The following is a 55,289-nucleotide window of genomic DNA, read 5'->3' as shown; positions in this document are numbered from 1 at the left end:
CCGGTCAGCCCCCAGTCGGAGTGGATGTGGACGGCGGGCTTGATCTTGTCGGCCCGGTCTGCATAGGGCTCGGGCATGAACAGGTTCGAGTCGAACAGGTTCAGCCAGACCGTGTTCTCCAGCGTGTCGGCCGCGAGGTTCAGGTCGGCCTGCGAGACGGCCTCGTCGGAGTAGAAGGCAAAGTGCGCCGACTCCTTGACGAGCTTGAAGTTCGACTGCTCCGGGTTGGGCCCGCCGAGGCGCCAGGGCCCTGGCGTGACAGGTGGCTTGACCGGCGTGCCGGTGTACCACTTCGTTTCGGTCGTGCCTTCGTCGATCGTGCCGCTGTAGGCCGGCATCGCCGATCCGACGAGGACGGCCACCGCCGCCGTGACTTTCCAAACGTTCATGCGCCAGCTCCTGTCTTTTTCGCCAAGGCTCTACGACTGCAGGTTTCAGAACACCGTGGACCGAGGCCCGACGTTGTTCGGAACCCGCGTGGGCAAATCGGCGGCCGGATTGGGCGCGACGATGACGCCAGAGGCTTGCCCCTTGGCCCGGTCCAGCACCACTTGGTCGAGCGTGAAGTTGTTCTCCGAGGGCGGGGGCGTGGCCACGTTGACCCCGCAGTCGCGCGAGAACGCCGCCTTGCACGCGTTGCTCGCGGCCGTGGTCAGTGAGCCCAACGGCGCGAAGACGTAGCCCGACTTGGCGTCTTTCAGGATCGGCTGGTTGACGCTTTGGAAGTAGTTGCTCTCGATCAGCACCGATGAGGGGCTGGCCGATTCCAGCGCGTGTCCGCTGCCGGAATCGTAGAAGTAGTTGTTCACCATGTGGAGCTGCCCCACCCCGCTGCCGCCGAACTTGGGCGCGCGGCCGGTGAAGTGGCGAACCCAGTTGCCAGTGAAGGTCATGGTGTCGTTGGCGCCGACGAACATCAGGTTCCAATAGTGCCGACCGTCGCAGTAGAAGCCGTATTGGTCGGCGCCGTTGAAGTCGTTGTTCGAGATGGTCGTGTTCGAGGCCGTGCCATATCCGGACACGATGAACTGACGGCCGATGCGTTCGATTCGGTTGTGGTCGATCCAGATGCGGTCGGCGTTGTCCAGCGTGATGGCATCGCCGGCGAAGATGATGCCGTCGTTGATGTCACTGATGGTCAGGTTGCGAACGATGATGTTGCTGTTGCCACCGATGATCCGCAGCCCTCGACCTTTGATGCCCGACGCATCACCCACGCCGATGATCGTCTTGTTCGAACCCACCTGCATGGGGTTGGCGCCGGCCGCATCGTAGGTGACCGAGAAGTTGGTCTTGCCCGCGCAATACGACGGGCTCGTCGTCGTGAGGATCAGCTCGTTCTTCTTCGAATCGGTACACGAGTTGTAGACGCAGCCATTGCTCGAGGCCTTGCCTTGTGTGTTCCTGAAGTCCAGCACCCCGGAGATCTTGATGATCCGCGGCGTCTTGTCGTTGCAGTAGCCGGCGCTGTCGTAAGAGCGGCACAGCGCTGACGGCAGATCGGCGGCACGCGAGATGGTGACGATGTCGGCGCCACCGGCGCCGGCCCCGCCCGTCACCGTGCGGCCATAGCCTGTGGGCGTTTCAGAGGCAGCATCGGAAACCCGGCACTCTTTCTTGGTGCCCGGCGCCGGATCGCTCCCGAAATACGTGTTGGTGCATTGCCCGGCCGCGGTGACCGATTTCGTGACCCACGCATTCCCGCTGCCATAGCGGATGTTCTGCGTGCCCGCGACACTGAACCCCGCGCCTTCGCTGGCGATCTTCGTCCAGACCGAGGCCACAGGCACCTGGCACTGCTTGCGCACCCCCGAATACGGATCAGCACCAAAGTAGCTGTTGCTGCAGGTGGCGCTCCCGGTGACAACCTTCGTCACCCAGTTGTTGCCGGTGCCATAACGCACGTTCTGCGTGCCTTGGACGGTGAACGACTTGTTCTCGTCGGCCACTTTCGTCCATGTCGCGCCGGCGGCAGGGCCACCGATGAACGCCACCGCCCCTGCGAGCAATGGCCCCAACAACGTCACTCTTCTCGGGCTGTACATGCTGCCTCTTGCGCGATTGGAATGCAGGCATCGTATTTAGTACGACCGTCGAACTTAATAATGGAAAACCTTGTCATGCCACGGCCATTCGTAACCGCGGGTTGCGCAGCGATGAGCCCGGCGACGATGGTCTCCCTAGGTGGCGATGCCGCATCGGCCGCCGTGCGCAGAACATCCCGTAACGGGATCGGCGGGTTCAAGCCGGGCGGTCGACAGCCCGCCCCGCACGCGCCGCGAGAGGCGCGACCGCTTGGCCTCAGGCCCGCGTCCAGGCCATGATCCAGGTCTCTGTCCAGGTGCGGCCGGCGTCGCTGCTCGACGCCTGGTACCAGCGGCAAGCGTCGTCGGTGATGCGATCCCACACCCCTCGCCAGATCACCGGCCCACCGGCCGCCTCTTCGTCCACCGAATCCCAGATGCCCACACCATCGACAAAGCTGCCCCAGCTGGGCGGCGGCGTGAGCACGCCTGACCGTGCATTCACCCAATGGTCGGCCCACAGCTTGCGCTCGACATCGAGCAAGCGCAGCCCCATGCCGCTGAACTGGCGCGCGGGGATGCGCAGCTCTTCCACGCTGCCCACGCCGCCCAGAATGCTGTGCACCGTGGCCTCGCCCTCGAAGCGATCCCACTGCCCATCTTTCAAGCGCTGATGCTGGATTCGCCACTCCCCCGCCAGGAACTCGAAGTCGCCCGGCTTTCCCGTGGCCGCGGGGGCGGCTCGCATGCCCGCTGTGGCCGCCATCGCCGCCGCGCCTGCCAGCGCCCCGCCCCCAGCCGCCACGCCCAACGCCATCTGCAGCATCGTGCGCCGCTGAATCTCATCGCCCACCCGATCGTCCACAAGACCTCCTCGTCATCGACGCACCCACACCGTGCGGGCGCCTCAGACGATGATGGGCGCTCAAGGTGTCAGAGGGTGGCAGGATTTAGAGCGGAAGGGCTGTGCCGACGCCGCTGTGCCGTTGCCACCCTGAGACCTGCGAGTGGGCGTCAACGTCCGTACTCCCAACGCCACGGCGCCCCCGTTTCCCCCACGATGGAAGCCACGAGGCCGGGAAACGCCTTTTCGGCGCGAACGTCGTTGGACAGCAGCACGACACAACGGGCAGTGCGCTCGAGGCAGAGCCAGGTGTTGCCGGCGTGGTCCTCATGGCCACCCTTGAAGAAGCCGGGGCCTTGCGGACCATCGAACAGAACCACACCCAGACCGGCTGCGAGATCCGCCCGACGACGCTCTGCCGGCAGTTCCGCCTGGAAGGTGGGGAACTGGGTCGCCGTGGTGATGGGCCCCTGCGGCGTGGTCATGGCGGCGCGAGACGAACTCGACAAGCCCTCACCTCGCATGAAGCCCGCCGCGAAGTGCGCAAAATCCTCAGGGGTCGTGCCCATCGAACTGGCCGCCGCGGCGCGGCGTCGGCGTGGATGGGGCCGCGAATCGCCGCTCGCGGTGTAGCCATCGGCCTGGTTGCTGGCCGCCTCTTCCTGCCACGTCAGGCGGGTATGGGGCATGTCAAAACGCTGGAACACGCGGCGTCTCAGCTCGGCATCGACATCCAGCCCAAGCCCCCGTTCGAGAACGAACTGCAGCAGGTTGATGCCGGCGCCAGAGTAGGCATAGCGCGCACCTGGGTCGAATTGCAGGCGCAGCCCTCCCTCAGATTCGGGCGTGGCCAGGTTGGGCAGCCCTGAGCGGTGACTCAGCAGCATCCGCGGCGTGATCGCTCGCCATCGATCGTCACCCGCCAAGCCGCTCCACGGGGGATAGCTTGGCAGCGGCTGGGCCAGGTAGCGCCCGATGGGGGCGTCGAGATCCATCCGTCCTTCATCGACGAGTTGCATCACCAGGTAGGCGAAGACGGGCTTGGTGAGCGAGGCGGCGACCATCACCGTGTCGGTGCGCAGTGGTTCACCCGCCTCGTTGCGACGACCGAACGCGCGAACATGCACCACCTGCCCAGCGTCGACCACGGCGACCGCCAAGCCGCGGGCATGCGTCTGCGCCATGGCCTCGCGCGCCGCCGCATCGATCGAGGCCGCGTCGGCCAACCGAGGCATGGCGTGGTCAGGCATCTGCACGCACCCGATGAGCAGCAAGGCCTGGGCGAGTACCGTCGGTACGAGGTGTGATTTCATGGCCGCCGATGTGAGTGAGGCGCAAGCGACCTTGCGTCAGACGCTGGCATCGCCACGCTCTCAGGCCTCGCCCAGCGCGCCAGGTGCGATTTCCCCGACGAACTCGTCGGTCACGGCACCGTCAAACAGGCGAATGGTCACGGGGCCGATTTGATCTGGCTCGAAGTTTCGGATGTTGACGCCCATGCGAAGAGACTTGCGGCCGGGCAACGGGCGCCAATGGGTCACGCATCCGCAAGACCTGCAGCGGACGAACGCGATCGACTTGTCTCCCCAGGCGTACTCGTCGGTCGAGCCCGGTGGAGCGTCGATGACGACCTCTGATGCATCGAAGTAACCCCACAGTGCACCATAGCGACGACAAATCGAGCAGTTGCAGTTGGTCAGCCGCTCTGGCGGGCGCGGGATCGAGATGCCCACGGCTTGGCAATGACAAGTGGCTCGAGGCATGTGGTGTGCGACCTTTTCAGTTTGCCGAAGGGCGCGCAAAGGCTACCCCAAACTTCGCGTCCACCCGCGGTGGCCAAAAAGGCTTACAAGCAGCGATGATGGGCGCATGCGACTCATTCTTCTTGTGGCCGTGGCCTTGATCATGTCCGCCGCCTCCATGTTCATCGAAAGGTCGGGGCCCGACATGGTGTCCTATGGAAACCTGTGCGGTCCGTCGTTCAGTGACCCGTGCCTCGCGCCGGTGCTCAAGGGTGGCTTCCCGATCGCGTTCCTGTTCGATTCGCCGGGCGTCTCGGTCGAGCATGAACTCTTCGTGGGCGAAGACATGTTTCAACCGAAAGCCTTCGCGTGGAACACGGCCATCCATGCGCTCGTGATCGGGCTGGCGGTGCTGATGGCGCGCCGGGTTCGGGCCAGAAACAACGGTTGAGGTCACGCTGGCGGGCGCTGCCCGGCCTCACATCTGCTTGAACAGATGCAGGTAGCTTCGGCTCACCGGCAACACCTCGCTGCGGCCTTTCAGGTGGATGTCGGCGGTTTCATTCGCGCCACGGGTCACGTGGCTCACTGCACGCAGGTTGACGACCACCGAACGGTGCACTTGCGCGAATTGCATCGGGTCCAGCTGAGGCAGCAGTTCTCTCAGTGAGCTGCGGATCAACGCTTCGGCGGGCTGGCCAGCTTCATTGCGCCATGCCACGAGGGTGTACTTCTCGTCCGATCGCAGGAAATCGATGTCGTCGACGGCGATCACTCGCACCGCCTGGCCCACGAGCGCCCTCACCCAGCGCAGGTACGAAGGGCTCGCGGCGACCGGCCGTTGCAGTTGCTCGGCCAGTTGGCGCAGCAATGCATCGGTGGCGCTGGCGGGGTGGCGGCTGCCGAGCCGGTCTTGGAGCCGCGCCACGGTGTCCGCCAGGCGGGCTGCCTCCACGGGCTTGACGAGGTAGTCGAGCACACCATGCTCGAAGGCCTTCAGGGCGTACTGATCGAAGGCGGTGACGAAGACCAGATGGGCTCGCCGGCCGATCTGCTGTGCCGCTTCGACCCCTGACAGGCCGGGCATGTGGACATCCAGAAAACAGATGTCCGGCAGGTGCTGCTGGTACAGCTGCACCGCTTCGCGGCCGTTCCTCGCCATGGCTGCGATCTGCAACTCGGGCCAGGCTTGCGCCAGCATGCGCGCCAGCTCGTCGCGCAGCAGCGGTTCGTCATCCGCGATCAGCGCTGTGGGGTTCGGGCGGGTCATGCCCCCTCCTGGTGGGCAGGAAAGTCCAGCTCGGCACAGGTGCCGTGAGGCACCACGCTGGTCAGGCTTAAGCGCGCATCGCCACCAAACGCAAGCTGCATGCGCTCGCGAAGCGTGGCCAGGCCCGTGCCCAGGCCGGGCGCGTGCGCGCCCAGGCCGATGCCGGTGTCGATGACGCGCGCGCTGCAGCGGCCCGAGCGCAGGCTGACATCCACCTCGATGCGGCCACCCTCTTCGCTGGGGTCGATGCCGTGCCGCACCGCGTTTTCCACCAGGGTGAGGATGGCCATGGGCGGACAGCGCAGGCCCAAGGCGGCGTCGTCGGCGTGCAGGCTGTATTGCAGGCGATCGGGAATGCGCATGTGCATCAGCTCAAGATAGGCGCGAACCAGTTCCACCTCTTGCGCCAGCGTGGTGGCGGGCTCATCCAGCCGCGGCACGGCCGCTCGCAAGTAGGCAATGAGGCTGTCGAGCACGGCGCTGGCGCGTGGCGAGCCGGTGTTGACCAGCGCTCGCACGTTCGCCAGTGTGTTGAAAAGAAAGTGCGGCTGCACCTGGGCCTGCAACAGCCGCATGCGCGCATCGAGCACCTGGCGCTCGTACTCGCTGCGCTCCAGCTGGAAGGCGAGCGCCTGGTGCTGCGCCAGGGCCTCGCGCTGCCGCACCATTGCGCCCAGCGCGATCCACGGGCCAAAGAGGATGCCCGACATCGTCATGGCCGCCAACCCGCCCAGCCGCTGCATGTCGGTGGTGAGGTGGAGCGGGCCGCTCGTGGTGACGTTGTAGGCCAGGTAGGCGCCGAAAGGCATGGCCAACACCACCGCGATCAATTGCCACACCCAGCGGGCCCAACGCCGGGGCACCCGTGCCGGCCACTGCTCCGCGACGCCGAAGGCACACATCGCGAGCAAACCGATGATGACGGCGCGAGCGATCCAGATGCCGACCGGCGTCACCGCGGAGCTCAGGCTGTGCAGCAGGCCCAAGGGCACGGCCGCCATCAACGTCACCCGCACACGGGGCCAGGTGACGATGCGGGCCCAGCCCCGGGGACCGTCCGCCACCATGGGGGGTGCGCCGGACGTCGGCTGCGGCGCTTTCACGGCTGCCGCCTTTTCACGGGATGCAGAGCCACGGCGTTCGTGCGGACGAAGTGGGCATCGCGATCATGGTTCATGCGGCAACTCCGTTCAGCGACTCAGGGGCTGAGAGTTTCTCGGCCACGCCCGGCGAAAGACAGGCCAAAGCGGCGCGGATCGAGGCGCAACGAACAGCCATGGCTCGGGTCATGGCGAGCATGGGCGACGATGCGCGGTGACGCTTTGGCGCGCAAGGCAGGCATGGGTGACAGACGTTCAGCCTCTTGTCTCTCAGTACGAGGTGCTCGACTGCACCAGATCGTCGGCCGGTTCGCCCGATTCGGGCGCCGAATCGATCATCGCCGCGCCAGCCTCGCAACCCGCGGCGTCGATCGCCGGTGCATCGAGCGGGTTGGCCTCCAGCGATTCGGCCGCCAGCATGCTCAGCGTGAGGCCCGCGGCGCGCAGCGAGGCATCTCTCTCGCGATCCGACGATGCATCGGTCGGCGCGTCGGGCTTCACCGTCTGGGTGGGCGGCGGCACCTCGCGTACACGCCCCTGCGCATCCACGCCTGGTGGTGGCGAGAACTGGAACAACGGCGCCACCGTGCTCACGAAAGGAGCTGGCCCGGCCAGGCCTCCCACGTCCCCTGCGGCAGGCACGATGGACGCAACCGGGCCCTGGGGGCCGTCGCCGGCACACGGAGCTTCAGGCATGGCGAGCTGCACTGGGTGATCGTCGTCGCTGTCGTCGTGGTCATCGTGGTTGGCGTGCGATCGGCCCGCGTCGCGTTGCGCACGGTCGGCCTCGCGTTGCTGGTGATCGAAGTAGAGCATCCAGGCGTGGGCCGAGTTGGGATGCCGATAGGGAGCAAGGCTGGGGACGACCGCATCGAAAAAGTCCACGTCGTCATCGTCTTGCTCCACGATCTGCCGAGTGGTCGACGGACGTGCCCAGAACTTCCAGGCCGGCGGCTTTTCACCCACCCTCAGCTCCAGCAACAGCTGGGCGCGGGCCGCGCTCAGCCCCAGCCGCTGAACCTGCGCTACCAGCGCGCGAAGCAGGCCCGGCTCCAGCCTCACCGAGCCCAAGGCCGCACGCCGCTGCCCCGGCATACCGACATCTCCGCCGTGCACCAGAAGCGGCTCGCCACCCGCCGCCTCCGCCACCGGGTCAAACAGCAACCCATGGGGCCCGAACTCTCTTTGCACCGCCGGGTCGACCGGAAACTCACGCAGCCGCGCGAAGCGGTACGTCCCGCTGGCCACCTCGCTGAACGAAGGGCGCGCGGCGATCGAGGCCAGGCCTTCACACAGGCTGGGCGCACCCGCACGGGCGTCGTCGATCAAGGCCGCGTCCGCCAGGTAGGACACACCATCCTTGGCATCGATGATCAAGCGCATGCGGTCTCCCCCTCCAAGAGTGTTTGGAATACGTGCAGATAGCCATGGGCCATGCCATCCATCGAGAAATTCTGGCTCACGTGCGCGCGGCCGGCCTCGCCCAGGTGCGTGCGCTCGGCGGGCTGGCCCAGCAAGCGTTCGATGGCTGCGGCCAGCGTGGCCGGGTCGTGCCCCTCGATCAGCAGGCCGGTGCGCTCGTGGAGAACCGCCTCGGCCGTGCCGCCTGAATTGTTCGCCACCACCGCCATCCCCAGGGCCATGGCCTCCAGCGCCGCGTTCGGGCAACCTTGGTGGTGGCCCAGCACCACGCCGATGTCTCCCTCGCCCGCCACGCGCTGCAGCTCGAAGCCAGCGCCATGCAGATGAACCGGCCGGCCCGCTTGAAGGTGCGGCGACAACAGGTCAACGCACCGCCGCGCATAGTCCTGGTGACGAGGCTCGGCAGCGCCAATCAGGTGAAGCGCCGCCGCAGGAAAGCGGTGCCACACCAAAGCCATGGCCCCGATGATCTCGGCCACGAACTTGGACGGCGCAATGCGGCCATTCACCACGATGCGCGGCACCCGGGCGCCCGCACCTTCGCGCCCGGCCGTGGGCCGCCAGGCGGGCACGCCATTGCGAACCACCGCCGTCGGGCACGCCACTTCAGCGGGCACAGCACCGTGAAACTTCATCACCAGGCGGGCCAACCGCGCGTAGTAGCGCGATTCGTCAAATCCGATGAGTTGCTGAAAGGTGGCCGTTGCCCGCATCTCTTCGAAGGCATAGCCGCCGGGCGAGACGTCCACCAGCCGCACCTCGTCGGGCGCGGCCTTGGCCACCAGCAGCTTGATCTTCGGGTCGACGTTCCAGAAGCCCACGATGCAGGGCCCAGAGGCGAGCAGCCGCTGCATCAGTGCCTCGGCGTGGTCGAAGCAATCCCGGCCCGCGGCCGATCGGGTGACGGCGACACCGGCGGCAGTCAGTTGCCGGAAGAACCAGTCGGTCGTGCTCTCACCGGTCACGACCACTTCGAAGCTGAAGCCCGTTGAGCCGTGGCGGGCCCAGTGGGTGGCCAGGTTCACCAGCGAGCGCTGGGCGCCACCCGCGTTCAGATTGGCGGTAACCCACATCACATGCCGCCGCCGCACCGCGGGCGCCGCCAGGTGTTCGAGTGTCCACAGACGGTGCGATGGAAACCGCGACCACACAGGCGGTGCCGGCCGCGGGGCGTGTGCCACGCGCCGGATCACGCCCGCCCATTCAGCGACGCTGGCCTGCGCATCCACCAGCGTGAGCCCGGCAGAGGCGAGCTCGCCCTGCCCGCCCACGCTCGCGGCCACCACCGGCACTTGCGCTTGCAAGGCTTCGAGGGTGGCGATCGACAGGCCTTCGAAGTCGCTCGTGTTGAGCAGCAGATCAAACGCCGGCAGCAGGCGCGCGGCACCGGCCACGAAGCCGGGCAGGCGAACGCGCTCTTGCAGGCCCAGCCGCAGCACCTCGGCGCACAGCCCGCGCCAGTGTTCGTCGCCACCCGCTCCCACGGGGCCCCCGAAGATCACCAGTCGCGTTCGGTCATTGGGGTCGGCCGCCAGCTCGGCCAGGATGCCCAAGGCGCGCCCGTAGTTCTTCTGCGGCTTGACCGCGCCCACCATCGCCACCAAAGACGCAGCCGGGTCGTCCCGCCAGGCCAAGGTCTGGCACAGCGACGCTCGCTGCGCGGCCCGGGCGCTGGGGGCGCATGGCGGAGACGGCGGCGACGGCGGCGACGGGATGTGCCGGATCAAGGTCACCGCATCACAGCGGCCGAGCGCCGCCAGATCGTCCACACAAGCTTGAGACACCGCCACGAGCCGCCGATCGGCCGGCAGGGCTTCAAAGGATTCGCGCCAACCTTCTCGCGCGTTATGCAGCACCGGCACGGCACGCGCGCCGCCAGCCTCCAGCGCCATGCGATGTTCCCGGCGCGTCATGTGGCACAGCACCACCGGCGCAACGCGGCCTGCGGTTTCTTGCCAGGCCGCCCAGGCCGCCGCAGCCTCGGCGGCAAAAGCTTGCAAGGCATCGGAAACCGGCTGGCCACGCGCCGGGCGAACCACCTCGACGCCACGCGGAATGGGCCATTCGTGGTCCACGCGGTGGATGACAAACAGGCGCAGGCGGTAACGCTGTCGATGATGGGCCGCCCAGTCGAGCACGATGCGCTCGGCACCGCCAATCGCCAGCGAGCCCAGCACCGCGCAGAGCACGATGGGCGCGGCGTTTGCGGGCAACGGCGGCTGGGCCACCTCTGCGCCGCCCTCCGCGCTGCCCTCTTCGCCGCCCTCTATGCTGCCCGCAAGGGCCACCACCGCAGCCACCTGCAGGCGCTGCAGCGCCGCGTCAGCATCCAGCGCCCCGCCCCGCACGGCGACGCGAGCCGGCATACACGCCTCAGTCATGGAGCCGCGCCGGGCTTGCCCCGGCCGTCAACCGACCCGGACGCCGCCGCGTTGCTCGGTGCAACGCCGCCCCGCCGGCGCTTTGGCATTGGATTGGAAAGAAGCTGACATGCACTCACGCCTGACCCTCATCTTCGCGCTTTGTGCCATTGTGGCCGGCAGTGCCCACGCCCAGGACGCCTGGGAACGGGGCTTCATCCGCAAAGGCATGCAAGAGGGCGAAGTGCTCCAGCGCATCGGCCCGCCCGACCACGAATCGCGGGTGTCCGGCCCGAATGCCGATGTCGAGGTGAAGACCTGGACCTATTTCCCGGCACGGCGCGACCCGCAAACGCTGAGCATCTTCACCCTCAAGGGCGGCGTGGTGGTGGAGATCGACCGCAAGATCTCTCGCTAACCGACGATCCGCGGGCCCCACATCACCAGCCCGGCGCCCACCACCCCCAGCGCCGTGCAGAGTGTGGCCACCGCCAGCACACCGCTCATGGCGATCCGCGCGATCGGCCCGCCGTGGTCACGCGCGCGCAGGTAGCCTTCCAGCACCAACAGCGGCACCACATACTGAGCGAACGCGAGGAAGCTGAGGAAAGGGCCTTGAAAGGTCTGGGGGTCGAACCCGACCGGGCCGCGGTTCGCCAGCAGCCAGGCCATCAGCCCCACGCGGAAGAACCACACCCCGCTGACGGCGAGGAACAGGCGCAACGCCCATCGGCGGTGGCGTTCGATCTGGCGCCCCACGGCCAGGCGCCAGGCCACCACCGCCAACACCACGATCAGCACCGCATTCAGCATCAGTCCTGCGTGCTGCACCGCATCGCCCACCGTGCGGCGGGTGAGCATCATCACCAGCCCGCCAGTGGCCATCACCAGTGCCGAGACGATGTAAACGCGGCCATTCCAGCGGTGCACCGCCGGCGCCAGCCGCCGGACCACCGGCAGCAACTGCAGCAGACCGCCGCCAATGATCAGCACGGTGAACACCAGGTGCAGCGCCGTGAGGGAATTCGCGAACGCATCGCCCGGCACCCAGCCGTGCGGCAGCACGCCGTTCCAGCGATCGAGCCGGCCGGCGACAGCGGCGGCGCCATAGAAGGCCAACACATACACCGCGAAGAGGGCCTGCCCTGCCAGCGCGACGACCAGCCAGGCCCTTGCCGACCACAGCAACGCGCGCTGAGCCTGACGCGCCATGGGGCCGTGCTCGGCCGATGGCATCGGTCGGTACAGGGCCGCCGCACTGGCCGAACAGGTAGCCGACGATGCGGCCGAATCATGGGAGATCGACATGGTGAACGCTCCGGTCAAGCCGAGGGTTGAAGGGGGCCAGGCTGGGCCCTCAGGAGGCGGCGGTCGGCAGTGTGGGCAGCGCGCGGGCTCGCACCAAGTGGGATGAGACGAGCGACGGTCCGCGGGGGCCGAGCCACGATCGGCAAGAACGAGCGGCGGTTGCCGGCCCCGGCAACCCGCTGAAACCCCGGATCGGAGGGACGGCTGTGCAGGCCCCAGAATCACCGCATGGACGCAGCCGAACTGGAGCGCATCGCCGCGCTCGAAATGCAAACCCACGGCCTCAGGCCCGTCTTTGACCCCGCAGCCCTGCACGAAGCCGAGGACCGACAGCCCGCAGCGCCGGCCCCCGGCTCGGCCCGGGGCGGCGACATCCGCGATACGCGCGACCGGCTCTGGTTTTCGATCGACAACGACGACACCCAGGACCTGGACCAACTGAGCTGGGCCGAGGCGTTGCCCGGCGGACAGACCCGCCTGGCGGTGGCGGTGGCCGATGTCGATGCGCTGGTGGCGCCGGGCGGTGCCATCGACGAGCACGCCTCGATCAACACCACCTCGGTCTACACGGCAGCAGGCGTCTTCCCGATGCTGCCCACCCGGCTGTCGAACGATCTCACCTCATTGCACGAGGGGCAGGATCGGCTGGCGGTGGTGGTCGAGATGACCGTGTCGGACGACGGCAGCGTGATCGATTCCACCTTGTACCGGGCGGTGGTGCTCAACCGGGCCAAGCTGGCCTACGACAGCATCGCCGCCTGGCTGGACGGGCGGGCCGATGCGCCGGCGGCGGTAGCTGCCAGCCCGGCGCTGCAACAGCAACTGGCGCTGCATGACCGTGTGGCCCGGTCGCTGCGGCACTGGCGCACGCGGCGCGGTGCCTTGAACGTGATGACGGCTCAGGCCCGACCGGTGTTCGCCGATGGCCAGTTGGTCGACCTGCGGGCCGATCGGAAAAACCGGGCCAAGGACCTGATCGCGGATCTGATGATCGCCGCCAACGGCGCCACGGCGCGCCACTTGGTCGAGCACGGTCAACCCTCGCTTCGCCGCGTCTTGCAGGAGCCCAAGCGATGGGATCGCCTGGTGAAGCTGGCCGCTGAACACGGCGCCACCTTGCCCGCCGCGCCCAACCCCTTGGCGCTCGACGAGTTCCTCACGAGGCAGCGCCAGATCGCGCCGACGCGCTTCGAAGAGCTGTCGCTCTCGGTGGTCAAGCTGCTCGGCTCAGGGGCTTACGCGGCGGCCCAGCCGGGCACACCGGCCTCGGGGCACTTCGGCCTGGCGGTGAACGACTACGCCCACTCGACCGCGCCAAACCGGCGATTCGTCGACCTCGTGACCCAACGGCTCATCAAGGCCTCACTCGCCGGGCGCGAATCTCCCTACACCTTCGAGCAACTGGGCGCCATTGCGGCGCAGTGCACCGCCCAGGAAGACAACGCATCGACGGTCGAGCGGCGCGTGCTCAAGGCCGCCGCCGCGTTCTTGCTGCACGACCGCATCGGGGAAGTCTTCGACGCGATCGTCACCGGGGTGACGCCCAAGGGCACCTTCGTGCGCATCTTCTCGCCGCTGGTGGAAGGCCGCGTCGTTCGAGGCTTCGATGCACTCGACGTCGGTGACTCGCTTCGCGTGAAGCTGTGCGGCGTCGACATCGACCAGCGTTTCATCGATTTCGAGCCCGCCTGATCATCGCGGGCCAATCGCCTTTCGGCCTCTCCGGCCTCTCGGCCTCTCCACCTCTCAGGCCGTCTGCCCCTTGGCACGGCGCAACCAGCGCGGCAGCCAGCTCGGTGCCGACCGTGTGGTCGAGCCCAATGCATCGGCTGCTGACGCGCTGGTGCCAGCCGGCGCGTCGGTGAGCGGGGCGGGTTGCTCGGCAGCCCGGGCCTCGGCACGGCGCCATGCCGCCACGGTGTCGAGCACCGCACCACCCGATTGGGTGATGAGCGCCGCCAGCGCCATCGCCCGGGCGGTCTCGCCGGGCTGGAAGATGGGCATCGGGTGCAGGCTGTCGAGCTTGTGGGCGCAATAGCACAGCGCGCTGCCGACCACCGTGTCCCTCGCCGTACCAGTGCCCTCGGCGTACATCTGCCCGAGGTTGAACAGCGCCTCGGGGTGGGCCTGGTCGGCGGCTTCGCAGAACCACTTGAAGGCCTTGGCGTGGCTCTGCTCCACGCCCTCGCCCAGCGCATGCGCCAGCCCCAGGTGGAACTGGGCATCGCGGTGGCCCAATTCGGCCGCCAGCGTCCACCAGTGCACCGCCAATTCGTCACTCGCGTCGACGCCGTCACCCAGTTTGAACAGGCGGCCCAGCTCGAACCGCGCCTGCGGGTCGCGCCGCTCGGCGCGGGCCATCACGGCCCGCGCTGCCGCACTGGGCGCCACACGGCCCAGCGACAGGCGCGATGGGGCATGCGACATCAACGGGACGGGCTCGGTGGGCGTTTCGTCGACCGCGGCGCCCACCCGGGGCGCCACTTGCGGTGCCGCGGCGGGCGTTGCCCTCGGTGAAGCCACCGGAGGCCGCTGAACCAGGTGCAGGCGGCCAGACTGTTCGTCGGCGGCATTCAACCCCAAGGCATTGGCCAGCGAGACGACGGTCGCGCGCACCTCGTCGAGCTGATCGCAACTGCACAGGCCCAGCGCCCACACCAGCCGGGTGCCTTCACCGTCGGCGCGGCCACGCAGCCACACCTGGCCTTCGCCATTCGGATCGTCGTTCTCGGGAAACCGCGCCATCAACTGCCTGGCCAGTTCAACGTACCGGGAGTTCGTGCCCGGCGCGCGATGCGACAGATGGCCCAGCATCTCCCAGACCGCGTTCGGGTGCGCCGGCAGAGCCACGTCGGCGGGCTGTTCCCAGATCTGAATGACGTAGCTCACTCGCTGCTTTCTTTCTTCGCTTGCCAGCTCTCGAATGCCGCTCACCGATCGATGCAGCTGAAAACTTGGCCCCTGAAGCGGGCGAATTCTAGGGACGCCCGAGGCGCTCGCCTGCCCATGTCGGCCCACAGCGTGAAAGCCTGCACGGCACGTTCGAGACATCGTCCGACAGACGTTCAGGATGCCGACCGACCAGCGTGCGAAACCGCACTGACTAAGCTGATTTCATGAGTTTCTGCCCGAAGTCAAAACTGCTCGCCATTGCCATCTCGTTGGCAGCTTTGTCCTCCGCCACCGCGACATGGGCGCAGGATGCCGCAAGCCTGCAGGCTCGGCATGAGGCGCAACGCCGGGCGCTCGCCGCGAGCCCTTTCCAGCGGCCACTTCTGATCGAAACCCGTTCCTCTTCGACGACATCGCAAGGCCAAGTGGACGCCGTGCTGGCCTATCCCTTCGACACGGTGGCCCGGTCGTTCCGCGAAGCCGACACCTGGTGCGACATCCTGATGCTGCAGCTCAATGTGAAGGCGTGCCATGTGGATGCCGGAGGCGACGGGGCACACGGAACCGCCCTGGAGGTGGCCATCGGCAAGAAGATCGACCAGCCGCTGCGAGAGGCCTATCAAGTGCGGTTCGACCACAGATTGGCCGCGGCGCGCGCCGACCACCTGTCTGTGCAGATCAACGCGGCGGACGGCCCCCTGGGCACGCACGACCATCGGCTCACGCTTCAGGCGGTGCCGGTCGATGGATCACACACCTACATCCAGATGGCGTATTCGTACCGCAACGGGCCCACGGCACGCTGGGCCACACAGGCCTACCTGGCCACGATCGGCCGAAACAAGGTGGGCTTCACCGTGGTGGGGAGAGACGCCAACGGACGCAACTTGTATGTCGACGGCGTGCAGGGTATCGCCGAGCGCAATGCGATGCGCTACTTCCTCGCCATCGAGGCCTGGCTGGACGCGCTGGCCTCGCCACCGGCTGATCGCGCGGAGCGGCGCCTGCGCCAGTGGTTCGAGGCCACCGAGCGCTATCCGCGCCAGTTGCATGAGATCGAGATGGCGGACTATCTGACGATGAAGCGTCGGCAGCGTCGGTCGCACGATGCCGCACCGGATGGCCCTGCTGAGCCCCACCGCTGAGTGCTAGCGAATCGGGCCGGCACGCAAAACATCGATGTGAAGCTCGATGTCGCGGGCCCACCCATCGATCATCTCGACGAACGCCCGGCCTTCGTACGCGTCCAGACTGGCCGACCCGTCGGCGTCGAGCGCGGTCATGTCATACACGACCTCGACTTCGGTGCGCTCCGTGCTCAGCGCGCTGCAGCGCACCTCGACCGTGCCGGTTCGCGAAGCCGGCGTGCAGCGCACATAGCGTGAGCGGTGCTGCGTGCGGTCAAAGTCCACCATCAGCCATATCGTTCGTTCGGCGCCCTCACCGGTGGTGAACACCATGCCCGCCTCCGTACGGCCATCGGGGGGAGACAGATAGGTCGGCTGCCAGCCTTGGACCCAACGCTCTTCACCGGCGGGCGTGAAGAACATGAAGGCGTCGGCGATGGGTGCGTTCACGGCAATGCGATGTCGGCTGACGACACGGCGGCTCATGGGGAGTCCTTTTCAATAACAACGTCAGAAAGCCAGGCTCAGCGGCGCAGTGCCGTCACGCGGCCCGGGTGAGCTGCAGCAGTTGCCAGCCGGCCAGTCCCGCCAGCAACGCGGCGGAACACCCGTTCACCACCCGCTGCCATCGCGCGTCGAAGCGATCGCGCAAGGCTCCCACGACCGCCGCGAGGATGAGCCACCACAGGGCCGACCCCAGCAAGACCCCGAGCACCATGGCCCAGGGCGATGCAGCCGGCGCGTGGCCTGCCAGCGCGCCAAAGACGGCCATGAACGACAAGATGGTGGTGGGGTTGGACAACGTCAGCAAGAAGGTCCCGGACACGAAGCGCAGCAAGGTGCCCGGTGCGGCCTGCCCCTGCAGGCGCTGCACCGGCGGCTTGGTGGCGATGCGCCAGGCCAGGTACAGCAGGTAAGCCCCGCCGAACAAGCCCAGCCACAGCTTCAGACCGAGCAGCCAACGGATCAGGCCGGTGACGCCGAACGCGCCGATGGCGCCGTACACCGCATCGGCCAGCGCGGCACCCAGGCCGGTGGCCAGGCCGGCCGCACGCCCGTGGTCGAGCGTGCGCTGGATCGCCAGCACACCAATCTGACCGACGGGTGCCGCGATGGACAAACCGATCAGCATCGATTGGGCGAACAGCACGGGAACGGACGACGGAGCTTCCATGGGCAGAATTTTCGGGTGGTGTCCATGCGGTTGAACAGGCGCCTACACCAAGAAATCAGGCCAACTGCTTTGTGTTTTTCCGGCGCGGGGCCACATCGGCCTGAATTCAACAGCATCAGCGCACAATGCAGCCCGCACGAGCCCCCGGGAGAGAATCGCCATGGCAGACACCTTCGCCCTCGATCCCAAAGCCTGGCAGTTGCTGCTGGCGCTGCAACAAGACGGCCGCGCATCGCTGAAGACGCTGGCCGCCGCCGCCGATCTCTCGGTGCCGGCCACGGCGGAGCGGCTGAAGCGGTTGATGGAGGCTGGGGTGGTCCGCTCGATCGGCGCAGAGTTGGATGCCACGGCGGCGGGCTACCCGGTGCGCGCCATCATCGGCATCACCGTGCTGCAGCCGGGCAAGAAGGCCTTCATCGACAAACTCAAGCGCGCCGCCGAAGTGCTGGAATGCCACCACGTGGCAGGCGCCGATTCCTACCTGTTGACCGTGGTGGCGCGAAGCCTCGAAGACCTGGAGCGCTTCCTCGCCTCGATCAACGCCTATGGCGAGACGCGCACCTCGATCGTGTTTTCCACGCCCATCCCGCGCCGGGGGCTGGTGCCGCCGGGCAGCACGCGCGGCAGCTGACAGGGGCGTCAGTGCCGGTGCGTGTGATGCGCATCCGGCACGTGGGCATGGCTGTGCCGCAAGGGCGCATGCTCGTGCCAATGGCTGTGTTCGCCAGCCGGCATCTCGTGGTGGTGATGGAGGTGGTGGCCGTCGTCGTGCCGGTGGGCGTGCTCGTGCGCGAGCACCTCATGAACATGCTCGTGGGCATGGGATTCGGCCAGATGCAGCACGATGCCTGCGGCCATCAGCCCACCCGCCAGCAGCATGGACAGGTCGGCAGACCGATCCCCCATCGCCACCGCCACCAGCGCCCCCACAAAGGGTGCGAACGCAAACACCGAGCCGGTCCGTGCCGCGCCGAAGGCGCGTTGCGCCAGCAGGTAGCAGCGCAGACTCAGGCCATACCCGCAGGCCCCCACCAGCAGCAAGGCCGCGATGGCGCCCGCCGTGGGCATCGGCTCGCCCACGAGGCCGGCCAGGCCAGCGGATGCTGCGGCGCCAAGCGATGCCTTGGCCCACACCACCCGGCCCGGATCACGTTCGGCCAGGGCACGTGAGAGGGTGTTGTCAATGCCCCAGGACAGGGTGGCCACCATCACCGCCAAGAGACCGGCGAGCGGCGCCGCGCCCCCCTGAGCTTGACCGCTCACGAGCACCAGCGCGCCCGCCAGCAGAAGGGCCATCGCGGTCCCGACACGGCGATCCATCGTCTCGCGGTAAAGCGCCCAGGCCAGCAACGCGGTGAACAAGCCTTCGAGCGTCAGCATCAGCGACGCGCCCACCCCACTGGTGCGCTGCAGGCCCCAGGCCAGCGCCACCGGCCCGAGCACCGCACCGAAGGCCACCATCGCCACGAGCCGCGGCGCATCGGCGCGACGCAGCGCCGCCTCGCGCTCCGCCGGGCGCCTTGAGAACATGCCCACGAAGGCGGCACCGGCGTAGAGCAAGGCAGCTGTCTCGAACGGACCGAGACCAGCGCCCCAGCGCTGTACCAGCGGCGTGCTGACGCCGAACAGCACCGCCGCCAACAAGGCCAGCAGGCCACCGCGCACGGCCGGCCCGCTCGACAGCATCGTCATGTCACCGCATCAAGAAGTTCGAACACGGTGGCGATGCTACGTCTCACGCCATGGTCGGAGGCCAGCGGTGCGATTCGCCCTGGCACGCACGGCACCACGCATACAGGGCGTCATACATCACCATGCCATGGCGCAGCATCTCATGGTCGTCGGCGAACTGGTGCGACAACCCGAGCGAGATGGCGTAGAGGCCGGCAGACTGCGGCGTGAGGTCGAGCCGCGAGGTATCGGCCCCGCGCACGATCGCGGCCAGTTGGTGCAGCGCCGGATCGTTCAGCTCGTACTTCGCGACGAAGGCATCGAAACTGCACCGCTCCCCCACGTGGCTCATCTCCACGCCAGGGATGTCGTACGGCACGGCCCCGGTGGCGTCGGCCACCGCCAGCACCTCGCCGGCCGGCACATACAGAAACTCGGGCGATGCATCGATGAAACGGGCGATGAGCCACGGGCAGGCGATGCGATCGATCTTCGGACGTTCACGGGTCACCCATTTCATCGACGGTCTCCTTCAAGCGTGGCTGAGCAGCGGATGGACCACCAGCCCGATCGCGGCCGCCACCGCCACGATGATCGGCTCTTGCACCTTCTTGAATCTCCACAGCACGACGGCCGTGGCGATGGCGATCACGCCGGTGATCCAGTCGGTGATCGAGCGTTGCCCGATGACCACCACCGCGCCCGCGATCGCGCCGATGGCGGCGGCGGTGACCCCGTCGACAAAGGCCACGATCGCCGGCCGCTTGCCGTGCTTCTTGAAGTACGGAGCCGGAATCACGGTGAGCAGGTAGCAGGGCAGGAACGTGGCCAGCGCAGCCACCACCGCGCCCCAGAAGCCTTGCACCAGGAAACCGATGAAGCCGGTGGTGATGACGACCGGGCCGGGGGTGATCATCGCCACCGCGACGGCATCGACGAATTCCCGATCGGTGAGCCAGCCGTACTCCTTGACGACGCCGCTGTACAGGAAGGGCACGATCGCCAGGCCACTGCCGAACACGAAGCTGCCGGCGTAGGTGAAGAAGGTGGCGATTTTGGTGAGCTTGGCCGGGTCGACGGCATCGAGCGCCAACAGCGCAACGATCGCGCTGGAAGCCTCGTGGATGCCGCCCCGCTTGCCCAGCCAGGCCGGCGGCACGCGCACCAGCCACACCAGCACCCCCGCACCGATGAAGAGCCAGATCTCTTCCGTCTGCGTGATGATGGTGACCGCCGCACTCACCGCGAAGATGGCCCACAACAGGCGGTCTTTGCCGATGTTCTTGCTGGTGAGCTTGTAGGCGCTCATGGCGATGATGCCGATCACCGCCGCGCCCACGCCGTAGAACACCGACTGCATCCAGCCGATGCCGCCCAGGCTCTTGTAGGCCATGCCGATGGCCAGCACCATGCAGAACGACGGCAGCACGAAGGCCACGCCAACCAGCGTGGCGCCCCACACCCGGTAGTGCACATAGCCCAGGTAGATGGCCAGTTGCGCGGCCAGCGGCCCGGGCATCAGCTGCGCGATGGCCATGCCCTCCTTGTAGTCGCCCTCGCTGATCCAGCGCCGCTTCTCGACCAGATCACGGTACATGTAGCCCACCAGGGCCACCGGGCCGCCGAAGCCCCAGGTGCCCAGGCCCAGCATGTAGGCCACCATTTGCCACAGCGTGTACGTGGCAGGCTCGGGCGGATGCGATTCGACGGAGGTGGTTTCACTCATGGCAGGCGTCTTTGAGTTCGTTGAGGATGTGTTCACCGCGCGGCCGCAGGCCGCTGGAAGTGGGCATACAGCGAATCGAGCACGAGGGAGATCTCGGCCAGCAGGGTGTCGTCGTCGCCTCCGTGGCGCTCGCGGGCACCGGCCAGGATCGACTCGAAGCCCTGCGCCTCGGCGACCGGATCGCCGCCGACGTCCAGTTGATGGACCATCGCGCCGAGCCGCGCCAACGCCGCGTCTTCCTCCAGGCCGAAGCTCGCCAACAGCGTTTCGAAGGTGACGCGCTCACCCACGTGCGTGAAGGCCGCGCCGTCGAAATCGAAGCCGAGCGCACTCTTGGGGCAATCGGCCGGTGTAGCCAGCCACTTGAAGCGGGCCTTTGGATCAATGAAGCGGCGGATGAGCCAGGCGCTGGCGACGCGGTCGACCCACAAATGTCGACGTGTGGCCCAGGTGCGCCCTTGGTACCGGGCGAGTTCGAGGCGTGGCACATGGCCCGGCGCCTCCTGGGGCTCGTCAGGCGACAACACGGCCTGGATGCGCCGCAGCAGGTCGAGCCAGGCCACCTCGGCTTCTGCCGCGCTGTCGCCAGGGAAGAAGTCGATCGCCCGCAGGGCTTCGTACTCGCGCGTGAGCCGGCGCTGAAGGCGGCCCGTCTCCGCGGCGCTGAGCTTGGGCAAGGCGCGCAGGGCGTCTTGCCATTGGCGCCGCATCTCGGCCCACTCGGCGCCCCGATCAAACAAGGCACGAAAGCCCTGGTCTTCGTCGTCTGAAGCGGCCTGCACCGCCATCAGCCAGGCGGCCCCGCCCTCGCGGATGCAATCGTCGGCCTGCTCGCGCAACGCCTGCAAGTGGGGCGAGCCCGCCGGCAGCAGGTAGGCCCCGTCACGCAAGGCCGCGCAGCCCAGCGCCTTGAGCGCCCGCCAGATGCGCATGCGGCCGGTGGCGCTGGCCGTGGGCAGCGACAGCACCAGCAACACCCAGCCCGCCTCAGTCTTCATGTAGCGAATCATACGTTGATGTATGAGTTGCTACATCAATTCCCCCTTGCCCGTGGGGCGAGCCTGCGCCGTAGGCCCCCACCTACGGCAACACGGGATGGCCGGGGCTGGGCGCGCCGGCAGTGAGTGCTCAACATGTCCAGCATCACCTCTTGGAGAACCGCCATGCGCACAGAACCCCGCCCCACCCCTTCCGCCGCGGTGGAACACGCCCCCAAGGGCACCGCGCTGCCGATGGAAGCGCTGGAGCCCGCCGACAATGCCGCCGCTCTGGATGCCGACTGGCCCGAGCGGGAGCGTCTGAGCCGGGGCAGCCCTCCGCCCGACGACGGCGACAACGACGCTTCTTCCTACGGCCCACCGGTCGATGCCGACCACGCCGCAGACGAAGGCGTGGCCGAATCGTTGGGCAAGGCGATCATCGCGCCGGTGCTGGTCGCCGCCGACGCGACGGACGATCGATCGTCAAACGGCGACCGCTGAGGCGCTGGCCGCAGACGCCGACGCTCAGCGCGGCACGCCGTCCATCCAGGCGGCGCGAATCTGCCGGCCACAGTAGGCCGAACGGACGCCCGGGTGGCGGTGGCTGTCGTCGTCGTTCAGCCCATCGGTGCTTTCGCGGGCGACCACGCCCCACCAGCGCTTCTTGGCCTCGATCCACGGATAGAAGCCGAACGCACCCGCGCTGCTGTAGGCGCCGTCGCCCACCACCGGATCGTCCTCCACCCAGTGACCGAGCGAGTAGTTCCAGCTCTCGTCGGTGGGGATGGGCGTGGCCAGCGCCTTGGCGCAGGTCAGCGGGTTGGTGCAGACCTTGCTCGTGCCCAGCAGGCCCTTCATCTTCAGCTCGCCGCTGACGATCTTCTGCAACATGCGGCCGTAGTTCGCCGCGGTGGAGACGCCACCCCCGGCGAGCTGCGGCTGGCTGTAGTCGAAGTGGGTGCCCAGCAGCCCGTTGACGTGGGCGGCCAGCGCCGCGTTGTCGTCCGGCCCGAGGCCGATCACGACGGCCTGCTTCTGCATGTGCCCTCCGCTGTAGAAGAACTTGCCCTTGTGGGCCTCGACGTAGCCGCCGTTGTTGATCGGCCCCTGGTGAAAGCTCTGGCATTCGGCCACCGTCTGGTTCTGAAGGCAGAGGTCGAACTCGGTGTAGCCGCTGGTGAAATTCAGATAGCTGGCGGCCTGCTTGCTGACGACACCGTTCATCTGTTCGACGGCGTACGTGCCGTAGACCATTTTCGAGGCCGAGGCGATGGACAGCGGCGTCTGTGCCAACGGTGCGCCCACGCCCTCCCGGCCATCCACTTTCACGCCCGAGCTGTCGCCCACCGACCAGTAGAACGGCTGGATGTCCTGGCAATACGGGTTGTGGGCCGCGGTGCTGCGCGCCGCAGCCTTGCGCTCGGCCAGCGTCGGCTGGGCCTGGGCCGTTTCGGTGGCCGAGCGGCTGGCGGCAGCGGCATGGGCGGCCGAGCCAGCCGCTGCAGCGGCCAGGGCAACGACCCAAAGATGACGACCGGGTGTGTTCACGTGGGGCTTCCTGGTGAAAGTGACGACAGACCCACTGTCGTTCAGACGTGGTTGAGCGGGTGTCACCAGCGGTGGCAATCGATGACGGGGACGGGCACGCCGTCATCGTTTGTCATCAATCGCGGGCCGGGCCTTACCGTGCACTCGGGCTTTACCGCCAGGCCCGGGAGAGTGACACTCGGCCCAGTCGACTCTGCACGCCGGCCAGCGAGGGGGCAGCCCCTTCTGAACGCTGGATGCCCGGTGTGCGCAACCGCCGGCCGTCTCTCACGGCCTCTCTGCCCGGCGCCACCGCGCCCTCGACGTCAAGGAAAGGACCGACACCATGGATCCGAACGCCAAGACCCCCCACCTGCCCGGCAAATTCATCTGGTTCGAGCATGTCTCGCCGGACTTGGCCAAAGCACGGGCCTTCTACGAGCCCCTGTTCGGCTGGCATGCCGAATCGATGCCGATGGGTGGACAGACGTACCACATGCTGTTCAACGGCCAGCAGGGCGTGGGCGGCCTGCGCTCGCCCAGCCCGGGTGAGCCGTCGCAGTGGGTCAGCTACATGTCGGTCGACAACGTCGACGCGGGCGTGCGGGCAGCCAGCCAGGCCGGGGCCGCCGTGGTGATGCCCCCCACCGATTTCCCGCCGGTGGGGCGCGGTGCTGGCCTGGTCGACCCGACCGGCGGCGCCTTCTGCCTGTGGACCAGCACCAACGGCGACGAACCCGATGGCGATGTCCCGGTCGGCGGTTTTGTGTGGAACGAGTTGTCGACGCCCGACGTGCACCAAGCCCTCGCGTTCTACGAGAAGGCCTTTGGCTACACCCATTCGACGATGGACATGGGTGACCAGGGCCTGTACTACATCCTCAACACCCACGGCGACAAGGGCCGCGCCGGGCTGTTCCAACCCAAGGAGCCGATGCCGACGATGTGGCTGCCATATGTGCATGTGGCCGACTGCGATGCCACGTTCGCGCTGGCGCAGAAGCTGGGCTCGGGGTTCGTCGCCATGCCACCCACCGACATCCCGACCGTCGGCCGCATCGCCATCTTCGGCGACACGCAGGGCATCGCCATCGGCGTCATCCAGCCGGATCCGGCGATGTAGGCCCCGTCAGGCCACTGCCCCCCTTTCGCTACTCCAACCGGGAACCCGCCATGGCCAACCATGTGTACAAGCTGGTCGAGATCGTCGGCACCTCGACCGCCGGCAGCGACGACGCGATCCGCAACGCCATTGCCACCGCCGCCAAGACCATTCGACGCATCGATTGGTTCGAAGTGGTGGAAACCCGAGGCCACGTGGTTGACGGCCAGGTCGAGCACTTTCAGGTGACGCTGAAGGTGGGGTTCAGGGTGGAAGACTGATCCTCAAGAAGCTGGACGGGCGGAGCGGCAACGCTTCGCCCGTCATCGTACGGTCGATCAGTTGGCGGGTGCAGCGGCCTTGGGCGCCTTGCTTGCAGCCTTCGGTTCGAGGAGCTTCAGGACCACATCGTCTTTGCCCGCGTCACGGACGGAGGAGTCCTCCTTGTCCAGCACATTGACACCTGCAAACACCAACACGTCTCCCAACTTAGGAATGAAGGCCATGTATCGGTCGTCTTCAACCAGCTTGTATCCCTTGACCTGCAGGCGCTGCTTCATGAACGGAAACTGACCCTCTGCGATGGACATCGAGTTGTCGTCACGCTTGTACGGGCTGGCCACGTCGGCCAGCATCACTTTCACGCCCTGCGCCAAGCTGGTCTGAACATTGGCCTTCAACGCGGCACCATCCGACTCGGCCCACCCGCCAGCCCCCATCAAGGGGCGGCTGGCACCGGTGGAGACGATGTAGCGAGTGCTCCAGATCATCTTGTTGTCCGGCCCGGCGAGGTTGACCTTCAGCACGACAAAGGGCCGCACATCCGAGGTGTCGAGGTAGGTCAACACAAGCCCTGGGGTAATGGTCAGTGTGGTTCCTGCGCCAGCGGTCGAGAACTTCTCGCTCAAAGGCGCCTCCGCGGTGAGTCTGCCGACCTCGGCCATCAGCGGCGCATCGAGCTTGATCTTCAGCGAGGATTCGGCATCCTTGACCGCATTGGCTCCGGCGCTGGAATTGGCTGCGTGGGCAATCGCGACACCGAGAAGGCCGAACATGGCACCGACCTCGGCACCCTTCTGGTGGCCGGAGATGATGACCTGGCTGTCTGGCACTCGGTAGGTGCCAATTGGCAGGTCGCTCCAGCCCGAAAGGTCTTCACCCGATACCTTGATGGCAATGCGCTGAGACTGCGCAGGTGCCGGCTTGGTCATCTCGAAACTGGCACACCCAGTGATGGCGGCCAAGGTCACACCAGCGACGGCCATGGCGGCCCAACGCTTGAATTGCTTCATATTCACTCCCTCCAGAGGACACAAAAAAAGGCCCCGCAATGAGGCCGGCCGGCAGTTTAGGCGTCATGAGTGATGAAGACGCCTGGTCTGCCACCATGCTTCACGCGCCAGCGTGCGGTTTTTCACCACCGAAGGAGCCCGGGGCCGAGGGCGGTATCCTCGCGGCCCATGTACGCGAAGTTCTTCGGCCTGAAGCAGCCGCCGTTCTCGATAGCGCCCGATCCGCGCTATCTCTTCATGAGCGAGCGCCATCGCGAGGCGTTGGCTCACCTGCTGTATGGCGTGAAGGGCGGCGGTGGCTTTGTGCTGCTGACCGGCGAGATCGGTGCCGGCAAGACCACGGTGTGCCGGTGCTTCCTCGAGCAGGTGCCGCCGCGCTGCAACGTGGCCTACATCTTCAACCCCAAGCTCACCGTGCCCGAGCTGCTGCAGACGGTGTGCGACGAGTTCCACATCCCGGTGCCCGAGGCGGCCGCCGGCAGCGCGCACACAGTCAAGGACTACATCGACCCGCTCAACGAGTACCTGCTGCGCACTCATGCGGTGGGGCAGATCAACGTCCTGATCATCGACGAGGCGCAGAACCTGTCGGCCGACGTGCTGGAGCAATTGCGCCTGTTGACGAACCTGGAGACGGCCGAGCGCAAGCTGCTGCAGATCATCCTGATCGGCCAGCCTGAATTGCGCGACATGCTGGCCCGGCCCGATCTGGAGCAACTGGCCCAGCGGGTCATCGCGCGATACCACCTGGGCGCACTCGACGAGGCCGAAACGGCGCGCTACGTGCAGCACCGGCTGGGCGTGGCCGGCGGTGAAGGCGCCTCGCCCTTCGACAAGGCCGCACTCAAGCGCATCCACCAGCTGTCGCGTGGGGTGCCGAGGCGGGTCAATCTGCTGTGCGATCGCGCGTTGTTGGGCGGCTATGCCACCGGGCAGGCCCAGATCGGTGTCGAGGTCATCGAACGCGCGGCCGCCGAAGTGTTTGGCGACAAGGCCGCCCCCACCCCTTCCGGTTGGCCGACGCTCGCGGCACGGTGGTGGCCGTGGGCGGGCGGGTTGCTCGCCGGCGCGTCGATCGCCGCGGCGGTGGCCTGGGCGTGGCGCCCTGCGGCACCGGCCGCCCCCATGGTCGCCGGAGCGGTCAAGCCGATCGCCGCGGCCCCCTCGACTCCTTCGGCGGCATCCTCGGCAGGCGGCACCGCCTCGTCCTCCATGGCGGCGGCATCGACCGGTCTCCCCACACCCACCACGTCGGCTCCGGGGCCGACCTCGGTCGCCGTGGCGGGCTCGGTCAAGCCGTTGGTCGCGGCCACGGTCACGCCCACGAATGCGGCCCCACCCATGACGGCAGGCGAGCTGCGCGCGGCGTTCAACCCCGAGTTGCACGGCGAGGCCGATGCGTGGCGCGAGCTGGCCGCGGCCTGGGGGGGCAGCCTGGGTGCCGGCAACGACTACTGCGCCGCCTCGGCACGGCAGGGCCTGCCTTGCTACAAGGGCCAAGGCAGCCTGGTGCTGGCCCGCCAGCTCGACCGGCCCGCCGTGCTGGTTCTGATCGATGGCGACGGGCGCCCTTTCCATGTGCTGCTGGTCGCTCTGTCGGCCGACTCCGCGACGCTGCGCCGCGGCAAGATCAGCGTCACAGTGCCGCTGGCCACCTTGGGCAGCGCATGGCGCGGCGAATTCGGCACCTTCTGGCGGGCTCCCCCAGGCTATGCCGGGCCTGGCACCCTGAACGCCAGCAATGCCGAGGCCAGTGGCTGGCTGATGGAACGATTGGGGCAAGCACTGCGCGGCGAACGCCGCCCGGTAGCGGCGGCTGAACCGGCCAACGAACCACTCTCGGCCCGAGTGGCCAGCTTTCAGGTGGCTCAAGGCCTGTCGCCCGACGGGGTGGCGGGGCCGATGACGGTGATGCTGCTGAACCGGGCCACTGGCGTGGACGAGCCGCGCTTGCTCAGCGCCCCGGTTTCAGCCCCGACGTCAGCCCCCGCCACCGTCAGCACTCGGCGCTGATCCGACACCCGACGACCTTCCCCGATCCGCCACGATGTCCTACATCCTCGACGCACTCAAGCGGGCCGAAGCTGAACGTGAGCGAGGCCAGGTTCCGGGCCTGCACGCGCAGCCGCTCGATTCGACCCAGGGGCCCAGTTCCCCACCCGGTCTGCCTCGCTGGGGCTGGATCGCCGGCGGCGGCACGGTGCTGGTGATCGTCGCCGCGCTGGCGTGGCGCATGGGGGCGGATGCGAATGCGCCGCTGCCGGTGCCGATGCTCCCGACGCCTGCGGCCGCACCGGCCGCTCTCCCTGCCGAAACGACGGTCGCCATGGCGCCGACGACACCCCCTGCGGCCGAGCCCGTGCAGGCCCCCCCGCCACAGCCCGCGGTGGCCGAGGCGACGGCCCCCCCTGCTCCAGTGCCGGCGGCGCCGATGGCACCCGCGGCTCTGCCCGAACCCCATCGTGCGCCGGCCATCGTGGCCACTCCGCCCACCTCCGCGGGGCCCACGCCACCTGTGGCGGCGCGCAAGGAACCGGCCGCACCCGCCGTGGCCCGAGTGCCGCCAGCGGCCGCGCCCACAGACACCGCGCCAGCCGCGATCCCGCTGTGGAGCGAGTTGCCCGCGTCAGTGCGCCAGCAGATGCCGGCGTGGGCGGTGACCGGCTCCGTCTACTCTGAAGATGCGAGCAGCCGCTTCATCATGCTCAATGGCGAGGTGGTGAAGGAAGGCAGCCAGCCCTCGCCGGGTGTGACGATCGAGCGCATCGAGCCCAAGAGCGCCGTGCTGCGGTTCAAGGGACAACGCTTCAGGTTGCCGTATTGAGCGCTTGAGCTGAGCCCCCAGCAGCTGCTTGGCGCTGCTTCTGGGTCCGCTTCTGAGGTCCGCTTCTGAGGGGCCTCTCTCAGCCTTGAGGCGCCGCCAGCTTCGCCGCGAAATAGCGCAGCGCGGCGCTGTAGCCGAAGACACCCAGGCCCGCGATCACGCCATCGGCGATGCCGGAGATGAACGAGTGATGGCGGAACTCTTCTCGCTTGTGCACATTGCTGATGTGCACCTCGACCACGGGCAGCGCCACGCCCGCCAGCGCATCGCGCAGGGCCACGCTGGTGTGGGTGAGGCCACCGGGGTTGATCACGATCGCCCGGGTTCCATCCAGCCGGGCCGCATGGATGCGATCGATCAGCGCGCCCTCGTGGTTGCTCTGGAAGCACTGCGCTGCGAAGCCCAAGACATGGGCTTCGTCGACAAAACGGCGCTCGACATCGGCCAGGGTGTCAGCCCCATAGATGTGGGGCTCGCGCGTGCCCAGCAGGTTCAGGTTCGGGCCATTCAACAGCAGGATGCTCATGGGTCGAGATGCTAACGGGTGCGCCGCGGGGCGGCACGGGTGGCAGGTCAGGTGGCGCGACGCAGGCGGCTCTGCCCCGGCAAGGGCAGCGAGCGGCGCAACACCCCTTCAGCCAGCCAGACGGCCGAATCGTGCGCTCGGGCCGCCACCGCGGGCAACGGCAGTTGCTGGTAGTCGTCGTTGAAGACCTCGAAGCTGTAATCGCCGCGATAGCCCATCGCATCGAGCCGGGTCACCAGCGCCGCCAGCGCGTCGCTGTGCACCCCTTCGCCTGGGAAGACGCGAAAGTGCCGCGCGGTGTCGATGCGCTCTTGCTCGGTGCGCGTTTCCTGCCACATGAAGTCTGACAGTTGCACCAGGAAGATCTTGGCGGGGTCGATATCGTCCAGCGCGTACAGGGGCGTGCCGGTGGCGAACTGGTGGTACGAATCGATGCCGAGGCCCAGGTTCGGGCAATCCGCCTGCTGCACAGCGGCCCAGGCCTGGTGCACCTCGTTGATGTGGCGGCCCCACGAGAGGCCTTCATAGGCCACCTTGATCTGATGCGGCACCGCCAGCATGGCCAGCTTGCGCAGGTCGCGGGCGATGGCCGCGAGGTCGCCGCTCGCGTGCTGCGATGTCGAGCTGCACGCGAGCAGCACCTTGGCCCCCGAGGCGCCGGCCATCGCGATCATCTGCTTGGCAATGTCGACCTTGTAGCCATGAAGGTGGCCCGACAGGCCTTCGAAGTCACGCAGCACCTGAAAGCCGGTGACCCGCAGGCCACTGGCCTTCACCGCGGCAACGGCCGCCTCCACCCCGTGGGGATGGCCGACGATGTCGCGTGCGGCCAGCATGATCTGGCCAAAGCCCGCCGCCCGCACGGCCGCCAGCTTCGCCTCCAGCGGCCCGGCCAGCGTGATGGTGTCCATGCCGAAATCCGCGATGCGGACGGCGGCGTGTTTCGACGATGGGTGCATCACCTCTCCCCTTGCGGACGGCGGCCGTTCAGAACGAGACCCGCAGGCCCGCCTGGGTGACGCTGCGCTGTGCGATGTAGTCCTTCAGGTCGCCGGTGGCCTGCGACGCTGAAGCGTAGACGAAGGTGGTTTTCGACAGGCCGTAGCGCGCCCCCAGCGCCACCTTGCCGAGCGACAGGCTTTGGCCGGTTGCGGACTCGTACTTCACGCCGGTGTAGTTGGCACCGAACAGGAAGCGGCCCCACGGCACCTCGGCACCCAGCGTGTAGCCGTTGATCTGCTCGGCCGTGAAGCTCACCGGGCCGGTCACCACCAAGTTGCTGCCGATGAAGGCCCCGTTGCCCGAGGTGGTACGCAACTCACTGTTGCGCTGGACACCACCGAGCACCTTGACGCTGCCGAAGTCGTAGTTGGCGGCCAGTGTCAGCGAGCGGTTGACGTTGCCGCTCTCGGTCTGCGACTTGTTCCACTCGTAGGAAACAGCGGTGTTGAAGGCGCCGGCGCCATACGACAGTTTCAAGCCGTGGAAGCGGTCCTGCGCGCCTTCCTGCGGGGCCACCTGCACCGCTGCCTGGAAGCCGCCGTAGTTCAAGCTCTGCCACTGGATGACGTTGTCGGCCCGTGGTGCATTGAGCCAGAACGGCAGGCCCTTGCCGACGTTGGTGACGCCGGTGCCCGGGTTCAGCGTGAGCGCGTTGCCGAAGGGATTGGTCTGCCACATCACCGAGTCTTCGAAGATGTACTGCCGGCCCAGCCGCAGTTCGCCCAGGCTGGCCGACGACAGGAAGATGTAGCCCTGCCGGCCGAAAGAGCGCCCGCCCTGCCCCAGGTTGCCGGTGTCCGCGAGCACGCCACTTTCGAGCAGCACGCCAGCCTTCAGGCCACCGCCCAGGTCTTCATACGCCTTGATGCCCCAGCGAGAGCCGTTCAGGCCGTTGGTGGTGCCGTCGTTGACCGCCGTGTCGTCGACCGCGCCGGACTTGGAGCCCGCGCTGTAGTGGCTGACGTTGACGTCGACCAGCGCATAGAGGTTCACGCTGGATTGGGCTTGTGCAGGGCCCGCCGCGGCGGCCAGCGCCATGGCTGGCGCGAGGGTGAGGCTCAACTTCTTCATCGGGTGCATGTCTGTGGTGATGGTTCTGACCGTGACGGATCGGCGGCGCCACAGGCGCGCGTCGCCCCGCCCCCGCGCACGGCCACGCGGGGAGCGATGGGAAGACGGACGGTTCGTCGGGGCCTCAGCCGGGCCAGCGCACCAGCTCGAAACTGGCGCCTGGCGGGCTGGCGCGGGTCAGTGCCCCCTTGTCGGTGCTGCAAACACCGCTGGATTCGATGAACTCGACCCCGCGCTCGCGCAGCAGCGCCACGGCCTTGGGCACATCGGGTGTCCCCAGCGCCACGCGCTGGAGACACTCACCCGCGTCGATCTCGGCGGCATCGACGTCAGGCTCGATCAGTTGCCAATGCAGCGTGCCGCACGGGCTGGCGAGGATGCGCCCCTGCGTCAGCACGCCGAAGTGCCGATCGGCCGGCAGCTCGGCGAAACCGAACAGCTCGCCATAGAAAGCGATCCAGTCGGCCAGCCGATCGAAACCGATGTACTGCACCACCCCGAACCAACCCAGGCCCGCCAGCGCCGGCGGGTGAGGATCCACCGTGGGAATGGGCACGAAGTCCACGTCGTAGATCGAAAACTCGCGCCAGCGATCGACGAAGTAGATCCGGCTCGCGCCCACGCCGTGGATGGCGGGAATGTTCAGCTCCATGGGCTCGACCTGGGTGGCGACGGCCCAGGCCCCGAGATCGAGCCCACGGCGGTAGGCGGCGGCCACATCGCGCACCCGAAACGCGATCGCGGCCAGCACCGGCTCACCCTCGTGGCCCGACGGCACAGCATGGTGGGCATTGACGATCACATTCATGCCGCCCTGGCGGTACAGCAGCACCTCCCGCGAACGGTGTCGTGCCACGGGGCGAAAGCCCATGGCCTCCAGCGATTGGCCCAGGGCCTGCGGGCGGGTCGTCTCGTATTCGATGAACTCGATGCCGGCCAGGCCCAACGGGTTGGGCAACGGGCCGATGGCCTCACGGTCAGGCATCAGGGTGTGGTCGAGCAGCATGGGGGGGCTCCGGTGTGTCTCGTGCTAGGGGCAGATTCGGTGGGCATTCAGTGCACGGCGAGCCGACGGAAGTGCGCTTCCATGCGGCCCGCATCCGGCGCGCAGCCGGTGAAGAGTTCGAAGGCACCGACCGCCTGCCCGACGGCCATGCCCCCGCCATCAGCCACCCCGCAGCCGGCCGCACGGGCCGCCTTCAGCAGCTCGGTCTTGAGCGGGAAGTACACGACCTCCGACACCCACAGCGACGGTCTCAACAAACCGGCGTCCAGTGGCAGGCCGGGGAGCTTGTCCATGCCCGTGGGCGTGGCGTGGATCAAGCCGGTGGCGCCATCGAGTGCCGCAGGCAGATCGCGGCCCACCGCGGCGGGCGTGCCGGCATGCCAGCGGTTGAGTTCGGCCACCAGGCCGGCAGCACGGGCCGGATCGCGATCGACCACCCGCAACGCCCGGGCGCCCAGGCGCAGCACCGCGTGGGCGATGGCCGCACCGGCCCCGCCTGCCCCGAGCAGCACCACACAGGTCAGGTCCGCTGCGGGCAGCGCGCGGGTGAAGCCCCGCGCCCAGCCCGAGCCATCGGTGTTGTGGCCCACGAGACGGCCATCCGCCTCGACCACCACGGTGTTGACCGCGCCCATCACGCGGGCTTCATCCGACAACCCGTCCAGCAGCGGGATCACCGCCTGTTTGCACGGGTAGGTGATGTTCAGGCCGGCGAAGCCCATGGTGCGCGCAGCGCCCAGCAGCATCGGCAGCGCCTCGGGGCCCGCCGCGGTGCGATCCAGGTCGATCAGCTGGTAGTGCAGGCGCAGGCCATGGTGAAGCGCCTCGGCTTCATGCAATGCGGGCGACAACGACTTCTGGATGCCCGCGCCGATCAAGCCAATCAACACTTTCCGAGGCGGTGGGACGTGCGTCACTTGCCGCCTCGCAGCTTGGCGAGCGCGGCGTAGACCTCTTTGACCGTCTCTGCGCCGACCTTCTCGCTGTTCTTGTCGACCACCGGCTTCACTTTGGCCCGCAGCTTGTCCAGCTCGCCCGGCGCCAGCTCGCTGATCTGCATGCCCGCCTTCTTCAGCTCATCCTGCGCCACGTTGGCCTGCACGCGCGACAAACCCCGCTCGAAGGTGGTGGCCTCGGCCATCGCGTCGGTGATGAGCTTCTTCTCCGCGGGGCTCAGCGCATCATGGAGCTTCTTGCTCATCAGCACGGCCTGCGGGTTGTAGATGTGCCGGGTCAACGTGAGGTACTTCTGCACCTCGTTGAACTTCGAGGAGCGGATCGTGGTGACCGGGTTCTCCTGCCCGTCGACGGCCTTCTGCTCCAACGCCGGGTACAGCTCGGGGAACGGCATGGGCACGGCATTGGCGCCCAGCGCGTTGAACACGTCGATATAGATCGGCGACTGGATCACGCGGATCTTCAGGCCTGCGATGTCGTCAGCCTTGGTGATCGGGCGCTTGCTGTTGGTGAGGTTGCGGAAGCCCAGCTCCCAGTAGCCCAGGCCGATCAGGTTCTTGTCGGCCAGCTTGGCCAGCAGCTTCTGGCCGAAGGGGCCGTCGGTGATCGCATCGGCCTCTTCAGGGCTGTTGAACAGGAAGGGGAAATCGAAGATGCCGAATTCCTTGACCTGGGCCGAGAGGATGCCGGCGTTGAGCACCGTCATCTCTACGGTGCCGCCTTGCAGCGCGGAGACGGTCTGGAGGTCCCCCCCGAGCGCGCCGCCGGGAAACAGCTTGACCGTGATCTTGCCGCCACTCTTGGCCGCCACCAGATCGGCGAACTTCTTGGCGCCCTGCGCCTGCGGGTGATCGGCCTGGTTCTGGAACGCGAATTTGATCGTGCGCTCGCTCACCTGCGCGTGGGCGGCACCGGCCATGCTGGTCAGCGCGGCCAGGGCAAAGAGAGATCGGCGGGTGAGAGAAGTCATCTGGGTCTCCGGAAGGGCAAAAGCGGTTGAGCGAGCCTGGGTTCTCGCGGGGTTGTGTTGGCGGCGATGCGCGGGAAAGAGTCGGGCGTTCGCTCAGTGGGCGAACCACTTCGCGGGGCCGGTGACCAGCCAGGGGCACAGCACCATCAGGAACAGCACGCCGAACTCGGCGGCCATGAAGGGCAGCACGCCCCGGGTGACCTGGTCCATCTTCAAGCGGCCCACGCCAGCGACAACGTTGAGCACGGTGCCCACCGGCGGCGTGATGAGGCCGATGGCGTTGTTGATGATGAACAGCACCCCGAAATAGATGGGGTCGATGCCTGCGGCCTTGACCACCGGCATGAGCACCGGGGTCATGATGAGGATGGTGGGTGTCATGTCCATCGCGGTACCCACCGCCATCACGAGCACCATGATCGCGATCAGCAGCAGCGTCTGGTTGCCCATGAAGGGCTGCAGCAACTCGATGACCTTGCCGGGGATGTCCGCCACGGTGATCAACCATGCGCTGACCATGGCCGCCGCGACGAGGAACATGATCACCGCCGTGGTCTTGGCCGCGCTGACGAACACGTCGTGCAATTGCCGCCAGCTGAGCTCGCGATAGACCAGGGTGGACACGAGCAGCGCGTAGACGGCGGCGACCACCGCCGCTTCGGTGGGCGTGAACACGCCCATCTTCAAACCCGCCACCACGATCACCGGCAGCAGCAGGGCCCAGGTCGAATCCTTCAGGGCCCTCAGCTTTTCAGCCGATGTCGCCCGGGGCGGCGGCACCACACGCTCACGCTTGGCGACAAACCACCAGGCGGTGGCGATCGAAGCCCCCATCAGCAGGCCGGGCACGATGCCGGCGAGGAACAGCTTGCTGATCGACACGTTGGCGGCCACGCCGAACACGACGAAGGCGATGGACGGCGGAATGACCGGGGCGATGATGCCCGCCGAGGCGATGAGACCACCCGCTCGCGCCTTGTCGTGCCCGGCGGCAGCCATCATCGGCAGCAGCAGCGACGCCAGCGCCGCGGTGTCCGCCACGGCCGAGCCCGACAGCGCCGCCAGCAGACAGGCAGCGAGGATGGCGACGAAGCCCAGCCCTCCCCTGCGGTGGCCGACCAGCGTGAGCGCGAGACGGACGATGCGGCGCGAGAGACCGCCCACGTTCATGATCTCGCCAGCGAGCATGAAGAAGGGCACGGCCAGCAGCGGGAAGCTGTCGGCCCCGTTGATCACGTTTTGCGCCAGGATCTGCGCATCGAACATGTCGAGGTGCCACATCAGGGCCACGCCCGACAGAAGCAGCGAGTAGGCGATGGGCACGCCAAGGGCCATCACGGCCAGCAGCGAGCCCAGGAAGATGAAAACGGTCATGGCGTGATCTCGGATGCTTGGGGCTGCATGGGGAAGGGGCTCAACGCCGGAACGGCATCGAGTGCGGGCCCTGGCCCAGCGGCGGGGTCTGGTCGATGCGCAACGCCTCGACCTGCGCCAGGTCTTCAGACTCCTGCACCATGCGCAGTTCGTCGTCAGCCAACTGGCCGCTGAGGTTGCGCCACAGATCCAGCACGATGAGCAGCCCGGTCGATACGGCGAAGACCACACCGGCCGCATAGAAGATGGCCATCGACAGGCCGGTGACGGGCGCCTCGACCTCCACGTTGATGCGGGCCTGGGTCCACGCCCCCGACAGCAGCAGCCATGTGGCGTAGAGCATCAACAACTGGCCAGCCACCAGGCACACCCGCCGCCCTCGGGGACCGAGGCGCGAGACCAGTACGTCGGTGCCCAGGTGGGCGCGCTCGCGCATCGCCACGATGGCGCCGAGGAAGGTCATCCACACGAACAGCCAGCGGCTGAGCTCTTCGCTCAAGGTGATGCCCGAGTTCAGCACGTAGCGCATCACCACGTTGCCGAACACCAGCGCGACCATGGTCGCCAGCAGGCCGACCAGCAGCCATTCCAGCAAGCGGCAATAGCCGTCCAGCACGCGGTTCATCGCTTGTCTCCTTTGTTGTGGGTCAAATAATGTACGAACTAGTTCGTTTTTATATGAGCAAAAACCCTGATCGCTCGCCGCACGCGCATGCAGAGCGTCGGCGCCGTCAGCGGCGGACGAAACGCACCACCATTTCGACGATGCTTTCGCGGCGGGCCGCCACGGCCGCCGGGTTGTCCAGCTCGCGCTTGAAGATGAGCGAGAAGGTGTGCCGATTCGACACGTTGAAGAAGCACAGCGCCGAGATCGACATGTGCAGGTCCACCGGGTCTACATCGGGGCGGAATACCCCCGCGGCGACACCGCGCTCGTACACCGACCGAACGGCGTTGATCACCGGCACGTTCAAATCCTGGATGGTGCTGGAGCGCGCCAGGAATTCGCCGCGGTGCATGTTCTCGTTCATCACCAGACGGATGAAATCCGGGTTGCCGAGCTGATAGTCGAAGGTGAATCCAACGAGCACCCGCAGAGCCTGCTCTGGCGCCAGGTCTTCGAGGTGCAGATCGGCTTCGATGCGGCGAATGCGGCGGTAAGCCTCTTCCAATACGCGAACGTAGAGGCCTTCTTTGCTCTCGAAGTAGTAGTAGATCATCCGCTTGCTGGTGCGTGTCAGCGCGGCGATCTCGTCGATGCGCGCACCGGCCAGCCCCTTGTCGGCGAACTCGGCCGTGGCCACCTCCAGGATGTCGGCCATCGTGCGCTCGGGGTCGTTGGTGCGGGTGCCGTCTGGTCCCTCGGCCTCGACCACCTGCTTGGGCGGCCTGCCGCGGCGCGGCTTCTCCTTTTGTACGGTCTGGTTCATCGGCGCAAGCATACGCCGGCGCGATGCGCACGCACCCCGGTAGCACGACCGGATGCCGCGGGGCGGTCGCCGCTTTAATGATCAAAAGCTTCCAGGAAGAACCAGCTTATCGACGCATCTCTATTGATTTGTGATCACATCTATGGATGTAGCGCTACACTTTCGAGCATGACTCACCCTCTCGCCGATTTCTTGGCCGCCCACCGCATTCACGAGGTGGAGTGCGTGATCCCCGACATGACAGGCATTGCGCGCGGCAAGATCCTGCCCCGCGACCTGTTCCTCTCGTCGGGCGAGATGCGCATCCCCAAGAGCGTGCTGCTCAACACGGTGAACGGCCAGCAGCCTGACAACGGCCCGTTCGTGGGCGACACCGATCCGGACATGGTCTGCCTGCCCGATGCGTCGACGATCCGCGTCGTGCCCTGGGCGGCCGAGCCGGTGGCGGTGGTCATTCACGACTGCCAGGAATGGGACGGCCGGCCCGTGCAGCTGTCGCCCCGCGCGGTGCTGCGCCGGGTGCTGGCGCTCTACGAGCGGCAGGGCTGGAAGCCCGTCGTGGCACCGGAGATGGAGTTCTACCTCGTCGCTCGACAACAGAACCCACACGAGCCGTTGCAGCCGCCGCTGGGTCGCACCGGCAAGCCGGAGGTGGGCCGGCAGAGCTACTCGATCGACGCGGTCAATGACTTCGACCCCTTCTTCATGGAGCTCTCGAACTTCTGCGATCAGCACCAACTGGGCGTCGAGACGCTGATCCACGAGGCGGGCCCCGGCCAGATGGAGATCAACTTCAGCCATGGCGACCCGCTCGATCTGGCCGACCGGGTGTTCCTGTTCAAACGCACGGTGCGCGAGACAGCGTTGCGGCACGGTGTCTTCGCCACCTTCATGGCCAAGCCGATGGAGCAGGAGCCCGGCAGCGCGATGCACATCCACCAGAGCCTGGTGTCAGCCGACTCAGGACGCAACATCTTCAGCAAGGAAGACGGCTCGGCAAGCGAGCTGTTCATGCACTTCCTGGCCGGCCTGCAGACCTACATCCCGCAGTTGATGCCGATGTTCGCGCCCTATGTGAACTCGTATCGCCGGCTCGCCCCATTCATGTCCGCACCCATCAATGTGCGTTGGGGCTACGACAACCGAACCTGCGGCCTGCGTGTGCCCAAGTCGGGCCCTGAAGCCCGCCGCATCGAAAACCGCGTGCCCGGCGTCGACGTGAACCCCTACCTGGCCATGGCCGCCACGCTGGCCTGCGGCTGGCTCGGCATGCGCGATCGGCTTCAACCCAGCGAGCCCACCATCGACAGCGCCTGGAACGTCAGCCACGAACTGCCACGGCATCTGGAAGACGCCATCGAAGCCATGCGTGCCTGCGATGCCGTGAAGGAGATCCTGGGCGAGCACTTTGTCGATGCGTTCTGCGCCGTCAAGGAGCTTGAGTACGCCACCTACAACCGGGTGATCAGTTCGTGGGAGCGAGAGCACCTGCTGCTGCTCGTCTGAAGATCGTCTGAAGAGGCCCCATGACCCACGCTCACTTCACCGGTGTGTCGCCGCAGCGCGTGCGCGAGTTGACGTCCATCGAAACCGAACGCTACGCGCTGGCCAATCCGAGCTCCCGCGCGATGGCCGCCGAGTCTGCCCAGCATCTGATGTTCGGGGTACCGCTGCATTGGATGAACGACTGGGGCACGCCCTTCCCTTTGCAGGTGGCCCAGGCCCGCGGCGCCACGCTGGTCGATGTCGACGGGCATGAGCGCGTTGACTTCTGCCTGGGCGACACCGGCGCGATGTTCGGGCACTCGCCAGCCGCCGTCACGGCCGCGCTGCGAGCCCAGGCCGGCCTGGGTTTGACGGCGATGCTCGGCGGCCCCGATGCCGGCACCGTGGCCCTCCTGCTGACCGAACGATTCGGCATGACGCGCTGGCAATTCGCGATGACCGCATCCGACGCCAACCGCTTTGTGTTGCGCTGGATCCGCGCTGCCACCGGCCGCCCTGTGTTGCTGGTGTTTAACGGCTGCTATCACGGGACGGTCGATGATGTGTTCGTCGATCTCGTCGATGGGCGGCCCACCCAGCGAGACAGCCTGCTTGGCCAGGTGCAGGACCTGACACGCACCACCCGGGTGGTCGAATTCAATGATCTGAGTGCACTGGAAGCGGCACTGGCCCCCGGCGATGTCGCCTGCGTGCTGGCCGAGCCGGTGATGACCAACATCGGGATGGTGCTGCCCGAGCCTGGCTTCTGGGAGCGTGCGATCGAGATCATTCACCGCCATGGCAGCCAGCTCGTGATGGACGAGACGCACACCATCAGCAGCGGCCCCGGTGGCTATGCCCGTGCCCATGGCCTCGCTGCCGACGCCGTCGTGCTCGGCAAGCCGCTGGGCGGCGGCATGCCGTGCGCCGCCTACGGCTTCACTGAGGCGCTGGCCGCGCAGGCCGAAGCGGCGAAGCGGGCGGCACCGCCCGGGCATTCGGGGGTCGGCACCACATTGACGGCGAATCTGCTGGCCATGGCCGCGATGCGTGCGACCCTAACCCACCTGATGACGCCCGCAGTGTTCGACGAGATGCACCGGCGCTGCACGCGGTTGGCCGACGGCCTGCGCCGGGTGATCGCGCGCCACCGGTTGCCGTGGTGCGTCACGCAGGTGGGCGCACGCTGCGAGTTCCAGTTCTGCGCGTCGCCGCCGCGCAATGGCACCGAGGCCACTGCCGCCATGGACGCGGCGCTGGAGCACGCCATCCATCTCGCCTTGCTGAACCGCGGCGTGGTGATCACCCCCTTCCACAACATGATGCTGGTCTGCCCCGACACCACCGACGACGATGTGGAATCGCTGCTGATCGCGTTTGACGGCGTCTTGGGCCAACTGACCGACTGACCCATGCAGCCGTGCCCCCACGACCCGTTGACGCCGGTGTAGCAAGGGAGAATGGACCGATGCCCGCCTCGCCCGCCGCTGCGACCACCACTCAGCAAGACGACACCTACGCCGCTCTGCGCCAGTGGGTCACGGTCGGTCGGTTCTTGCCCGGGCAGCGGCTGAAGATACGCGCGGTGGCGGCGGAGATGGGTGTCGGTGAGATGCCGGTGCGAGCCGCCCTGCAGCGCCTGGCGGCTGAAGGGGCGCTCGTCAACGTTCCAAACGCCGGGGTGGCCGTGCCCCGGCTGAGCCTGCCGGAGTTCGACGACCTGTTGCAGATGCGCATGCTGCTCGAAGGCGAAGCCGCCGAGCGGGGCGCCACGCGGCTGGATGACGACCGGCGGAAGACGATGCTCTCGTTGTGCCGACGCATGGCCCAGTCACTGGCTCAGGGCGATCGCGACGGCTACCTGGCTGCGAATGAGGATTTCCACGTCATCCTCTACAAGGCCGCGGGCTCACCGATGCTGTTTTCTTTGATCGACACGCTGTGGCTCAAAGCGGGCCCCATTTCAAACCAGCTGTTTGACGCCCCGGAAGCACCAGCCGTGCTGAACGACGCTCACGAAGACGTGGTGAAGGCCCTGGTCAAGCAAGACAGTGCAGGCGTGCGACGAGCGGTCGAGAGAGACATCTTCGTCGCGGGGCAGTTCTTGCGGAGGCGCCTCAAGGAGAACGGTCACTGAGGCACGCCAAAAGGCGAGGCCGCGCCGGCAAACTACTTCGCCGCCGCCCTTTCTGCCCCGACGGCTCAGCCTCGCTCGATGCGGGCCCAGGCCGAGTGATTGTGGATGGACTCGAAGTTCTCGACATCCACCACGTAGCGCCCGATGCGGGCATCGGCGTTCAGGGCCAAGGCCACGTCGCGCACCAGGTCTTCGACGAACTTCGGGTTCTCGTAGGCGCGCTCGGTCACCCACTTTTCATCAGCGCGCTTGAGCATCGGCCAGATCTCGCTCGATGCAGCCCCTTCGGCAAAGCGCACCAGTTCATGCCACTCGATCGGCGCCGTGTCGGGCTTCAGGATCTCGACCCGGATGGTGACCAACGACCGCTGGTTGTGCGCGCCGTAGTCGGAGATCTCTTTCGAGCACGGGCACAGGCTCTTCACCGGCACGCCCACTTCGGCCCAGACCGACGACTGGCCGTGGCGGCGCTCGGCGACGAGGGCACCCTGGTAATCCAGCAGACTTTGCAGGCCCGACACCGGTGCCCGCTTGCGGATGAAGAACGAGAACTTGGCCTCGATGCGGCCTTCGGTGGCCTGCAGCTTGTCCAGCATCAAACCCAACTCGCGCGACAGGGCTGCCGCGTCCAGAGCCTGGGATTGGCCATCCAGCCACGCCACGAAGCGCGACATGTGGGTGCCCTTCTTGTCCGCGGGCAACGCCACGTCCAGGTTCCACAGTGCCGCGGTGCTCTGCTCGGCCCCCGCGACCTTCAGCGTCAATGGGTAGCGCACATCCTTCACGCCGACACGCTGGATCGCCAGATGGCGTTCATCGCGTTCGCTCTGGGTATCGGGAATGTGCAGCGCTTCGGTCGGGTGATTCATAAGCAGACAACAGGAACCAGCCGCGTAGCTTCGCAGCTTTCGGCAGCGCTTGCTGCCGCGAGGGGAAACCGATCCGTGCTAAGCGATGGTGGCAACCCTGAAGGTGGACAAGGTGCCGCCAGTCACGATCGGTGTGTCAGGCAGCCGCTGGCGTGACCAGGGAAAGAGGAGCGCCAAAACGCTTGATCACCGATTGCTCGATGCCCGCAGCATCCAGCCCGCACAACGACAGGAGCTTGGCCGGATCGCCGTGCTCGATGAACTCGTCGGGCAACCCCAGACGCAGCACCGGCGTGGTCATGCCTGCCGCCTGCAACGTCTCGAGAACAGCACTGCCGGCACCGCCCGGAAGACAACCTTCCTCGATCGTCACCAGCGCCTCGTGGGTGCGCGCCAGCTCAAGCACCAACTCGGTATCTAGCGGCTTGGCGAATCGCATGTTGGCCACGGTCGCCCCCAGCTTCTCCGCCGCCGCCATGGCGGGGTACAGCAAGGTGCCGAAGGCCAGCATCGCGATGCGGCGGCCCTCACGGCGAACTTCGCCCTTGCCCCACGGGATCGTGGCAAAGCCGGGCTGCACAGCCACACCGGCACCGCTGCCACGCGGATAACGAACCGCCGCCGGGCCGTCATGCTGGAAGGCGGTGCTCAGCGCCATGCGGCATTCGTTCTCATCAGCCGGCGTCAGCATCGCCATGTTGGGCACGCAGCGCACATAGGCGATGTCGTAGGCCCCACAGTGGGTGGCACCATCGGCGCCGACGATGCCGGCGCGATCGAGCGCAAACATCACCGGCAGGTTCTGGATCGCCACGTCGTGGATCAATTGATCGTAGCCCCGTTGCAGGAACGTGGAGTAGATCGCGACCACCGGCTTGAGGCCCTCGCACGCGAGGCCCGCACCAAAGGTGACCGCATGCTGCTCGGCAATGCCCACATCGTGGTATCGCTTCGGAAAGCGCTTCTCGAACTCGACCATGCCTGAGCCTTCGCGCATGGCCGGCGTGATGCCCACCAGGCGCTCGTCGGCTTCGGCCATGTCGCACAGCCACTGCCCGAACACCTGGGTGAACGTGGTCTTGGGCGCGGTGGCCGGCTTTTGCAGGCCGACGGCCGGATCGAACTTGCCCGGGCCGTGGTAGTTGATCGGATCGGACTCGGCCAGCCTGTAGCCATAGCCCTTCTTGGTGACCACGTGAAGAAACTGCGGGCCTTTGGCCCCGCGAAGATTCTCAAGTGTCGGCACCAGCGAATCGAGATCGTGCCCGTCGATCGGGCCCACGTAGTTGAAGCCGAATTCCTCGAAGATCGTGCCGGGCACGACCATGCCCTTGCTGTGCTCTTCGAAACGCTTGGCGAACTCGTACAGCGGTGTGTTGCGCAAGACGCTCTTCGCACCCTCGCGCGCCGCGGCGTAAAACTTTCCGCTCAGCAGGCGCGCCAGATAGCGGTTGAGTGCCCCCACGGGAGGGCTGATCGACATGTCGTTGTCGTTGAGGATGACCAGCATGTCGGGCAGACCATGACCACCGGCGAAGCCGCCATGGTTGAGCGCTTCGAAGGCCATCCCTCCGGTCAAGGCGCCGTCGCCGATCACCGCGACGGTGTGACGGTTCTCGCCTTTCAGCCTGGCCGCGTGAGCCATGCCCAGCGCTGCCGAGATCGAGGTCGACGAGTGGCCCACGCCGAACGTGTCGTATTCGCTCTCGCAGCGGCGAGGAAAGCCGCTAATGCCACCCAGTTGCTTGAGCGACGACATCGCCTCACGCCGGCCGGTCAGGATCTTGTGAGGGTAAGACTGATGGCCCACATCCCACACGAGCCGGTCGTAAGGGGTGTTGAACACGTGGTGCAGTGCCACCGTCAACTCGACCGTGCCCAGGTTGGACGACAGGTGCCCACCTGTGCGACTGACGCTGTCGAGCAAGAACGCCCGCAACTCGCCAGCCACGGTTTTCAACTGCGCTCGGTTGAGCTTGCGCAAATCCTGCGGGGACTGGATGGTGTGCAACAGGGCTTGGGTCATGGCTTGCTCGCGATCCGGCGTTGGCACGGTCGGGTCAGTGATGGCGGTCGACCACTTTGTCGGCCAGCCAGGCAAGACGCTGGGTTCGCGCCAGGCCGCTGCGCTGCAGGGCCGCGTGGGCCTGCTGACGCAACTCACAGGCGTGATGGCGCGCGGCATCCATGCCCAGCACCGTCACGTAAGTCGGCTTGTTGTTCTCGAGATCCTTGCCGGCCGTCTTGCCGAGGGTCTCGGACGCTTGCGTCACGTCAAGAATGTCATCGACCACCTGAAACGCCAGGCCGATCGCCGCACCGTAGTCCATCAGCGCGTCCCAAGCCGCCGGGGCCACGCCCCCACAGGCTGCGCCCATCAGGACGCTGGCTTGCAGCAACGCGCCCGTCTTGCGGCGGTGCATGTCGCGCAGCGCCACCTCATCCAGGCGGTGACCCACGCTGGCCAAGTCGATTGCCTGGCCGCCGGCCATGCCTTCATGGCCCGCGGCGCGGGCCAGCAGGCCCACGAGACGCGCCTGCAACGCGGGTGCGATGCCCTGTTCCGGCGTCAGCACCTCGAAGGCCAGCGCCTGCATGGCGTCACCGGCCAGCATCGCCTGGGCCTCGCCGTATTTGACGTGAACGGTCGGCTTGCCGCGACGCAAGGCGTCGTCGTCCATGCAGGGCATGTCGTCGTGCACCAGGGAATAGGCGTGGATCAACTCCACCGCCACCGCCGCACGCATGGCCGCGAATGAGGCGCCGTCCACCGCTTCGCATGCGGCCAACACCAGCAAGGGCCGCAGGCGTTTGCCGCCGTCCAGCACCGCGTAGCGCATGGCATCGCCCAAGCCGGCCGGCGGATCGGCCGGCACGAGGCTGTCCAGCGCCGATTCGACAGCCAGCAGTTCGGCCCGGGCCCAATCATCAAATTCGTCAGGTGTCATGCGTTCGTCCAGGGCTTTTGCAACCCTTCCTCCAGGACCTTCACCTGGGTCTCGACACTGGCCAGCCGTTCACGACAGAAGTCGAGCAGCAAGGCACCGCGGCGATAGCCCTCGAGCAGCTTGTCCAGCGGCAGCTGGCCACCCTCCATCGCCTGCACCAGGGCGTCCAACTCCGTCAGCGCGGCTTCGTAGCTGGCGGGAGCGTCAGCGGCCGGTGCTGCAGAGGGGGCGGCGCGTGGCATCTTGGTGTATTACGGGCAAATGGCAATTGTAGTCAGCACATCTCGCGTAAACCCGCAACGCCTAGGCGGCGATGCCCAAAACCGACCGTAATTTACCTCCATCGTGGCCCCGAGCCGACAGCTGGGGCTACAATGCTTCCCCCCGCTGCTCATCCCCCTGGATGGAGCGGGGTTTCATTTTTTCAGACCCACCCGCGGGGCCACCGGGTGGGGGGCAGACATGTTTTTTGGAGATCCTGGGGATCATGTCGGACCTGAGCATCACGCTGGAAGCTCTGGAGCGCGCGCGCTCTCAACTCTCCGTATCCACATATTTCGATGAGAACTTGCTCCGAAGGGAGCAGGAACTCATCTTTCAGCACGGACCGCGCTACCTGGCGCATGAACTGTCCGTCCCCGAACTGGGTGACTATTACGCGCTCCCTCAGGAAGGCGAGGGCCGCGCGCTGGTGCGCACCCGAAAGGGCGTGGAGCTTGTCTCCAACGTCTGCCGGCATCGCCAAGCGGTCATGCTGCGAGGGCGTGGCAACACCCGCTCGAACATTGTGTGCCCGCTGCACCGGTGGACTTACGATCTGCACGGCCAGTTGCTGGGCGCCCCGCATTTCGACCATGACCCCTGCCTGCACCTGAACAACTACAAGGTGCGCACCTGGAATGGCCTGGTCTTCGAGGACAACGGCCGCGACATTGCCGCCGATCTCGCCCACATGGGGCCGCGCGCTGATCTCGATTTCTCGGGCTATGTGCTCGATCACGTCGAGATGCACGAGTGCCAGTACAACTGGAAGACGTTCATCGAGGTCTACCTCGAGGACTACCACGTGGGCCCGTTCCATCCCGGACTCGGCCAGTTCGTCACCTGTGACGACCTGCGTTGGGAGTTCGGCAAGCACCACTCCGTGCAGACGGTCGGCGTGCAGAACGCCCTCGCTCGGGCGGGCTCACCGGTGTACCAGCGGCTGCACGATGAAGTGCTGCGGCTGGGCGATGGCCGCCCGCCCAAGCACGGCGCCATCTGGCTCACGTATTACCCGAACATCATGATCGAGTGGTACCCGAACGTGCTCACCGTCTCCACGCTGTACCCGCAAGGGCCGCAGAAGACGCTGAACATCGTCGAGTTCTACTACCCCGAAGAAATCGCCGCCTTCGAGCGCGAATTCGTCGAGGCCCAGCGGGCTGCCTACATGGAAACCTGCATCGAGGATGACGAGATCGCCGAGCGGATGGACGCGGGGCGCCGCGCGCTGTTCGATCGCGGTGACGATGAGGCCGGCCCGTACCAAAGCCCCATGGAAGATGGCATGCAGCACTTCCATGAGTGGTACCGCCGCGTCATGGGACTCGGCCGCCCGAGCTGGTGAACAAAAAAGCCCGACGGTATCGCCACCGCCGGGCCTCTGTTGACGGCTGCGCGCCTCAGCTGTTCGCCAGCTTGCGCCACGCGCGGACCAGCCACCCTGGCTGGTGAAGCGTGTAGGCCTTGGTCGCGTGCTCCGGCACGTGCCACACCGCCTGGGTGCCGGCGTGGAAGCTGGCGGTATCGCCCGGGCGGATGGTGAAGCGCCGCCCTTGGTACTCGACTTCGACCTGCCCTTCCAGCAGGTGCACGGTCTCATCGTGGCTGAAGTGCCAGACGAACGAGGTCGGGCCGTCGCAGGCCCACAAGCCGCTGATCGTTTTGCCGTCCGGTGAACGCACGGTCTCGGCACCCCGAAACACCGGCTTGCCTGACAAGATCCAGGCAGGATTGACCTGGAATTCACCCAACAGGCGCTCGGTGGCCTGCTCGGACGGCGGCGGGGCGCCATGGTGGTACCGGATGGACTCGACCGTTGCCATGGCCGACACGGTCACAAAAGCGCCCACGAGCGCGCCAATCAAAGCACTTCTCCTCATGGGATCACATTCTGTTTCGTGAAGCCCGCCGACGCATAGACCCAGCGCGTGTCGGATGTGAAGGATTTGTGCACTCCCGAAACTGCGTCCAGATGAAACCGTAGGGCGTATGGGGTGTAAGGACCTGGCCACGGCCGCGACCAACGGCGGCAAGGTCCTGCAACGGACGGCTCCCGCCGGTCCTGCCGGCCGAGCTCTTCGGGCTTGACCCGCTCATCTCACCTTCACTGACAGGAGTCTCATCATGAACATCCATACCACCAAGTCTGGCCTCGCCATCGCCGCTGCCGCCGCCGCCCTGTTCGCCCTGGGTACTGCCCCGATGGCGCAAGCCGCCGAAGACGGCAGCGTCAAATGTGCCGGCGTGAACAGCTGCAAGGGCACCTCCGAGTGCAAGACGGCCAAGAGCGAGTGCAAGGGCCACAACACCTGCAAGGGCCAAGGCTGGGTGACGAAGAAGTCGGCCGACGAATGCACCAAGGCGGGCGGCACGGTCGTCAAGGGCTGATCCACGGGCGGCAAACGCCGCTCGAACGGCGCGGCCTCGATGCCAAGACGAGCCTGAGACCTGAGCACGCTGTTGCGCCCAGCCCATCTTCTTTGCATCCACCGCGGCCAAGCTGCCGTACAAACCACTGGCGCCCCTGGCCTGACGGCCGGGGCCCATCACCCCTCTCGTCTTTTCAAATTTTCAGGAGAATCAGCATGATCCAAACCACCAAGTCGGGCCTCGCCATCGCAGCCGCCGCAGCCGCCTTGTTTGCCCTGGGCACCGCCCCGATGGCGCAAGCCGCCGAAGACGGTAGCGTCAAGTGCGCCGGCGTCAACAGCTGCAAGGGCACCTCCGAGTGCAAGACCGCCAAGAGCGAGTGCAAAGGCCAAAACACCTGCAAGGGCCAAGGCTGGGTGAACAAGAAGTCGGCCGACGAGTGCACCAAGGCGGGTGGCACGGTCGTCAAGGGCTGATCATCGTCCTACGGGCCGCTGCCTTCGCGTCGCGGCCCTTACCCGCCCCACGGACCCGAGTTCTTCGCCTCTCTCAGCCATGTCCCACACGAACCTGACCGGATTCGGCCTCGGCCTGCGCACCGACCACTACGCCGATTTCCGCGCCACACCGGCGCCGCGCCTCGGGGTGGACTGGCTGGAGGTGATCTCCGAGAACTACCTGGTGCCCGGCGGCAAACCCCTGGCTCACCTGGATGCGATCCGGCGCGACGTGCCCATGGTGATGCATGGCGTGTCGATGTCGATCGGCGGCACCGATGTCTTGGACCTCGGCTATCTGCGTGATCTGAAAGCCTTGGCCGACCGCATCGAGCCGGCGTGGATCTCTGATCACCTGTGCTGGACGGGCGTCGAAGGTCGCAATCTGCACGATCTGCTGCCCCTGCCGTACACCGAAGAGGCGCTGCGCCACGTCACGCAACGCGTGCTGCGGGTGCAGGACATGCTGGGCCGACGCCTCGTGCTCGAAAACGTCTCCAGCTACATCACCTGGGCCGCAGACGACATGGCGGAATGGGAATTCCTGGCCGAACTCGTCCGCCGGGCCGACTGCGAGCTGCTGCTCGACGTGAACAACGTGTATGTCAGCGCCACCAACCACGGCTTTGACGGCCGCACTTTCATCGACGCCTTGCCCGCGCACCGGATTCGACAAATTCACCTCGCCGGCCACGAAGTCAATGACGACGGGTTCTTGATCGATACCCATGACCACCCCGTGTGTGAGGCAGTGTGGGATCTGTACCGCTACACCATCGGCCGCCTCGGGCCGGTCCCGACGATGATCGAGCGCGACGACCACATCCCGCCGCTGCCTGAACTGGTGGCCGAGTTGCAGCGGGCCCGCGACGAAAGCGCGGCTGCCCTGGTCCCGCCCGTGGAGCTGGCCGCATGAACGCCCCCGCCACCTTGCGCCAGCAACAGCGCGCGTTTGCCGAGCTATTGCTGGCCGAAAGCCCAGACGCCCACACGGGCCTGCTTCGCGCCCCCATCGACCGCGTCGCCCGGGTGGATGCGTATCACCACGCCTACCGCGCCCGCCTGATCGACGCACTGCGCAGCAACACACCCATCTTGCACCGGGTGCTGGGCGATGAGGATTTCGCCCGCCTCACGCTCGACTACCTCGCTGACGAGCCCTCTCGGCAGCCCTCCATCCGCTGGTTCGGCCACCGGCTTTCGGCCTGGCTTGCCACCCATCCGGATGCCCTGCCCCATCCCGCACTGGCCGATCTGGCAGCCATGGAGTGGGCGTTGGGCTGCAGCTTCGACGCGGCGGATGACCTGCCGCTGCGTTTCGACGATCTCGTGGCGCTCCCACCGGCGGCGTGGCCCGAGGCACGCTTCAGCGGCCACCCTTCCGTGCACGTGCTCCGCCTTCAATGGGCGGTGGAGCCCATCTGGCAGGCCCTCACGCACGACGAAGACGCGACAACGGCCGAGCCCGAAGCGCTCGACCACTCGCTGCTGATTTGGCGTCAAGGCCTGGAAACACGCTGGCGCTCACTGCAGGCCGATGAGGCCGATGCGTTGACCGCGTGCCTGGCTGGCGAGCCCTTCGCCGCCCTGTGCGAACTCGCCCAAGCCCACCACGGCGACCAAGCTCCAATCTGGATGGCCTCTTCCCTGCGCCGCTGGGTGGAAGATGGATTGCTGATCGCCGGATCATGATCGTGGCAGCGCTGCAGCCGAGGTGACCTGCTCGCCCCCAGGGGTAGAACTCAATCCTCCCCCGCCGGCAACAAGGCCAGCGTTTCGTCGATCCAGCCGTGCATCGCGGCGATGCGTTCTGCGCCGAGTTGCTCGGTCAGGCTGGACTGCGCTTCGCGCCAGCGGGCGCCCCCTTCGGCAAGCTTCACTCGGCCCGCCGGGGTGAGACGCACCAGCCGGCTGCGCGCGTCACGACCGGCCACGACCTCGGCCCAGCCGGCTTGCGCCACTGGCTTGAGATTGCGCGTGAGTGTCGAGGCGTCGATCCCCATCGCGTGGGCCAGATCCGCCGGGCGTATCGGGCCTTGGGCTGCCAGATAGGCCAGCAACGAAAACTGCGTCGTCTTCAAGCCGGCCTCTCGCAAGCGGGCATCGAAGTGAGAAGCAAGGCGACGCATCAGCCGCCGCATGCGGTCGTGCGAACAAGCCTGGAGGGCGGCAGACACCGCCGCCGGGGTCAGGGGATCAGCGTTCATGATAAAAATGCAGCTACAACTATTGTAGTTACAAGGATAGTGATGAACCTGCAAGATTCAGCCGACGCGTGGACCCGCCAATTCAATGAGCTCCAAGCCCGCCTCCAATCCGGCCGCGGCGTGGGGCTGGCACGGCCCGAAGAAGTGGCGCACCTCAGCGGGTTGCAGGCTTTGCAGGCCATGTTGGCGGGCGAACTGCCGTATCCACACATCGCAGAGACGCTCGACTTCAGCCTGATCGAGGTGGAGTTGGGCAAGGCCATCTTCCAAGGCACCCCGCAGCTCAAGCACTACAACCCGATTGGCTCAGTGCACGGCGGCTGGTATGCCACCTTGCTGGATTCGGCGTTGGGATGCGCCGTGCACTCCACCATGCCGGTCGGCATGGGTTACACAACTGCCGAGCTGAGCGTGAACATCGTGCGCGCCGCCTCGGCCCGCAGCGGCCCGTTGCGGGCCATCGGGCAGGTGGTGCACAGCGGGCGCCAATTGGCCACCGCCGAGGCCCGCATCGTCGGCCCGGATGGCAAGCTCTACGCCCACGGCACCACCACCTGCCTGGTCTTTCCCTTGCCCAGCGCGGGGGGTGCTCGCGCGGCAGCAGGGTGATGGCGGACGCGCGCCCTAGAATCGCCGTCCCCTTCTGGCCAGGCCGGTGCCGCCTGGCCGTCATCTCTTGCGCATGGCCGGCATCCACATCCACGACATCGAACTCGCTATCAACTGGTGGCGCGATCGCTCACCGTCACCCGACGGGGTGACGGCCTGCCCGGAGGTCCTCGCCCTGGCGGAGGTCTACGCCTACATGGTGTATTACCGCGAGAACGAAGCCGACGAGCACAGCATGCCGCCGCGGGCGCGGGATGCCTGGCTGCGCTGGTACGCCAGCACGCCCGACGCCCCATGCATCGCGATCTGCTCCACAGCCCAGGGCGATGCCGTGTGCAAAGGCTGCGGACGCACGGAAGACGAAGTGCAGAACTGGCCAGTGTTCACCCCGGGTGAGAAGCGGCAAGTCTGGCGCCGCATCACGCTGGAGGCCAAGGCCTGGCGCTTCAACCGCTACGCCGAGCGGGCTCGGGCCGCCACCGGCCACGACCACCCCGCCGCCGAGAGCTTTCCACCGCACCCCGGCGAAGGGGTGGCGTGAGCAAGCCCGCGCCCGTGCCGGCCACCGTCTCCCCCCCACCCGGCGGGCGGGGCCAAGGCTTCCTGGCAGACGTGCGGCGGATCATGCCGCTCGCGTGGCCGGTGGTCATTGGCCAGATCGCGGTGCTGGCCTTCAACACCATCGACACCGTGTTGGTCGGCCGGCATTCGCCCCAGGATCTGGCGGCCTTCGCGGTCGGCGCTGCGGCCTATGTGACGATCTTCGTCGGCTTCATGGGCATCGTGCTGGCGGTGTCGCCCATTGCAGGCCAGCTTTTCGGCGCCCGCCGTCTTGAGGCCGCGGGCGACGAGTTGCACCAGGCCGTCTGGTTGGCCCTGGGCTTGTCGGTCATCGGCTGCACGCTGCTGCTGTTCCCCCAGCCCTTTCTGTGGGTCGCCAAGGCTTCGCCGGACATTGCCGAGCGAGTGCGCGGCTATCTGTTGGCGCTCACCTTCGCGTTGCCTCCTGCGCTGATGTTCACGGTGTTCCGTGGCTTCAACACCGCCGTCTCCCGGCCCAAGGCGGTGATGGCGTTGCAGATCGGCGGGCTCGCGGCCAAGCTTCCGCTGTCGATCATGCTGGTGTTCGGGGTGCCGGCGCTGGGCATCCCCGAACTGGGCGTGACCGGCGCCGGGGTGGCCACGGCCATCGCCATGTGGGCGCAGGTGCTGCTGGCATTTGCGCTCATGCGACGAGACAGCTTCTACGACCAGTTCAAGCTGTGGGGTCGCGGGCTGCACGCCCCGCACCGCGAGGCACTGTGGGGCCTGCTGAAACTGGGCGTCCCGATGGGGCTGGCGATTCTGGTCGAGGTGACCGGCTTCAGCGTCATGGCGCTGCTGATCTCCCGCATCGGCACCCTGCCGGTGGCCGGCCATCAGATCGCCGTCAACATCGTGTCGATGATGTTCATGCTCCCGCTCGGCCTGGCCAATGCGACGAGCACCCTGGTGGCTCAACGCATTGGGGCGGGCGATCTCACCGACGCGCGCCGGCTCGGCTGGCACGGCATGTGGCTGGGCGGCATGATCGCCACCGCCCTGGGCTCGCTGATCTACCTGCTGCGTGAGCCGGTCATCAGCCTCTACACGACCAACGCCGCGGTCGCTGCGGCCGCCCTGCCGCTGCTGGCTTGGGTCGTCATCTTCCACCTGGCCGATGCCCTGCAGACCATCGCCGCCTTCGTGCTCCGGGCCTGGCGCATCGCCACGCTGCCGATGTTCATCTATGCGGGCACGCTGTGGGGCATTGGCCTGTTTGGCGGCTACGCGCTTGGCTTCAACCTGTGGGGCGGAACGCCCGACATGCTGCAGGGTGCGCCGGGCTTCTGGGCCGCCTCGACCTGCGGCCTCGTGGTGGCCGGCGTGGCCCTCACGGTGCTGATGCAGCTCACGCTCAGGCCGACGAAGCCGGCAGCGTGATCACGAAGCAGCTGCCGCCGCCGTCTCGCGCCTCGCAGACCACCGTGCCGGCATGCGCCGCCGCGATCTGCCTGACCAGCGCCAGCCCCAGCCCGACACCGCCCTCACGTTCGGCGTGGCCGGACATGCGATAGAAGGGTTCGAAGATCCGCTCGCGTTCGGCCTCGGGCACACCGGCGCCGCGGTCGCACACCCGCACCGCCACGCGGCGCCCGGGCGCCGGCACCAGCTCGACGCTGACGTCGCCGCCGCCATAGCGACGGGCGTTCTCCAGCAAATTGCGCACCGCGCGGCGCAGCAGCCGCTCACTGCCCTTCACCACGCCCAAGGCCGAGCCCTCGGGCGTGGCGGTGACCTCGGCATCCACCCGCGAAGCCTCTTCTGCCAACAGGCCCACCAGATCCACCTGTTCATTGAGGTCGTGCACCGCCCCGGCATCCAGCCGGCTGGACAGCAGCACCTCTTCGACCAGCGAATCCAGCTCGCCGATGTTGGTGTCGATCTCGCGCCGGAGGTTGGCCTGCATCGATGGTGGCGCGTCGCCCAGCATCGTCACCGCCATCTTCAGGCGCGCCAACGGCGAGCGCAGCTCATGGCTGGCGTTGGCCAACAGGCTTTGGTTCGATCGCACCAGAGCCTCGATGCGCTCGGCGGCGCGGTTGAAGCTGGTCGCCAGCGCGGCCACCTCGTCCTTGCCATCGGCCATCACACGGTGGTGCAGGGCCCCGGCACCGAATGCCTCGACGCCCTGCTTCAGGTTCTCCAGCCTTCGGGTCAACCGACGAACCACCGGATAGGCACCGCCCGCCACCGCGAGGAACAGCATCAACAACAGCGCGACCAGCCCGAGGCTGGCCAGCCAATCGGCCGCCGGGGGCGGCAGCAGCGGCACCGCAAAACGGAACGGGCCGCCACTGGCCCCGGCCACGCGGCCCGGGCCCAGGTCACCCGGGCCGCCGGGGCCGCCCGGCCCACCCGGTCCCACCGGCCCGGGGTTGCCGCCCGTGCCGATCGAGGCGGTGACCACCTCCAGCGGGTCCGGCGGGGGCCCGGGTGGCCCGCCGAAAAGGCCCTCCCGTGGGCCGTCCCGCACGCCCTCCGGCGGTGGCCCGTCGTGCGGCGAGCCTGGGTTGAACACCGGGCGGCCCATGACGGCCGAGGCGGGGGGATGCGGAGCGGTCGGCGAGGTTTGTGCCGACTCCAGCGCCGTACTGACCGTGGCGCCGATGGCCATGGCCGGGCGCTCACCCTCTGGCCCGCCATCGCGCTGCAGCCGCACGACGTTGGGCCGCATCAGCCACAGCGTGCGGCCGTCTTCCAGGCGGATCGAGAACGGCCGGCGCGGGCTGTTCGCGCCCTCGGCCTCGCGCCGCAGGTAAGAGTCGGATGCACCGATCCGCTCACCCTGGGCGTCGTGCAGCGCCAAGGGCACCCGCAAGCGGCGTGACCATTCGCGCAACGCCGAGGTCTGCTCGTCGGTCGAGGCCGAGGGCCCGGGAATCGAGTTTTGGATCAGGTCGCCCCAGGCGGCCATGCGCTCGGTGATGACGGCCTCGGCGCGCTGGCGCTCTTGTTCCAGGTGACGCTGCAGCAGCCAACCCGACGCCAGCGCAAACAGCGCCAGCGCCGCCACCACGGTGAGCCAGATACGAAGGTAGAGCGACTTCAAGGCCGCCCACCACCGGGGCGACCCGCCCGCCGCCCCACGTCAGTCATTGCCGGAGGATTCCTGATCTTGCTTGCGGGCGAACACGTAGCCCGTGCCGCGCACCGTCAGGACGCGCTTCGGGTTCTTGGCATCGTCCTCGATCACCGCCCGGATGCGCGACACATGCACGTCGATCGAGCGGTCGAAGGCCTCCATCGGGTGGCCCTTGAGGGCGTCCATGATCTGATCGCGGCTCAGCACCCGGCCCGGGCTGCTGGCCAGCACGGTCAGCAACTCGAACTGGTGGCCGGTCAGATCACAGCGCCGGCCGTCCAGACGGGCTTCACGGGCGCCGAGGTCGATTTCGAGCCGGCCAAAGCGCAGCACCTCATCGTTGGCCGGCTCCGGCGCGGCGCGGCGCAGCAGGGCCTTGATGCGGGCCAGGAGCTCACGCGGCTCGAAAGGCTTGGGCAAGTAGTCGTCGGCGCCGATCTCCAGGCCAATGATGCGGTCCATCGGTTCGCCACGGGCGGTGAGCATCAGCAGCGGCAGGCGCCGGGTGCGGGCATCGCCACGCAGCTCGCGCGTCATTTCCAGGCCATCGCCGTCGGGCAGCATCAGATCGAGCACCAAGGCGTCGTACAGCCCGCTGCGCAGGCGTTCGCGGCCCGCGGCCAACGAGCCGGCGGTGTCGACATCGAAGCCGTGGCCACGCAGGTAGTCGCCCACCATGGACGTCAGGCGGGAATCGTCGTCGATGAGCAGCAGCTTGGAGGCGGTCATGTCCAGGGCGGCGAAGGAGCTGGACGCCCCCTCACGCAGGCCGCGCGACGGGCGCGACATCGGCAAAGCATACGTCATGGCGGCACCCCTTGGTCAGTGCGCCGCAGCGTCAGCACCCGGGCCCATGCGCTCGGCGCGGCGATCGGCCATCCGCTCGGCATGCTGCTTGGCCAGCGACGCCATCTGCTGACGCTGCTCGGGCGTCAGCACCTTGGCCGCGTCCAGCATCGCCACATTCATGCGCTTGGACACCTGGTCATGCCGGGCCAGCATCTTCTTTCGCAGCGACTCGACCGCCGCCGCATCCACCGTGGGCTGGGCGAACAGCTCGGCCATCTTCTCGTGGTCGGCCCGCGCGGCTTCCATCGGCGTCTTCAGATCGGCCCGGGCCGATTCGGCCAGCTGGCGCAGCTGCTCGCGCTGGGCGGGCGTGGCCTGGATCTCATCCAGCATGCGGTCCATCATCGGGCCGGCCATCGGCAGGCCCATGCCCGGCATGCCGAAGCCGGGGCCCTGGTGCATGCCGGCAGGCGGTGCCCCATCGGGCCGGGCGTGCGCGGAAGCGAGGTTGACCAGGCTGAATGCGGCGACCGCCGACAGTGCCAGGCCGGCTGCCACATAGCGCCAGGCGCGGGGGAAGGTGTGGGTGGTGGTGTTCATCGCGGCTCCTTGCTGGGCTTGCGTCTGCGTGACGATGGAAAGGATGTTGCGCAGCGCACGTCAGAGCCGTTTTCCCGCGCGGTAAAGATCCGTAAACCGCCCCTTTCAACACCGCGACAAAGCCGTGGT

General features: G+C 67.3%; 58 protein-coding genes (1 of these 58 cut by a window edge). 21 read left to right on the top strand and 37 right to left on the bottom strand.

The features are described 5' to 3' along the window. From AACH06_RS21845 to AACH06_RS21825, 5 genes are all read right to left on the bottom strand, one after another. Nucleotides 1-389, bottom strand: the start of a protein-coding gene (locus AACH06_RS21845) for a DUF6055 domain-containing protein (RefSeq protein WP_341427894.1). Its footprint begins 1,432 nt before the window's first position; the window shows 389 of its 1,821 coding nt (coding positions 1-389); its start codon is at nt 387-389; its stop codon lies beyond the left edge, outside the window. Between the two features lie 45 nt (nt 390-434). Beyond that, nucleotides 435-2,045, bottom strand: coding sequence for a polysaccharide lyase family 1 protein (locus tag AACH06_RS21840; RefSeq protein ID WP_341427893.1), 1,611 nt, complete (start codon nt 2,043-2,045; stop codon nt 435-437). A 256-nt stretch (nt 2,046-2,301) separates the two neighbouring features. Further along, entirely contained in the window at nt 2,302-2,889 is a 588-nt protein-coding gene (locus AACH06_RS21835) for a hypothetical protein (RefSeq protein WP_341427892.1), read from the bottom strand. Nucleotides 2,890-3,038: 149 nt separating this feature from the next. Continuing rightward, nucleotides 3,039-4,181 carry a serine hydrolase domain-containing protein gene (locus AACH06_RS21830; protein ID WP_341427891.1) on the bottom strand — a complete coding sequence of 381 codons (1,143 nt, stop codon included), beginning with the start codon at nt 4,179-4,181 and terminating at the stop codon, nt 3,039-3,041. 60 nt (nt 4,182-4,241) lie between these two features. Continuing rightward, the gene (locus AACH06_RS21825) at nt 4,242-4,631 is read right to left on the bottom strand and encodes a GFA family protein (RefSeq protein ID WP_479723921.1); all 390 of its coding nucleotides are present in this window, start codon (nt 4,629-4,631) and stop codon (nt 4,242-4,244) included. A gap of 142 nt (nt 4,632-4,773) precedes the next feature. Between AACH06_RS21825 and AACH06_RS21820 the strand changes: the two genes are divergently transcribed. Beyond that, nucleotides 4,774-5,061, top strand: coding sequence for a hypothetical protein (locus tag AACH06_RS21820; RefSeq protein ID WP_341427889.1), 288 nt, complete (start codon nt 4,774-4,776; stop codon nt 5,059-5,061). Nucleotides 5,062-5,088: 27 nt separating this feature from the next. On the opposite strand, the gene AACH06_RS21815 is transcribed toward AACH06_RS21820, so the two are convergent. From AACH06_RS21815 to AACH06_RS21800, 4 genes are all read right to left on the bottom strand, one after another. Beyond that, nucleotides 5,089-5,880 (bottom strand): LytR/AlgR family response regulator transcription factor, encoded by a 792-nt coding sequence (locus AACH06_RS21815; RefSeq protein WP_341427888.1) that lies wholly within the window; start codon nt 5,878-5,880, stop codon nt 5,089-5,091. After that, nucleotides 5,877-6,983, bottom strand: coding sequence for a sensor histidine kinase (locus tag AACH06_RS21810; protein WP_341427887.1), 1,107 nt, complete (start codon nt 6,981-6,983; stop codon nt 5,877-5,879). Before AACH06_RS21810 ends, AACH06_RS21815 begins: the two co-directional genes overlap by 4 nt. A gap of 267 nt (nt 6,984-7,250) precedes the next feature. Then, nucleotides 7,251-8,363 carry a hypothetical protein gene (locus AACH06_RS21805; protein WP_341427886.1) on the bottom strand — a complete coding sequence of 371 codons (1,113 nt, stop codon included), beginning with the start codon at nt 8,361-8,363 and terminating at the stop codon, nt 7,251-7,253. Then, entirely contained in the window at nt 8,354-10,768 is a 2,415-nt protein-coding gene (locus AACH06_RS21800; protein WP_341427885.1) for a glycosyltransferase, read from the bottom strand. Before AACH06_RS21800 ends, AACH06_RS21805 begins: the two co-directional genes overlap by 10 nt. Nucleotides 10,769-10,892: 124 nt before the next feature. On the opposite strand from AACH06_RS21800, the gene AACH06_RS21795 reads away from it, so the two are divergent. Then, nucleotides 10,893-11,180, top strand: a complete 288-nt coding sequence (locus AACH06_RS21795) for a hypothetical protein (protein WP_341427884.1) — start codon at nt 10,893-10,895, stop codon at nt 11,178-11,180. Here the strand turns inward: AACH06_RS21795 and AACH06_RS21790 are convergent. Next, nucleotides 11,177-12,070 (bottom strand): DUF2306 domain-containing protein, encoded by an 894-nt coding sequence (locus AACH06_RS21790; RefSeq protein WP_341427883.1) that lies wholly within the window; start codon nt 12,068-12,070, stop codon nt 11,177-11,179. The genes AACH06_RS21795 and AACH06_RS21790 overlap by 4 nt on opposite strands. Before the next feature lie 228 nt (nt 12,071-12,298). Here AACH06_RS21790 and AACH06_RS21785 point away from each other — a divergent pair, with 228 nt between their 5' ends. Next, entirely contained in the window at nt 12,299-13,762 is a 1,464-nt protein-coding gene (locus AACH06_RS21785) for an RNB domain-containing ribonuclease (protein WP_341427882.1), read from the top strand. A 54-nt stretch (nt 13,763-13,816) separates the two neighbouring features. On the opposite strand, the gene AACH06_RS21780 is transcribed toward AACH06_RS21785, so the two are convergent. Further along, nucleotides 13,817-14,959, bottom strand: coding sequence for a tetratricopeptide repeat protein (locus AACH06_RS21780; protein WP_341427881.1), 1,143 nt, complete (start codon nt 14,957-14,959; stop codon nt 13,817-13,819). A gap of 227 nt (nt 14,960-15,186) precedes the next feature. Between AACH06_RS21780 and AACH06_RS21775 the strand changes: the two genes are divergently transcribed. After that, on the top strand, nt 15,187-16,107 hold the full coding sequence (locus tag AACH06_RS21775; protein WP_341427880.1) for a hypothetical protein: 921 nt from the start codon (nt 15,187-15,189) through the stop codon (nt 16,105-16,107). 3 nt (nt 16,108-16,110) lie between these two features. Here the strand turns inward: AACH06_RS21775 and AACH06_RS21770 are convergent, their stop codons facing one another. Then, the gene (locus AACH06_RS21770) at nt 16,111-16,575 is read right to left on the bottom strand and encodes an SRPBCC family protein (RefSeq protein ID WP_341427879.1); all 465 of its coding nucleotides are present in this window, start codon (nt 16,573-16,575) and stop codon (nt 16,111-16,113) included. A gap of 55 nt (nt 16,576-16,630) precedes the next feature. Further along, complete coding sequence (locus AACH06_RS21765) at nt 16,631-17,263, bottom strand: LysE/ArgO family amino acid transporter (RefSeq protein ID WP_341427878.1); 633 nt, start codon at nt 17,261-17,263, stop codon at nt 16,631-16,633. Nucleotides 17,264-17,423: 160 nt separating this feature from the next. Here AACH06_RS21765 and AACH06_RS21760 point away from each other — a divergent pair, with 160 nt between their 5' ends. Next, nucleotides 17,424-17,894 carry an Lrp/AsnC family transcriptional regulator gene (locus AACH06_RS21760; protein WP_341427877.1) on the top strand — a complete coding sequence of 157 codons (471 nt, stop codon included), beginning with the start codon at nt 17,424-17,426 and terminating at the stop codon, nt 17,892-17,894. Nucleotides 17,895-17,902: 8 nt separating this feature from the next. On the opposite strand, the gene AACH06_RS21755 is transcribed toward AACH06_RS21760, so the two are convergent. From AACH06_RS21755 to AACH06_RS21740, 4 genes are read right to left on the bottom strand one after another with little or no spacing between them, the layout of a single operon-like run. After that, the gene (locus AACH06_RS21755; RefSeq protein WP_341427876.1) at nt 17,903-18,955 is read right to left on the bottom strand and encodes a DMT family transporter; all 1,053 of its coding nucleotides are present in this window, start codon (nt 18,953-18,955) and stop codon (nt 17,903-17,905) included. A 43-nt stretch (nt 18,956-18,998) separates the two neighbouring features. After that, entirely contained in the window at nt 18,999-19,454 is a 456-nt protein-coding gene (locus AACH06_RS21750; RefSeq protein ID WP_341427875.1) for a chromate resistance protein ChrB domain-containing protein, read from the bottom strand. 12 nt (nt 19,455-19,466) lie between these two features. Beyond that, a complete protein-coding gene (locus tag AACH06_RS21745) occupies nt 19,467-20,660 on the bottom strand; it encodes a chromate transporter (protein WP_341427874.1) in 1,194 nt (397 codons plus the stop codon). Between the two features lie 32 nt (nt 20,661-20,692). After that, complete coding sequence (locus AACH06_RS21740; protein ID WP_341427873.1) at nt 20,693-21,658, bottom strand: chromate resistance protein ChrB domain-containing protein; 966 nt, start codon at nt 21,656-21,658, stop codon at nt 20,693-20,695. 165 nt (nt 21,659-21,823) lie between these two features. On the opposite strand from AACH06_RS21740, the gene AACH06_RS21735 reads away from it, so the two are divergent. Beyond that, nucleotides 21,824-22,141 carry a hypothetical protein gene (locus tag AACH06_RS21735; RefSeq protein WP_341427872.1) on the top strand — a complete coding sequence of 106 codons (318 nt, stop codon included), beginning with the start codon at nt 21,824-21,826 and terminating at the stop codon, nt 22,139-22,141. Nucleotides 22,142-22,165: 24 nt separating this feature from the next. Here AACH06_RS21735 and AACH06_RS21730 read toward each other — a convergent pair whose 3' ends face one another. Continuing rightward, entirely contained in the window at nt 22,166-23,188 is a 1,023-nt protein-coding gene (locus AACH06_RS21730; protein WP_341427871.1) for a hypothetical protein, read from the bottom strand. A 325-nt stretch (nt 23,189-23,513) separates the two neighbouring features. Here AACH06_RS21730 and AACH06_RS21725 point away from each other — a divergent pair, with 325 nt between their 5' ends. Together AACH06_RS21725 and AACH06_RS21720 are read left to right on the top strand one after the other, a co-directional pair. Further along, entirely contained in the window at nt 23,514-24,290 is a 777-nt protein-coding gene (locus tag AACH06_RS21725) for a VOC family protein (protein WP_341427870.1), read from the top strand. Nucleotides 24,291-24,340: 50 nt separating this feature from the next. After that, nucleotides 24,341-24,550 carry a dodecin gene (locus AACH06_RS21720; protein WP_341427869.1) on the top strand — a complete coding sequence of 70 codons (210 nt, stop codon included), beginning with the start codon at nt 24,341-24,343 and terminating at the stop codon, nt 24,548-24,550. A 57-nt stretch (nt 24,551-24,607) separates the two neighbouring features. On the opposite strand, the gene AACH06_RS21715 is transcribed toward AACH06_RS21720, so the two are convergent. Continuing rightward, a complete protein-coding gene (locus tag AACH06_RS21715) occupies nt 24,608-25,561 on the bottom strand; it encodes a hypothetical protein (protein ID WP_341427868.1) in 954 nt (317 codons plus the stop codon). Nucleotides 25,562-25,729: 168 nt separating this feature from the next. Here AACH06_RS21715 and AACH06_RS21710 point away from each other — a divergent pair, with 168 nt between their 5' ends. Both AACH06_RS21710 and AACH06_RS21705 read left to right on the top strand, forming a co-directional pair. Next, a complete protein-coding gene (locus AACH06_RS21710; protein ID WP_341427867.1) occupies nt 25,730-27,574 on the top strand; it encodes an ExeA family protein in 1,845 nt (614 codons plus the stop codon). Between the two features lie 34 nt (nt 27,575-27,608). Continuing rightward, complete coding sequence (locus tag AACH06_RS21705) at nt 27,609-28,385, top strand: general secretion pathway protein GspB (RefSeq protein ID WP_341427866.1); 777 nt, start codon at nt 27,609-27,611, stop codon at nt 28,383-28,385. A gap of 79 nt (nt 28,386-28,464) precedes the next feature. Here AACH06_RS21705 and aroQ read toward each other — a convergent pair whose 3' ends face one another. The 9 genes from aroQ to AACH06_RS21660 form a co-directional block, all read right to left on the bottom strand. After that, entirely contained in the window at nt 28,465-28,911 is a 447-nt protein-coding gene (gene aroQ / locus AACH06_RS21700; protein ID WP_341427865.1) for a type II 3-dehydroquinate dehydratase, read from the bottom strand. A gap of 47 nt (nt 28,912-28,958) precedes the next feature. Continuing rightward, the gene (locus AACH06_RS21695) at nt 28,959-29,870 is read right to left on the bottom strand and encodes a sugar phosphate isomerase/epimerase family protein (protein ID WP_341427864.1); all 912 of its coding nucleotides are present in this window, start codon (nt 29,868-29,870) and stop codon (nt 28,959-28,961) included. Between the two features lie 28 nt (nt 29,871-29,898). Further along, entirely contained in the window at nt 29,899-30,984 is a 1,086-nt protein-coding gene (locus AACH06_RS21690; RefSeq protein ID WP_341427863.1) for a porin, read from the bottom strand. 124 nt (nt 30,985-31,108) lie between these two features. Next, a complete protein-coding gene (locus AACH06_RS21685) occupies nt 31,109-31,990 on the bottom strand; it encodes a 4-hydroxyphenylpyruvate dioxygenase (RefSeq protein WP_341427861.1) in 882 nt (293 codons plus the stop codon). A gap of 47 nt (nt 31,991-32,037) precedes the next feature. After that, nucleotides 32,038-32,907, bottom strand: a complete 870-nt coding sequence (locus AACH06_RS21680) for a shikimate dehydrogenase (protein ID WP_341427860.1) — start codon at nt 32,905-32,907, stop codon at nt 32,038-32,040. Further along, nucleotides 32,904-33,917: a TRAP transporter substrate-binding protein gene (locus AACH06_RS21675; RefSeq protein WP_341427859.1), complete on the bottom strand. Its 1,014-nt coding sequence runs from the start codon at nt 33,915-33,917 to the stop codon at nt 32,904-32,906. The genes AACH06_RS21680 and AACH06_RS21675 overlap by 4 nt, the downstream gene beginning before the upstream one ends. Before the next feature lie 93 nt (nt 33,918-34,010). After that, the gene (locus tag AACH06_RS21670) at nt 34,011-35,291 is read right to left on the bottom strand and encodes a TRAP transporter large permease subunit (protein WP_341427858.1); all 1,281 of its coding nucleotides are present in this window, start codon (nt 35,289-35,291) and stop codon (nt 34,011-34,013) included. Between the two features lie 40 nt (nt 35,292-35,331). Next, a complete protein-coding gene (locus AACH06_RS21665) occupies nt 35,332-35,916 on the bottom strand; it encodes a TRAP transporter small permease (protein ID WP_341427857.1) in 585 nt (194 codons plus the stop codon). A gap of 106 nt (nt 35,917-36,022) precedes the next feature. Next, nucleotides 36,023-36,721, bottom strand: a complete 699-nt coding sequence (locus tag AACH06_RS21660; RefSeq protein ID WP_341427856.1) for a TetR/AcrR family transcriptional regulator — start codon at nt 36,719-36,721, stop codon at nt 36,023-36,025. A gap of 168 nt (nt 36,722-36,889) precedes the next feature. Here AACH06_RS21660 and AACH06_RS21655 point away from each other — a divergent pair, with 168 nt between their 5' ends. Genes AACH06_RS21655 through AACH06_RS21645 form a run of 3 tightly spaced genes read left to right on the top strand, consistent with a single transcriptional unit; the run spans nt 36,890 to nt 40,343 of the window. Next, nucleotides 36,890-38,227 carry a glutamine synthetase family protein gene (locus AACH06_RS21655; RefSeq protein WP_341427855.1) on the top strand — a complete coding sequence of 446 codons (1,338 nt, stop codon included), beginning with the start codon at nt 36,890-36,892 and terminating at the stop codon, nt 38,225-38,227. A 20-nt stretch (nt 38,228-38,247) separates the two neighbouring features. Next, entirely contained in the window at nt 38,248-39,615 is a 1,368-nt protein-coding gene (locus tag AACH06_RS21650) for an aspartate aminotransferase family protein (RefSeq protein ID WP_341427854.1), read from the top strand. A gap of 59 nt (nt 39,616-39,674) precedes the next feature. After that, a complete protein-coding gene (locus tag AACH06_RS21645; protein WP_341427853.1) occupies nt 39,675-40,343 on the top strand; it encodes a GntR family transcriptional regulator in 669 nt (222 codons plus the stop codon). A gap of 65 nt (nt 40,344-40,408) precedes the next feature. Here AACH06_RS21645 and folE2 read toward each other — a convergent pair whose 3' ends face one another. The 4 genes from folE2 to xseB form a co-directional block, all read right to left on the bottom strand. Then, nucleotides 40,409-41,212 (bottom strand): GTP cyclohydrolase FolE2, encoded by an 804-nt coding sequence (folE2, locus tag AACH06_RS21640; protein ID WP_341427852.1) that lies wholly within the window; start codon nt 41,210-41,212, stop codon nt 40,409-40,411. Nucleotides 41,213-41,348: 136 nt separating this feature from the next. Beyond that, nucleotides 41,349-43,238, bottom strand: coding sequence for a 1-deoxy-D-xylulose-5-phosphate synthase (gene dxs, locus AACH06_RS21635; protein ID WP_341427851.1), 1,890 nt, complete (start codon nt 43,236-43,238; stop codon nt 41,349-41,351). A gap of 34 nt (nt 43,239-43,272) precedes the next feature. Further along, complete coding sequence (locus tag AACH06_RS21630; RefSeq protein WP_341427850.1) at nt 43,273-44,160, bottom strand: polyprenyl synthetase family protein; 888 nt, start codon at nt 44,158-44,160, stop codon at nt 43,273-43,275. Beyond that, the gene (gene xseB, locus AACH06_RS21625) at nt 44,157-44,402 is read right to left on the bottom strand and encodes an exodeoxyribonuclease VII small subunit (protein WP_341427849.1); all 246 of its coding nucleotides are present in this window, start codon (nt 44,400-44,402) and stop codon (nt 44,157-44,159) included. Before xseB ends, AACH06_RS21630 begins: the two co-directional genes overlap by 4 nt. 245 nt (nt 44,403-44,647) lie before the next feature. Between xseB and AACH06_RS21620 the strand changes: the two genes are divergently transcribed. Continuing rightward, nucleotides 44,648-45,769: an aromatic ring-hydroxylating oxygenase subunit alpha gene (locus tag AACH06_RS21620; RefSeq protein WP_341427848.1), complete on the top strand. Its 1,122-nt coding sequence runs from the start codon at nt 44,648-44,650 to the stop codon at nt 45,767-45,769. Nucleotides 45,770-45,824: 55 nt separating this feature from the next. Here the strand turns inward: AACH06_RS21620 and AACH06_RS21615 are convergent, their stop codons facing one another. After that, complete coding sequence (locus tag AACH06_RS21615; RefSeq protein WP_341427847.1) at nt 45,825-46,304, bottom strand: cupin domain-containing protein; 480 nt, start codon at nt 46,302-46,304, stop codon at nt 45,825-45,827. Between the two features lie 244 nt (nt 46,305-46,548). On the opposite strand from AACH06_RS21615, the gene bufA2 (AACH06_RS21610) reads away from it, so the two are divergent. The 4 genes from bufA2 (AACH06_RS21610) (at nt 46,549) to AACH06_RS21595 (ending at nt 48,983) form a co-directional block, all read left to right on the top strand. Further along, nucleotides 46,549-46,812, top strand: coding sequence for a BufA2 family periplasmic bufferin-type metallophore (gene bufA2 / locus AACH06_RS21610; protein WP_341427846.1), 264 nt, complete (start codon nt 46,549-46,551; stop codon nt 46,810-46,812). Between the two features lie 197 nt (nt 46,813-47,009). Then, nucleotides 47,010-47,270, top strand: coding sequence for a BufA2 family periplasmic bufferin-type metallophore (bufA2, locus tag AACH06_RS21605; RefSeq protein WP_341427845.1), 261 nt, complete (start codon nt 47,010-47,012; stop codon nt 47,268-47,270). Nucleotides 47,271-47,349: 79 nt separating this feature from the next. After that, a complete protein-coding gene (gene bufB / locus AACH06_RS21600) occupies nt 47,350-48,207 on the top strand; it encodes an MNIO family bufferin maturase (protein ID WP_341427844.1) in 858 nt (285 codons plus the stop codon). Beyond that, nucleotides 48,204-48,983, top strand: a complete 780-nt coding sequence (locus AACH06_RS21595) for an HvfC/BufC family peptide modification chaperone (RefSeq protein WP_341427843.1) — start codon at nt 48,204-48,206, stop codon at nt 48,981-48,983. Before bufB ends, AACH06_RS21595 begins: the two co-directional genes overlap by 4 nt. 50 nt (nt 48,984-49,033) lie before the next feature. Here the strand turns inward: AACH06_RS21595 and AACH06_RS21590 are convergent, their stop codons facing one another. Then, on the bottom strand, nt 49,034-49,498 hold the full coding sequence (locus AACH06_RS21590; protein ID WP_341427842.1) for a MarR family winged helix-turn-helix transcriptional regulator: 465 nt from the start codon (nt 49,496-49,498) through the stop codon (nt 49,034-49,036). Between the two features lie 42 nt (nt 49,499-49,540). On the opposite strand from AACH06_RS21590, the gene AACH06_RS21585 reads away from it, so the two are divergent. The 3 genes from AACH06_RS21585 (at nt 49,541) to AACH06_RS21575 (ending at nt 52,069) form a co-directional block, all read left to right on the top strand. Further along, nucleotides 49,541-50,107: a PaaI family thioesterase gene (locus AACH06_RS21585; protein ID WP_341427841.1), complete on the top strand. Its 567-nt coding sequence runs from the start codon at nt 49,541-49,543 to the stop codon at nt 50,105-50,107. 73 nt (nt 50,108-50,180) lie between these two features. Then, complete coding sequence (locus tag AACH06_RS21580) at nt 50,181-50,648, top strand: DUF3717 domain-containing protein (protein ID WP_341427840.1); 468 nt, start codon at nt 50,181-50,183, stop codon at nt 50,646-50,648. Then, on the top strand, nt 50,645-52,069 hold the full coding sequence (locus tag AACH06_RS21575; protein WP_341427839.1) for an MATE family efflux transporter: 1,425 nt from the start codon (nt 50,645-50,647) through the stop codon (nt 52,067-52,069). Before AACH06_RS21580 ends, AACH06_RS21575 begins: the two co-directional genes overlap by 4 nt. On the opposite strand, the gene AACH06_RS21570 is transcribed toward AACH06_RS21575, so the two are convergent. From AACH06_RS21570 to AACH06_RS21560, 3 genes are all read right to left on the bottom strand, one after another. Beyond that, complete coding sequence (locus tag AACH06_RS21570) at nt 52,044-53,738, bottom strand: HAMP domain-containing sensor histidine kinase (RefSeq protein ID WP_341427838.1); 1,695 nt, start codon at nt 53,736-53,738, stop codon at nt 52,044-52,046. The two genes, AACH06_RS21575 and AACH06_RS21570, sit on opposite strands and share 26 nt — an antisense overlap. 39 nt (nt 53,739-53,777) lie before the next feature. Further along, nucleotides 53,778-54,500, bottom strand: a complete 723-nt coding sequence (locus AACH06_RS21565; RefSeq protein ID WP_341427941.1) for a response regulator — start codon at nt 54,498-54,500, stop codon at nt 53,778-53,780. A 93-nt stretch (nt 54,501-54,593) separates the two neighbouring features. After that, nucleotides 54,594-55,160: a Spy/CpxP family protein refolding chaperone gene (locus AACH06_RS21560; protein ID WP_341427837.1), complete on the bottom strand. Its 567-nt coding sequence runs from the start codon at nt 55,158-55,160 to the stop codon at nt 54,594-54,596. Nucleotides 55,161-55,289 lie beyond the last annotated feature (129 nt).

Origin of the sequence: Ideonella lacteola (assembly GCF_038066555.1) — a bacterium.
In the GTDB taxonomy this organism is placed as follows: Bacteria; Pseudomonadota; Gammaproteobacteria; order Burkholderiales; family Burkholderiaceae_C; genus Ideonella; species Ideonella lacteola.
The sequence above is the reverse complement of the archived record's forward strand: the minus strand, read 5'-3'. Positions and strand labels throughout refer to the sequence as shown.

Coding starts and splice junctions, on each gene's coding strand:
- AACH06_RS21595 (WP_341427843.1), top strand. CDS start 48,204: ATGAACGCCCCCGCCACCTTGCGCCAGCAACAGCGCGCGTTTGCCGAG.
- AACH06_RS21720 (WP_341427869.1), top strand. CDS start 24,341: ATGGCCAACCATGTGTACAAGCTGGTCGAGATCGTCGGCACCTCGACC.
- AACH06_RS21785 (WP_341427882.1), top strand. CDS start 12,299: ATGGACGCAGCCGAACTGGAGCGCATCGCCGCGCTCGAAATGCAAACC.
- bufA2 (WP_341427846.1), top strand. CDS start 46,549: ATGAACATCCATACCACCAAGTCTGGCCTCGCCATCGCCGCTGCCGCC.
- AACH06_RS21620 (WP_341427848.1), top strand. CDS start 44,648: ATGTCGGACCTGAGCATCACGCTGGAAGCTCTGGAGCGCGCGCGCTCT.
- AACH06_RS21790 (WP_341427883.1), bottom strand. CDS start 12,070: ATGTCGATCTCCCATGATTCGGCCGCATCGTCGGCTACCTGTTCGGCC.
- AACH06_RS21675 (WP_341427859.1), bottom strand. CDS start 33,917: ATGACTTCTCTCACCCGCCGATCTCTCTTTGCCCTGGCCGCGCTGACC.
- AACH06_RS21685 (WP_341427861.1), bottom strand. CDS start 31,990: ATGCTGCTCGACCACACCCTGATGCCTGACCGTGAGGCCATCGGCCCG.
- AACH06_RS21800 (WP_341427885.1), bottom strand. CDS start 10,768: ATGCCGGCTCGCGTCGCCGTGCGGGGCGGGGCGCTGGATGCTGACGCG.
- AACH06_RS21815 (WP_341427888.1), bottom strand. CDS start 5,880: ATGACCCGCCCGAACCCCACAGCGCTGATCGCGGATGACGAACCGCTG.
- AACH06_RS21750 (WP_341427875.1), bottom strand. CDS start 19,454: ATGAAATGGGTGACCCGTGAACGTCCGAAGATCGATCGCATCGCCTGC.
- AACH06_RS21715 (WP_341427868.1), bottom strand. CDS start 25,561: ATGAAGCAATTCAAGCGTTGGGCCGCCATGGCCGTCGCTGGTGTGACC.
- AACH06_RS21830 (WP_341427891.1), bottom strand. CDS start 4,181: ATGAAATCACACCTCGTACCGACGGTACTCGCCCAGGCCTTGCTGCTC.
- AACH06_RS21710 (WP_341427867.1), top strand. CDS start 25,730: ATGTACGCGAAGTTCTTCGGCCTGAAGCAGCCGCCGTTCTCGATAGCG.
- AACH06_RS21820 (WP_341427889.1), top strand. CDS start 4,774: ATGTCCGCCGCCTCCATGTTCATCGAAAGGTCGGGGCCCGACATGGTG.
- AACH06_RS21770 (WP_341427879.1), bottom strand. CDS start 16,575: ATGAGCCGCCGTGTCGTCAGCCGACATCGCATTGCCGTGAACGCACCC.
- AACH06_RS21735 (WP_341427872.1), top strand. CDS start 21,824: ATGCGCACAGAACCCCGCCCCACCCCTTCCGCCGCGGTGGAACACGCC.
- AACH06_RS21755 (WP_341427876.1), bottom strand. CDS start 18,955: ATGACGATGCTGTCGAGCGGGCCGGCCGTGCGCGGTGGCCTGCTGGCC.
- AACH06_RS21660 (WP_341427856.1), bottom strand. CDS start 36,721: ATGAACCAGACCGTACAAAAGGAGAAGCCGCGCCGCGGCAGGCCGCCC.
- dxs (WP_341427851.1), bottom strand. CDS start 43,238: ATGACCCAAGCCCTGTTGCACACCATCCAGTCCCCGCAGGATTTGCGC.
- AACH06_RS21825 (WP_479723921.1), bottom strand. CDS start 4,631: ATGCCTCGAGCCACTTGTCATTGCCAAGCCGTGGGCATCTCGATCCCG.
- AACH06_RS21840 (WP_341427893.1), bottom strand. CDS start 2,045: ATGTACAGCCCGAGAAGAGTGACGTTGTTGGGGCCATTGCTCGCAGGG.
- AACH06_RS21585 (WP_341427841.1), top strand. CDS start 49,541: ATGAACCTGCAAGATTCAGCCGACGCGTGGACCCGCCAATTCAATGAG.
- AACH06_RS21725 (WP_341427870.1), top strand. CDS start 23,514: ATGGATCCGAACGCCAAGACCCCCCACCTGCCCGGCAAATTCATCTGG.
- AACH06_RS21655 (WP_341427855.1), top strand. CDS start 36,890: ATGACTCACCCTCTCGCCGATTTCTTGGCCGCCCACCGCATTCACGAG.
- aroQ (WP_341427865.1), bottom strand. CDS start 28,911: ATGAGCATCCTGCTGTTGAATGGCCCGAACCTGAACCTGCTGGGCACG.
- AACH06_RS21565 (WP_341427941.1), bottom strand. CDS start 54,500: ATGACCGCCTCCAAGCTGCTGCTCATCGACGACGATTCCCGCCTGACG.
- AACH06_RS21670 (WP_341427858.1), bottom strand. CDS start 35,291: ATGACCGTTTTCATCTTCCTGGGCTCGCTGCTGGCCGTGATGGCCCTT.
- AACH06_RS21665 (WP_341427857.1), bottom strand. CDS start 35,916: ATGAACCGCGTGCTGGACGGCTATTGCCGCTTGCTGGAATGGCTGCTG.
- AACH06_RS21795 (WP_341427884.1), top strand. CDS start 10,893: ATGCACTCACGCCTGACCCTCATCTTCGCGCTTTGTGCCATTGTGGCC.
- AACH06_RS21580 (WP_341427840.1), top strand. CDS start 50,181: ATGGCCGGCATCCACATCCACGACATCGAACTCGCTATCAACTGGTGG.
- AACH06_RS21590 (WP_341427842.1), bottom strand. CDS start 49,498: ATGAACGCTGATCCCCTGACCCCGGCGGCGGTGTCTGCCGCCCTCCAG.
- AACH06_RS21745 (WP_341427874.1), bottom strand. CDS start 20,660: ATGAGTGAAACCACCTCCGTCGAATCGCATCCGCCCGAGCCTGCCACG.
- AACH06_RS21645 (WP_341427853.1), top strand. CDS start 39,675: ATGCCCGCCTCGCCCGCCGCTGCGACCACCACTCAGCAAGACGACACC.
- bufA2 (WP_341427845.1), top strand. CDS start 47,010: ATGATCCAAACCACCAAGTCGGGCCTCGCCATCGCAGCCGCCGCAGCC.
- AACH06_RS21740 (WP_341427873.1), bottom strand. CDS start 21,658: ATGAAGACTGAGGCGGGCTGGGTGTTGCTGGTGCTGTCGCTGCCCACG.
- AACH06_RS21560 (WP_341427837.1), bottom strand. CDS start 55,160: ATGAACACCACCACCCACACCTTCCCCCGCGCCTGGCGCTATGTGGCA.
- AACH06_RS21775 (WP_341427880.1), top strand. CDS start 15,187: ATGAGTTTCTGCCCGAAGTCAAAACTGCTCGCCATTGCCATCTCGTTG.
- xseB (WP_341427849.1), bottom strand. CDS start 44,402: ATGCCACGCGCCGCCCCCTCTGCAGCACCGGCCGCTGACGCTCCCGCC.
- folE2 (WP_341427852.1), bottom strand. CDS start 41,212: ATGAATCACCCGACCGAAGCGCTGCACATTCCCGATACCCAGAGCGAA.
- bufB (WP_341427844.1), top strand. CDS start 47,350: ATGTCCCACACGAACCTGACCGGATTCGGCCTCGGCCTGCGCACCGAC.
- AACH06_RS21690 (WP_341427863.1), bottom strand. CDS start 30,984: ATGAAGAAGTTGAGCCTCACCCTCGCGCCAGCCATGGCGCTGGCCGCC.
- AACH06_RS21630 (WP_341427850.1), bottom strand. CDS start 44,160: ATGACACCTGACGAATTTGATGATTGGGCCCGGGCCGAACTGCTGGCT.
- AACH06_RS21615 (WP_341427847.1), bottom strand. CDS start 46,304: ATGAGGAGAAGTGCTTTGATTGGCGCGCTCGTGGGCGCTTTTGTGACC.
- AACH06_RS21705 (WP_341427866.1), top strand. CDS start 27,609: ATGTCCTACATCCTCGACGCACTCAAGCGGGCCGAAGCTGAACGTGAG.
- AACH06_RS21805 (WP_341427886.1), bottom strand. CDS start 8,363: ATGCGCTTGATCATCGATGCCAAGGATGGTGTGTCCTACCTGGCGGAC.
- AACH06_RS21695 (WP_341427864.1), bottom strand. CDS start 29,870: ATGCACCCATCGTCGAAACACGCCGCCGTCCGCATCGCGGATTTCGGC.
- AACH06_RS21760 (WP_341427877.1), top strand. CDS start 17,424: ATGGCAGACACCTTCGCCCTCGATCCCAAAGCCTGGCAGTTGCTGCTG.
- AACH06_RS21650 (WP_341427854.1), top strand. CDS start 38,248: ATGACCCACGCTCACTTCACCGGTGTGTCGCCGCAGCGCGTGCGCGAG.
- AACH06_RS21765 (WP_341427878.1), bottom strand. CDS start 17,263: ATGGAAGCTCCGTCGTCCGTTCCCGTGCTGTTCGCCCAATCGATGCTG.